This is a genomic window from Novosphingobium sp. 18050 (genome assembly GCF_902706195.1).
GTDB lineage: Bacteria > Pseudomonadota > Alphaproteobacteria > Sphingomonadales > Sphingomonadaceae > Novosphingobium.
Map to the genome: position 1 here is coordinate 56,640 of NZ_CACSJO010000001.1, position 55,956 is coordinate 112,595.

59 protein-coding genes and 1 tRNA gene (2 of these 60 running past the window's edge) are annotated in these 55,956 nt (G+C 63.4%); 37 read left to right on the top strand and 23 right to left on the bottom strand.

Annotated features, from left to right (window positions below):
- From GVL61_RS00255 to GVL61_RS00275, 5 genes are all read left to right on the top strand, one after another.
- Positions 1–9 carry the 3' portion of a crotonase/enoyl-CoA hydratase family protein gene (locus tag GVL61_RS00255; protein ID WP_159976586.1) on the top strand. It extends 795 nt beyond the left edge of the window, so only the last 9 of its 804 coding nucleotides appear in the window; its start codon lies off the left edge, out of view; the stop codon is at positions 7–9.
- 57 nt (positions 10–66) lie between these two features.
- Complete coding sequence (gene ribB, locus GVL61_RS00260) at positions 67–1,377, top strand: 3,4-dihydroxy-2-butanone-4-phosphate synthase (protein ID WP_159975673.1); 1,311 nt, start codon at positions 67–69, stop codon at positions 1,375–1,377.
- A gap of 2 nt (positions 1,378–1,379) precedes the next feature.
- Complete coding sequence (gene ribH / locus GVL61_RS00265; protein ID WP_159975674.1) at positions 1,380–1,802, top strand: 6,7-dimethyl-8-ribityllumazine synthase; 423 nt, start codon at positions 1,380–1,382, stop codon at positions 1,800–1,802.
- Between the two features lie 381 nt (positions 1,803–2,183).
- Positions 2,184–2,348, top strand: a complete 165-nt coding sequence (locus tag GVL61_RS00270) for a hypothetical protein (RefSeq protein WP_235037471.1) — start codon at positions 2,184–2,186, stop codon at positions 2,346–2,348.
- A 186-nt stretch (positions 2,349–2,534) separates the two neighbouring features.
- Entirely contained in the window at positions 2,535–3,101 is a 567-nt protein-coding gene (locus GVL61_RS00275) for a MarR family transcriptional regulator (protein ID WP_159975675.1), read from the top strand.
- A gap of 122 nt (positions 3,102–3,223) precedes the next feature.
- Here GVL61_RS00275 and eno read toward each other — a convergent pair whose 3' ends face one another.
- Positions 3,224–4,510 (bottom strand): phosphopyruvate hydratase, encoded by a 1,287-nt coding sequence (gene eno / locus GVL61_RS00280; RefSeq protein WP_159975677.1) that lies wholly within the window; start codon positions 4,508–4,510, stop codon positions 3,224–3,226.
- A gap of 178 nt (positions 4,511–4,688) precedes the next feature.
- Here eno and GVL61_RS00285 point away from each other — a divergent pair, with 178 nt between their 5' ends.
- From GVL61_RS00285 to GVL61_RS00305, 5 genes are all read left to right on the top strand, one after another.
- A complete protein-coding gene (locus tag GVL61_RS00285; RefSeq protein ID WP_159975679.1) occupies positions 4,689–5,201 on the top strand; it encodes a hypothetical protein in 513 nt (170 codons plus the stop codon).
- A gap of 53 nt (positions 5,202–5,254) precedes the next feature.
- The gene (locus GVL61_RS00290; RefSeq protein WP_235037472.1) at positions 5,255–5,629 is read left to right on the top strand and encodes a phage holin family protein; all 375 of its coding nucleotides are present in this window, start codon (positions 5,255–5,257) and stop codon (positions 5,627–5,629) included.
- 16 nt (positions 5,630–5,645) lie between these two features.
- Positions 5,646–5,939: a hypothetical protein gene (locus tag GVL61_RS00295; protein WP_159975683.1), complete on the top strand. Its 294-nt coding sequence runs from the start codon at positions 5,646–5,648 to the stop codon at positions 5,937–5,939.
- Between the two features lie 11 nt (positions 5,940–5,950).
- Positions 5,951–6,541, top strand: coding sequence for a hypothetical protein (locus tag GVL61_RS00300; RefSeq protein WP_159975685.1), 591 nt, complete (start codon positions 5,951–5,953; stop codon positions 6,539–6,541).
- Between the two features lie 130 nt (positions 6,542–6,671).
- Positions 6,672–6,893: a DUF4170 domain-containing protein gene (locus GVL61_RS00305; RefSeq protein WP_159975687.1), complete on the top strand. Its 222-nt coding sequence runs from the start codon at positions 6,672–6,674 to the stop codon at positions 6,891–6,893.
- A 94-nt stretch (positions 6,894–6,987) separates the two neighbouring features.
- Here the strand turns inward: GVL61_RS00305 and greA are convergent, their stop codons facing one another.
- The 4 genes from greA to carA form a co-directional block, all read right to left on the bottom strand.
- Positions 6,988–7,464, bottom strand: coding sequence for a transcription elongation factor GreA (greA, locus tag GVL61_RS00310; protein WP_043972988.1), 477 nt, complete (start codon positions 7,462–7,464; stop codon positions 6,988–6,990).
- A 136-nt stretch (positions 7,465–7,600) separates the two neighbouring features.
- Positions 7,601–10,924: a carbamoyl-phosphate synthase large subunit gene (carB, locus tag GVL61_RS00315; protein ID WP_159975689.1), complete on the bottom strand. Its 3,324-nt coding sequence runs from the start codon at positions 10,922–10,924 to the stop codon at positions 7,601–7,603.
- Between the two features lie 50 nt (positions 10,925–10,974).
- Positions 10,975–11,352, bottom strand: a complete 378-nt coding sequence (locus tag GVL61_RS00320) for a hypothetical protein (RefSeq protein ID WP_159975691.1) — start codon at positions 11,350–11,352, stop codon at positions 10,975–10,977.
- Between the two features lie 150 nt (positions 11,353–11,502).
- Entirely contained in the window at positions 11,503–12,681 is a 1,179-nt protein-coding gene (gene carA / locus GVL61_RS00325) for a glutamine-hydrolyzing carbamoyl-phosphate synthase small subunit (protein WP_159975693.1), read from the bottom strand.
- Positions 12,682–12,868: 187 nt separating this feature from the next.
- Here carA and GVL61_RS00330 point away from each other — a divergent pair, with 187 nt between their 5' ends.
- Genes GVL61_RS00330 through rpoD form a run of 4 tightly spaced genes read left to right on the top strand, consistent with a single transcriptional unit; the run spans position 12,869 to position 17,662 of the window.
- On the top strand, positions 12,869–13,321 hold the full coding sequence (locus GVL61_RS00330; RefSeq protein ID WP_159975695.1) for a GatB/YqeY domain-containing protein: 453 nt from the start codon (positions 12,869–12,871) through the stop codon (positions 13,319–13,321).
- 9 nt (positions 13,322–13,330) lie between these two features.
- Positions 13,331–13,705, top strand: a complete 375-nt coding sequence (locus tag GVL61_RS00335; protein WP_159975697.1) for a hypothetical protein — start codon at positions 13,331–13,333, stop codon at positions 13,703–13,705.
- Positions 13,705–15,585 carry a DNA primase gene (gene dnaG / locus GVL61_RS00340; protein ID WP_159975699.1) on the top strand — a complete coding sequence of 627 codons (1,881 nt, stop codon included), beginning with the start codon at positions 13,705–13,707 and terminating at the stop codon, positions 15,583–15,585. The genes GVL61_RS00335 and dnaG overlap by 1 nt, the downstream gene beginning before the upstream one ends.
- A 40-nt stretch (positions 15,586–15,625) precedes the next feature.
- On the top strand, positions 15,626–17,662 hold the full coding sequence (gene rpoD, locus GVL61_RS00345) for an RNA polymerase sigma factor RpoD (protein WP_159975701.1): 2,037 nt from the start codon (positions 15,626–15,628) through the stop codon (positions 17,660–17,662).
- Positions 17,663–17,699: 37 nt separating this feature from the next.
- On the opposite strand, the gene GVL61_RS00350 is transcribed toward rpoD, so the two are convergent.
- Together GVL61_RS00350 and GVL61_RS00355 are read right to left on the bottom strand one after the other, a co-directional pair.
- Complete coding sequence (locus GVL61_RS00350; RefSeq protein WP_159975703.1) at positions 17,700–17,951, bottom strand: hypothetical protein; 252 nt, start codon at positions 17,949–17,951, stop codon at positions 17,700–17,702.
- A gap of 113 nt (positions 17,952–18,064) precedes the next feature.
- Complete coding sequence (locus tag GVL61_RS00355; protein ID WP_159975705.1) at positions 18,065–19,750, bottom strand: M28 family peptidase; 1,686 nt, start codon at positions 19,748–19,750, stop codon at positions 18,065–18,067.
- Positions 19,751–19,960: 210 nt separating this feature from the next.
- Between GVL61_RS00355 and rpiB the strand changes: the two genes are divergently transcribed.
- The 8 genes from rpiB to GVL61_RS00395 all read left to right on the top strand — a co-directional run bounded on the left by rpiB (position 19,961) and on the right by GVL61_RS00395 (position 24,768).
- Positions 19,961–20,398 carry a ribose 5-phosphate isomerase B gene (gene rpiB, locus GVL61_RS00360; protein ID WP_159975707.1) on the top strand — a complete coding sequence of 146 codons (438 nt, stop codon included), beginning with the start codon at positions 19,961–19,963 and terminating at the stop codon, positions 20,396–20,398.
- Positions 20,399–20,412: 14 nt separating this feature from the next.
- Positions 20,413–21,711, top strand: coding sequence for a serine hydroxymethyltransferase (gene glyA, locus GVL61_RS00365; protein WP_159975709.1), 1,299 nt, complete (start codon positions 20,413–20,415; stop codon positions 21,709–21,711).
- 4 nt (positions 21,712–21,715) lie between these two features.
- The gene (locus tag GVL61_RS00370; protein WP_159975711.1) at positions 21,716–21,943 is read left to right on the top strand and encodes a hypothetical protein; all 228 of its coding nucleotides are present in this window, start codon (positions 21,716–21,718) and stop codon (positions 21,941–21,943) included.
- Positions 21,944–21,972: 29 nt separating this feature from the next.
- Entirely contained in the window at positions 21,973–22,449 is a 477-nt protein-coding gene (gene nrdR, locus GVL61_RS00375; RefSeq protein ID WP_159975713.1) for a transcriptional regulator NrdR, read from the top strand.
- A complete protein-coding gene (locus GVL61_RS00380; protein WP_200844729.1) occupies positions 22,433–23,194 on the top strand; it encodes an RNA methyltransferase in 762 nt (253 codons plus the stop codon). Before nrdR ends, GVL61_RS00380 begins: the two co-directional genes overlap by 17 nt.
- Before the next feature lie 95 nt (positions 23,195–23,289).
- Entirely contained in the window at positions 23,290–23,547 is a 258-nt protein-coding gene (locus tag GVL61_RS00385; protein WP_159975715.1) for a hypothetical protein, read from the top strand.
- 265 nt (positions 23,548–23,812) lie between these two features.
- On the top strand, positions 23,813–24,427 hold the full coding sequence (gene rpsD, locus GVL61_RS00390; RefSeq protein ID WP_059150267.1) for a 30S ribosomal protein S4: 615 nt from the start codon (positions 23,813–23,815) through the stop codon (positions 24,425–24,427).
- 152 nt (positions 24,428–24,579) lie between these two features.
- Entirely contained in the window at positions 24,580–24,768 is a 189-nt protein-coding gene (locus GVL61_RS00395; protein ID WP_159975717.1) for a hypothetical protein, read from the top strand.
- 28 nt (positions 24,769–24,796) lie between these two features.
- Here GVL61_RS00395 and GVL61_RS00400 read toward each other — a convergent pair whose 3' ends face one another.
- From GVL61_RS00400 to grxC, 9 genes are all read right to left on the bottom strand, one after another.
- Positions 24,797–26,779 (bottom strand): S9 family peptidase, encoded by a 1,983-nt coding sequence (locus GVL61_RS00400; RefSeq protein ID WP_159975719.1) that lies wholly within the window; start codon positions 26,777–26,779, stop codon positions 24,797–24,799.
- Between the two features lie 86 nt (positions 26,780–26,865).
- The gene (tgt, locus tag GVL61_RS00405; protein WP_159975721.1) at positions 26,866–27,996 is read right to left on the bottom strand and encodes a tRNA guanosine(34) transglycosylase Tgt; all 1,131 of its coding nucleotides are present in this window, start codon (positions 27,994–27,996) and stop codon (positions 26,866–26,868) included.
- Positions 27,997–28,015: 19 nt separating this feature from the next.
- Positions 28,016–29,068 (bottom strand): YdiY family protein, encoded by a 1,053-nt coding sequence (locus GVL61_RS00410; RefSeq protein ID WP_235037473.1) that lies wholly within the window; start codon positions 29,066–29,068, stop codon positions 28,016–28,018.
- A complete protein-coding gene (locus tag GVL61_RS00415; protein WP_159975723.1) occupies positions 29,065–29,838 on the bottom strand; it encodes an ABC transporter permease in 774 nt (257 codons plus the stop codon). Before GVL61_RS00415 ends, GVL61_RS00410 begins: the two co-directional genes overlap by 4 nt.
- Positions 29,835–30,791 carry an ABC transporter ATP-binding protein gene (locus tag GVL61_RS00420; protein ID WP_159975725.1) on the bottom strand — a complete coding sequence of 319 codons (957 nt, stop codon included), beginning with the start codon at positions 30,789–30,791 and terminating at the stop codon, positions 29,835–29,837. The genes GVL61_RS00415 and GVL61_RS00420 overlap by 4 nt, the downstream gene beginning before the upstream one ends.
- Before the next feature lie 227 nt (positions 30,792–31,018).
- Positions 31,019–31,095, bottom strand: a tRNA-Arg gene (locus tag GVL61_RS00425).
- 65 nt (positions 31,096–31,160) lie between these two features.
- Entirely contained in the window at positions 31,161–31,670 is a 510-nt protein-coding gene (locus GVL61_RS00430) for a DUF1178 family protein (protein ID WP_159975727.1), read from the bottom strand.
- An 8-nt stretch (positions 31,671–31,678) separates the two neighbouring features.
- Positions 31,679–32,506, bottom strand: coding sequence for a carbon-nitrogen hydrolase family protein (locus GVL61_RS00435; RefSeq protein ID WP_159975729.1), 828 nt, complete (start codon positions 32,504–32,506; stop codon positions 31,679–31,681).
- A gap of 5 nt (positions 32,507–32,511) precedes the next feature.
- Positions 32,512–32,775 (bottom strand): glutaredoxin 3, encoded by a 264-nt coding sequence (grxC, locus tag GVL61_RS00440; protein ID WP_159975731.1) that lies wholly within the window; start codon positions 32,773–32,775, stop codon positions 32,512–32,514.
- Positions 32,776–32,945: 170 nt separating this feature from the next.
- On the opposite strand from grxC, the gene GVL61_RS00445 reads away from it, so the two are divergent.
- A complete protein-coding gene (locus tag GVL61_RS00445; RefSeq protein WP_159975733.1) occupies positions 32,946–33,419 on the top strand; it encodes an Hsp20 family protein in 474 nt (157 codons plus the stop codon).
- A 232-nt stretch (positions 33,420–33,651) separates the two neighbouring features.
- Positions 33,652–34,590 carry an AEC family transporter gene (locus tag GVL61_RS00450; RefSeq protein ID WP_159975735.1) on the top strand — a complete coding sequence of 313 codons (939 nt, stop codon included), beginning with the start codon at positions 33,652–33,654 and terminating at the stop codon, positions 34,588–34,590.
- On the opposite strand, the gene add is transcribed toward GVL61_RS00450, so the two are convergent.
- The 5 genes from add to tpiA all read right to left on the bottom strand — a co-directional run bounded on the left by add (position 34,569) and on the right by tpiA (position 39,873).
- Positions 34,569–35,606 carry an adenosine deaminase gene (gene add, locus GVL61_RS00455; RefSeq protein ID WP_159975737.1) on the bottom strand — a complete coding sequence of 346 codons (1,038 nt, stop codon included), beginning with the start codon at positions 35,604–35,606 and terminating at the stop codon, positions 34,569–34,571. The two genes, GVL61_RS00450 and add, sit on opposite strands and share 22 nt — an antisense overlap.
- Positions 35,607–35,761: 155 nt before the next feature.
- A complete protein-coding gene (locus GVL61_RS00460; protein ID WP_159975739.1) occupies positions 35,762–36,790 on the bottom strand; it encodes an oxidoreductase in 1,029 nt (342 codons plus the stop codon).
- A 10-nt stretch (positions 36,791–36,800) separates the two neighbouring features.
- Positions 36,801–38,435, bottom strand: a complete 1,635-nt coding sequence (locus tag GVL61_RS00465; RefSeq protein ID WP_159975741.1) for a CTP synthase — start codon at positions 38,433–38,435, stop codon at positions 36,801–36,803.
- A 141-nt stretch (positions 38,436–38,576) separates the two neighbouring features.
- Positions 38,577–38,978, bottom strand: a complete 402-nt coding sequence (secG, locus tag GVL61_RS00470; protein ID WP_159975743.1) for a preprotein translocase subunit SecG — start codon at positions 38,976–38,978, stop codon at positions 38,577–38,579.
- A gap of 139 nt (positions 38,979–39,117) precedes the next feature.
- A complete protein-coding gene (gene tpiA, locus GVL61_RS00475) occupies positions 39,118–39,873 on the bottom strand; it encodes a triose-phosphate isomerase (protein WP_159975745.1) in 756 nt (251 codons plus the stop codon).
- A 399-nt stretch (positions 39,874–40,272) separates the two neighbouring features.
- Here tpiA and GVL61_RS00480 point away from each other — a divergent pair, with 399 nt between their 5' ends.
- From GVL61_RS00480 to lexA, 10 genes are all read left to right on the top strand, one after another.
- The gene (locus tag GVL61_RS00480; protein WP_159975747.1) at positions 40,273–42,222 is read left to right on the top strand and encodes a peptidylprolyl isomerase; all 1,950 of its coding nucleotides are present in this window, start codon (positions 40,273–40,275) and stop codon (positions 42,220–42,222) included.
- A gap of 37 nt (positions 42,223–42,259) precedes the next feature.
- Complete coding sequence (gene trpE, locus GVL61_RS00485) at positions 42,260–43,771, top strand: anthranilate synthase component I (RefSeq protein WP_159975749.1); 1,512 nt, start codon at positions 42,260–42,262, stop codon at positions 43,769–43,771.
- A gap of 1 nt (position 43,772) precedes the next feature.
- Positions 43,773–44,102, top strand: a complete 330-nt coding sequence (locus tag GVL61_RS00490) for a YcxB family protein (protein ID WP_159975751.1) — start codon at positions 43,773–43,775, stop codon at positions 44,100–44,102.
- Positions 44,096–44,884, top strand: a complete 789-nt coding sequence (locus GVL61_RS00495; protein WP_159975753.1) for a phosphodiester glycosidase family protein — start codon at positions 44,096–44,098, stop codon at positions 44,882–44,884. The genes GVL61_RS00490 and GVL61_RS00495 overlap by 7 nt, the downstream gene beginning before the upstream one ends.
- Positions 44,881–45,492, top strand: coding sequence for an aminodeoxychorismate/anthranilate synthase component II (locus GVL61_RS00500; protein ID WP_159975755.1), 612 nt, complete (start codon positions 44,881–44,883; stop codon positions 45,490–45,492). Before GVL61_RS00495 ends, GVL61_RS00500 begins: the two co-directional genes overlap by 4 nt.
- Positions 45,489–46,481 (top strand): anthranilate phosphoribosyltransferase, encoded by a 993-nt coding sequence (trpD, locus tag GVL61_RS00505; RefSeq protein ID WP_159975757.1) that lies wholly within the window; start codon positions 45,489–45,491, stop codon positions 46,479–46,481. Before GVL61_RS00500 ends, trpD begins: the two co-directional genes overlap by 4 nt.
- Positions 46,482–46,492: 11 nt before the next feature.
- Positions 46,493–47,284: an indole-3-glycerol phosphate synthase TrpC gene (gene trpC, locus GVL61_RS00510; protein WP_159975759.1), complete on the top strand. Its 792-nt coding sequence runs from the start codon at positions 46,493–46,495 to the stop codon at positions 47,282–47,284.
- Between the two features lie 50 nt (positions 47,285–47,334).
- A complete protein-coding gene (gene moaC / locus GVL61_RS00515) occupies positions 47,335–47,820 on the top strand; it encodes a cyclic pyranopterin monophosphate synthase MoaC (RefSeq protein WP_159975761.1) in 486 nt (161 codons plus the stop codon).
- Positions 47,817–49,037 carry a molybdopterin molybdotransferase MoeA gene (locus GVL61_RS00520; protein WP_159975763.1) on the top strand — a complete coding sequence of 407 codons (1,221 nt, stop codon included), beginning with the start codon at positions 47,817–47,819 and terminating at the stop codon, positions 49,035–49,037. Before moaC ends, GVL61_RS00520 begins: the two co-directional genes overlap by 4 nt.
- Before the next feature lie 112 nt (positions 49,038–49,149).
- Complete coding sequence (gene lexA, locus GVL61_RS00525; protein WP_159975765.1) at positions 49,150–49,842, top strand: transcriptional repressor LexA; 693 nt, start codon at positions 49,150–49,152, stop codon at positions 49,840–49,842.
- A 56-nt stretch (positions 49,843–49,898) separates the two neighbouring features.
- Here the strand turns inward: lexA and GVL61_RS00530 are convergent, their stop codons facing one another.
- Positions 49,899–52,115, bottom strand: coding sequence for a ComEC/Rec2 family competence protein (locus GVL61_RS00530; protein WP_159975767.1), 2,217 nt, complete (start codon positions 52,113–52,115; stop codon positions 49,899–49,901).
- Positions 52,116–52,144: 29 nt separating this feature from the next.
- Between GVL61_RS00530 and gltX the strand changes: the two genes are divergently transcribed.
- The 3 genes from gltX to GVL61_RS00545 all read left to right on the top strand — a co-directional run bounded on the left by gltX (position 52,145) and on the right by GVL61_RS00545 (position 55,238).
- Positions 52,145–53,584, top strand: coding sequence for a glutamate--tRNA ligase (gene gltX, locus GVL61_RS00535; protein ID WP_159975769.1), 1,440 nt, complete (start codon positions 52,145–52,147; stop codon positions 53,582–53,584).
- Between the two features lie 21 nt (positions 53,585–53,605).
- Complete coding sequence (locus GVL61_RS00540) at positions 53,606–54,889, top strand: citrate synthase (RefSeq protein WP_159975771.1); 1,284 nt, start codon at positions 53,606–53,608, stop codon at positions 54,887–54,889.
- 148 nt (positions 54,890–55,037) lie between these two features.
- Positions 55,038–55,238 carry a hypothetical protein gene (locus tag GVL61_RS00545; protein ID WP_159975773.1) on the top strand — a complete coding sequence of 67 codons (201 nt, stop codon included), beginning with the start codon at positions 55,038–55,040 and terminating at the stop codon, positions 55,236–55,238.
- A 40-nt stretch (positions 55,239–55,278) separates the two neighbouring features.
- Here the strand turns inward: GVL61_RS00545 and GVL61_RS00550 are convergent, their stop codons facing one another.
- Positions 55,279–55,956 carry the 3' end of a sensor histidine kinase KdpD gene (locus tag GVL61_RS00550; protein WP_159976598.1) on the bottom strand. Its footprint extends 699 nt past the window's final position, so the window shows 678 of its 1,377 coding nt (coding positions 700–1,377); its start codon lies beyond the right edge, outside the window; the stop codon is at positions 55,279–55,281.

Below are 55,956 nucleotides of genomic sequence, written 5' to 3' on the forward strand. Positions count from 1 at the left end.
GGCTCTTGATTTCAATGTGAGCCAATCTTATCCATCACACATCATAATGTGTGAATGGACATTTCAATGGCTACCGATGTGATCGACAAGGTGCGCAAGCTCGTTTCCGAGGGCGGCATGAGCAAGGCGGGCCTTGCTCGCGCCGCCGGTCTCCACGCAAATACCCTGCGCGACTGCACCGAAGCAGACTGGAACCCCACCGCCGATACACTCGGCAAGTTGGAGCGCGTCCTGTTCGCCAACGACGACCGCGAAGTCCTGGTACCCATCGAAGAGATCATCGACGAAGCGCGCAACGGGCGCATGTTCATTCTCGTCGACGATGAGGACCGCGAGAACGAGGGCGACCTCGTCATCCCCGCACAGATGGCGACCCCCTCCGCCATCAATTTCATGGCAACACATGGCCGCGGCCTGATCTGCCTCACGCTCACCACCCAGCGCGCCGACGAACTCGGCCTGGACCTTATGAGCCGCAACAACGGCACCCGCCACGAAACCGCCTTCACCGTCTCGATCGAAGCGCGCGAAGGCGTCACCACCGGCATCTCCGCCGGTGATCGCGCCCGCACTGTCTCGGTCGCTATCGACGGCACCAAGACCCGCGACGATATCGTCACCCCCGGCCACGTCTTCCCGCTGCGCGCCCGCGACGGCGGCGTCCTCGTACGCGCCGGCCACACCGAAGCGGCAGTCGACATCTCGCGCCTCGCCGGGCTTAACCCCTCCGGCGTGATCTGCGAGATCATGCGCGATGACGGCACGATGGCCCGCATGGACGACCTGGTCGGCTTCGCACGCATGCACGACCTCAAGATCGGCACGATCCGCGACCTCATCGCCTATCGCCGCCGCCATGACCGCATGATCGAGAAGCGCAACGAGATATCCTTCCACTCGCGCAACGGCGGCGACTGGATCGCACGCACCTACTTCAACCGGGCGACCGGCGACGAAACCGTGGCGCTGGTCAAGGGCCGCATAGATCCCAACCAGCCCACCCTGGTTCGCATGCACACGCTTTCCCTCTTCGCCGACATTTTCGGCGAAGACACGGGCAACCGTTCCGAACTGCTCCAGCGCTCGATGAACATGATCGCCGAGGAAGGAACCGGCGTTATCGTCGTCATCAACCGGCCGATGAACAAGCTGATGTCGAAGGTAATGGACATCAAGCAGGAGTTCCGCGCCGGCGGCACCCCGGATCTGGAGGAGCTGCGCGATTATGGTGTTGGCGCGCAGATTCTGGCAGAGCTTGGCATCCACGACATGGTGCTGTTGACCAACACGCACCATTCCCTTGTCGCGCTGGAAGGCTATGGGCTGAATATCGTCGGCGAGCGTCCTATCGTCGACACTATCGAAGGATCGAACTGACCATGGCCCGTTTCCTTATCGTTGAAGCCCGCTTCTACGACCATCTCAACGACATGCTGATCGCGGGCGCGAAGGCCGCTCTCAAGGCCGCCGGACACAAGGCCGAGGTCATCACCGTCCCCGGCGCGCTGGAAATTCCGGCCGCCATCTCGCTCGCCGACGCCACCGGCGATTATGACGGCTACGTAGCCATCGGCGTCGTCATCCGCGGCGAAACATATCATTTCGAAATCGTCGCGGGCGAAAGCGCTCGCGGCATCATGGCCCTGACCATGGACGGCATCCCCATCGGTAACGGCATCCTGACCGTCGAGAACGAAGATCAGGCTCTTGTGCGCGCCGACTCAGCGCAGAAGGATAAGGGCGGCGAAGCTGCGCGCGCAGCAGTCGCCCTCTACGACCTGAAGGAACGCTTCGGCGCCTGAGACTCCGGGTCAGAAAAAAGCCGGCGCCCGCAAATATCGGGTGCCGGCTTTTTTGCGTCCAATATACTATCAATATGGTAAGTATAAATACTTACCGCTATCAAAATAACCCACCCAACCTCACAACGGTTCATCTTTACGCAAGTCAGTAATGATAATTCGCTCTCGGCAAATTGTTCACATCTAGGACATTGCCAAATTCGCGGTTTTCAATCCTCCGCATTGGTGTAGTCCCAATTCAACTATCTCCGATTTTGATCTGAAATGGAGATATCTTTAATTATAATCAACGCCATCCATAATGGCGGGGTCGCTAACCAAGGCTCGGGGGGTTCCGGGCCCAGGTACAGGGGTATCCCTTACCCGTTGGAGAACACTTGGGTGAACAAGGACGAAATTGCGAAGTCGCTACTGGCGGAGCTTGAAGCACGCCTAGTCGACATGGAAGCACTAGGGGCGCTGGTATCAGCCGCGCATCTCGAAGCGGCAATCGAATCGCTATGCCGGGAGTTTGACCTCCCCCGCGAAGCATCCAATACGGATTAGGCTAAGCAAGACGCCCATGCGGATGACTGCTTATGGTTGTATCCGTGGCGAACGAAGCAGACTTGCGAAACCATCCGGGCCCTTACCTCGGATAAACGCGGCTTTTCTCGCCACATTGGAAATAATCGCCGCACGGATCGCTTTTATTCTCGAAGTCGTGCGGCCTGCGACTGGTGACCCTATTCGATGGAGAACACGGACCAGTTGATGCGCAACCGCGCGAAAGCGATCCGGTTGATCGGCATAGCCAACGAACTTCTCGCAATGGCACGCGAACTGGAGATCGGCGAAAGCCCCTCCGCCATTCTCGAATCCCTTTCCGCCGAGGCAGACGGGCGCGAAGGGGGCAAGGCGACGGCCAGCCAGGACCACCCTATCTGGGTGGAGCTGGCGCGGCAGACTTACGAAGACAGGCGCCGCCGCACCAAGATTTTCCGGTCAGAGGAGCTTTTCGGCGAACCGGCCTGGGACATTTTGCTGGACCTGTTCATCGCCGCCAAGGAACGTCGCCGCGTCTCGGTGACAAGCGCATGCATAGGCTCTGCCGTTCCGTCGACGACGGCTCTGCGCTGGATAGCGATCCTGGAAAAACAGAGCCTTCTGGTACGAGAGGCGGACCCTGGCGATGCCCGGCGCGTTTACGTCAAGTTGAGCGCCCGCGGCTACGCCGCCATGCTCGAATACTTCGCCTCCGCATCGCGGTCGGTCGTGAGGCTGGATGATTCCCCCAAGGAAATTCAGCTCGCGCGCTGACGCCGACAGGCCGGAAAAGTCCTCTTACCCCATGGAAGGATGGCCGGTCGGAAGCCGGAGCGGAGGTAGCGGGTGCCCGGCGCCTTTCACGGCGCCGGGCACCCGCGTCATCCTTTACGCGATCAGGCGCCGAGGCGACCGAAGGCGCCGATACCGGCGTAACGCGCAGCCTTACCCAGCTCTTCCTCGATACGGATCAGCTGGTTGTACTTGGCAAGCCGGTCCGAACGGGCAAGCGAGCCGGTCTTGATCTGGCCGCAGTTGGTGGCAACCGCGAGATCGGCGATGGTCGCATCCTCGGTCTCGCCCGAACGGTGCGACATGACTGCGGTGTAGCCGGCGCGGTTGGCGATCGAGACCGCTTCTAGCGTCTCAGTCAGCGTGCCGATCTGGTTAACCTTCACCAGCAGCGAATTGGCGAGGCCCATCTCGATGCCCATGGTCAGGCGCTTGGGGTTGGTGACGAACAGATCGTCGCCGACCAGCTGGACCTTGCTGCCGACCTTGTCGGTCAAGGCCTTCCAGCCTTCGAAGTCGTCTTCGCTCATGCCGTCTTCGATCGAGATGATCGGATAGGCGTCGCACAGGTCGGCAAGGTAGTCAGCGAAAGCAACAGGCGAAAGGCTAAGGCCTTCACCGCTGATCTCGTACTTGCCGTTCTTGAAGAACTCGGTCGAAGCGCAGTCGAGCGCCAGCATGATGTCGGTACCCGGCTTGAACCCGGCCTTCTCGACCGAAGCCATGATGAAGTCGAGCGCATCGCGTGTGCTGGCGAGGTTAGGTGCAAAGCCGCCCTCGTCACCCACGGCCGTCGCCAGGCCCTTCTCGTGCAGGCCCTTCTTGAGGGTGTGGAAGATTTCCGCGCCCCAACGTGCAGCCTCGGCCAGCGAACCGGCGCCGACTGGCATGACCATGAATTCCTGGAAGTCGATCGGGTTGTCGGCATGTTCGCCGCCGTTGATGATGTTCATCATCGGCACCGGCAGGACATGCGCCGAAACACCGCCGACGTAGGAATAGAGCGGCAGACCGCGCGCATTGGCGGCGGCCTTGGCAGCGGCGAGGCTGACGCCAAGGATGGCGTTGGCGCCCAGGCGTGCCTTGTTGGCAGTGCCGTCCAGCTCGATCATGGCGAGGTCGAGGTCGCGTTGGTCTTCGGCGTCGGAGCCGACGAGCAGTTCGGCGATCTCGTCGTTGACAGCGTCGATTGCCTTAAGGACGCCCTTGCCGAGGTAGCGGCTCATGTCACCGTCACGCAGTTCGACGGCCTCGTGCGCGCCGGTCGATGCGCCCGAAGGAACGGCCGCACGGCCAAAGCTTCCGTCTTCCAGCAAAACGTCCACTTCGACGGTGGGGTTGCCACGGCTGTCCAGGATTTCACGGGCATGGATGTCGATGATCGCGGTCATTTTGGCGGTTCTCCTCCTGCGGGCGCGCAGCCCGCGCCACTGGCGGCGGTCTTAGCAGGGGAACTTCGCGTGGCAAGTTGCGTTGCAGCAATAACGGGCAAGTTGTGTTACTCTGTCCGCATATGGCTTATAAGGGATCAAATCCCGCGCCGAGGGCAGAACAAGGAAGGATACCATCATGGTCGACCCCACAGTCACCGCCGGAAACGGCACCGAGAGCGCCAAGAATCACTTCACCAAGGCCATTGAACAAGCGAAGGCCGGTGCGCATGCGCTTGCCGGCGAATGCAAAGAAAAATTCGGCCATACCAAGGACGAATGGACCAGCGAAGCCAAGGTCAAGTCCGAGGAAGCCAAGGAAAAGGCTGGCACTTTCGCCGCTGACGCCAAGGTGAAGGCTGCCGAATATGCCGTCGAAGGCAAGGCCAAGGCCAGCCAGGCGATCGTCGGTCTGTCCAAGGTGATCGACGACAATTCCGCCCTGATCGACGAAAAGGTCGGCGCCAAGTATGGCGACTATGCACGCACCGCGTCCAAGTCGATGCAGGACGCCGCCGCCAGACTTGACGAGAAGTCGCTGGAAGACATTGGCGAGGATGCGCGTGAATTCGTTCGCAAGAGCCCCGGCCTGGCGATCGGCATCGCTGCCGCCACCGGCTTCGTGCTCGCCCGCATGTTCCGGGGCAAGTGAGGGCAGCGCCCCCGCGCCTGAGCACGCAAATGCAGGAAACTGATACAAACCTCATGCCAGACACCGCAAGGGTCGCGGCCGAGGGATACCTCAATCCATCGCTCGCAAGGGACCTGCGCCAGCTCGCTGACGAGGCCAAGACGTTGGCGCAGGCGGAATTCGCGTTCCAGAAATCGCGCGCTGCTTTCGTCGGCACCGAAACGCGCAATATCGCGCTGTTGCTGATCGTCACGGCTGCCATGGTACTTTTTGCAGCGATGGCTCTCGTGGTGGGCACAGTGATCGCGCTTGGACCTTTGATCGGACCTTGGGGTGCGATGGCGCTGGTCACGCTGGCGCTCGCTGTTTTTGCAGTATTATGCGCATGGAATGCCAAAGCGCGGCTACGGCGCATGATGACGATCATCGGCGGGAAAGACGAAACCTGATGAGGTGTTGGGGGCGATGAGCAGGTTGGCAGCACAAGTCATCGCCGACCGCGCGGCGCGCGATGCGGCGCGTGTCCGGTTCGATGGGCACTATCAGGTCTTCAAGGCCGACATGGATGAGCGCGGAATCGGCGGGCGACTCGCTGATGAGGCAATGGAGCAGGCGGCGCTGATGTTCGACGAGGCCGTCGCCGTGGTCGAGGAGCATCCCGGCGCGGTCGGCGGAACCTTGGCGGTTCTGGTGCTTTGGTTAGTAAGAAATCCTCTAATGGCCTGGGTCAAGGATACCTTCGACCTCGGCTCTCAATAAGGAGCCTCCCGGTGAGCAAAACCGATTCCTCCACGACCGATGCATCCAAGGGTGGATCCAAGAGTACGAATGTCGTCGCCCTGCCCGCCAAGCCGGTAGAGCAGCGTCCTTCGGAAAAGGTCATCGCCTTCGTGAAGCGCCATCCGGTAATAACCGTTGCCGGCGGCGTAGCGGTAGGCATCGCAATAAGCGCACTGCTTCCGCGCCGGGTGACCCGGATGGTTCCGCGCCGTGCGAGTCGCAAGCTGCTGAGCAAGGCAGTCGATCTTGCTGAAGTGGCTGGCGCGGCAGGTGTCGTGCTGAGCAAGCAGGCTGGCGACAAGGCCCATGACGTGGGCGTGGGTGCGCGCAAGCAGGCATCCTTTCTCGCTGACAAGGCTGAGAAGGCTGGCGGTATCGCCGTTCTCAATCTCGAAAAATACGGCCTTGCCGCTGTCGCTGCGGCAAGTGCGTTTGGACGCGCCACCGCCAAGCGCGCCAGCCAGCTCGGCGACGTTGCGGCAGATGCCGCGCACCGCATTGGTGACTCGGCCGCGGAACGCTCTGCCAAGGTGATCGACATGGCCGAAGACCTCAAGGCACGGTCAAAATCGCGTCACTGAGCGTCATAATTGATAATGACTTGCGGCATCAGATAAAGTCTGCGTCGCGAGGGCGATGAACCCTTGCGGCGCAACCTGACTAAAATTATAGGGTCCGCATCTCCCCCATCCAGGAAAGCGGCCCTCACTCATGCAGAAGCTTCACCTCGTCATGGGCGGCCGGGTAAAGGACCCGCGCAGCCTCGAATTCGTCGACCTCAAGGAACTGGACCTCGTCGGAGTCTATCCGGACTTCGCCTCCGCCCAGGAAGCTTGGAAGTCCAGCGCGCAGCGCACTGTAGACGATGCGGAAATGAAGTACGTTATCGTGCATCTGCACCGTCTGCTTCAGCCCGATCTCACCGAAGACTGAGATACGGTGCTCACGCCGGACACCAAACGGCGACAGACAACAAAAAAGGCCGGCATCGCTGCCGGCCTTTTTTGTTGTCGTAAGAAAATTGAGTTCAGATGAACTCGATCTTCTGCACGAGGTAGCACTTGTCGCCCGCAGGAACGGTCACTTCGACCTCTTCCTCTGCCTTGCGGCCAATCAGCGCCTTGCCCAGCGGCGAGGCGTAGCTGATGCGGCCCACGCGGGCATCTGCCTCGTAAGGACCGACGATCTGGTACTTTACCGGCTTATCGTCGTCGTCCAGCAGGGTCACAGTCGCCCCGAAGATGATCTTGTCGCTCGTCAGGGTCGCCGGATCGACGATCAGCGAACGGGTAACCTTGTCTTCCAGATCGGCGACCATCGCCTCGACCTGGCCCTGGCGTTCCTTGGCCGCGTGATATTCGGCGTTTTCGGAAAGGTCGCCATGGGCGCGCGCTTCCTCGATTGCGTCGACGATCAGAGGACGCTCTTCACGCAGCGCCTTGAGTTCTGCGGTCAGCCTTGCGTAGCCTTCCGCAAGCATCGGCAGCTTTTCGATACTAGCCATTCTAACGTATTTCCTTCTGCTGCCTCTCCACGATTGACCGACCTTTCAGAAGAATAGTCTCCTGTCCCGCCCCCTCGACATATCGTCGTTAGAAGTCAGGGCCGATCTGCTGCGATGTGGGGAGGCAAGATCGATTTCAGCTATAGTAGTCTTGCAACGAACGCACTTCAAGTTGGCTGCCGCGAATCGTCGCGATCGCTTCACTTGCAGCCACGCTGGCGGCAGCGGTGGTGAAGATCGAAACCTTGCCCGTGAGCGCCGAAGCGCGGATCGAGGTCGAGTCCTTGAGGCTCTGCCACCCTTCGGTGGTGTTGAAGATCAGTGCGATCTCGCCATCGACGATCTTGTCGACGATGTGGGGACGCCCTTCGGCCACCTTGTTCACCACTTCCACCGGCAGGCCCGCATCGGCGAGATACTTCTGCGTGCCCGAGGTGGCGATTACGCGGAAACCCTGTTCAACCAGCGTGCGGATAGCGGGCAGGATCACCGGCTTGTCGCTGTCCTTGACCGAGACGAACACGGTGCCCTCGGTGGGCAGGCGCATGCCCGCGCCGAGCTGCGCCTTGGCGAAGGCGGTCGGGAAATCGGCATCGATTCCCATGACTTCGCCGGTGGACTTCATTTCGGGGCTGAGCACCGGGTCGACGCCGGGGAAGCGCGCGAAGGGGAACACCGCTTCCTTGACCGCCATGTACGGCAGATCGCGCTTGAACGGCGGGAAAGTGTCCAGCATTTCGCCGGCCATGACGCGGCTGGCGATCTTAGCAACCGGCTGGCCGAGCGCCTTGGCGACGAAAGGCACGGTGCGCGAGGCGCGCGGGTTGACCTCGATGAGGTAGACCTCGCCGTCCTTCACCGCGAACTGGATGTTCATCAGGCCTCGCACACTGAGGCCAAAGGCCAGTGCTTCGGCCTGACGCTCCATTTCCACGATGATCTCGGGGGGCAGGCTGTAGGGCGGAAGAGTGCAGGCGCTGTCGCCCGAGTGAATGCCCGCTTCCTCGATGTGCTGCATGACGCCGGCCACGACGACTCGCTCGCCATCGCACAGCGCGTCGACGTCGCACTCGATCGCATCGCGCAGATACTGGTCGATCAGCACCGGGGAATCGCCCGAAACCTGGACGGCGGTGGTAATGTAGTCATCGAGCTGCTGCTCGCTGTCGACGATCTCCATCGCGCGGCCACCCAGCACATAGCTGGGGCGCATCAGCACCGGGTAACCAATTCGGTTAGCTACGGCGACGGCCTCGTCGCGGCTGCGCGCGATGCCATTAGCGGGCTGCTTGAGCCCCAGCTTGTCGACCATCGCTGAAAAACGCTCGCGGTCCTCGGAAAGGTCGATCGCGTCGGGGGAAGTCCCCAGGATCGGGATGCCTTCGTCTTCCAGCGCCTGCGCCAGCTTGAGCGGGGTCTGCCCGCCGAACTGGACGATGACGCCGACGAGTTCGCCTTTCTGCTGTTCGACGCGCAGGATTTCCAGCACGTCCTCGGCAGTCAGCGGCTCGAAGTAGAGGCGGTCCGAAGTGTCGTAGTCGGTCGAGACGGTCTCGGGGTTGCAGTTGATCATGATCGTTTCGTAGCCGGCCTCGGACAGAGCGAAGCAGGCGTGGACGCAGCAGTAATCGAACTCGATCCCCTGACCGATACGGTTGGGACCGCCACCGAGAATCACGATCTTGCGGCGATCGGACGGCATGGCCTCGTCTTCGGGCGCACCGAAAATCGGGGCCTCGTAAGTCGAGTACATGTACGGAGTCACCGCCTCGAATTCGGCGGCGCAGCTGTCGATCCTCTTGAAGACGGGCAAGACGCCCAGCTTGCGGCGCAGCTGGCGCACTTCCTTCTCGCTGGTGGCACCGGCCATGGCGCGAAGCGCATCATGGAGCAGGCCCGAACGCTTGGCCTGGGTTTCGCCCAGACCGCCGGCCACACCCACCGAACGCACCGCCAAGGTGGCGAGGCGCTTATCCGAAAAGCCCATGGCCTTGAGGCGGCGCAGGCCGTCCGCATCGATCGGTAACCCGTCCTGAAGGATCTTCGCTTCTTCGGCGATGATCTCTTCGATGTGGCGCAGGAACCACTTGTCGTAATGGGTGATCGCGTGGACCTCGTCGACGGTGAAGCCTTCGCGGAAGGCCTGCGCCGCGTTGAGGATACGCTCCGGCGTCGCCTTGGAAAGCGCGGCGGTGATCACATCACGCCCTGCGCCTTCGAGCGCCTGTACTCGGTTGAAGCCGTCCAGTCCGGTTTCCAGACCGCGCAGCGCCTTCTGCATCGATTCCTTGAAGTTACGACCGATCGCCATGACTTCGCCGACCGACTTCATCGCCGTGGTCAGGTCGTCCTTGGCACCCTTGAACTTCTCGAATGCGAAGCGCGGGATCTTGGTGACGACATAGTCGATGGTCGGCTCGAACGCCGCCGGGGTAGCGCCGGTGATCTCGTTGGTGATCTCGTCCAGCGTGTAGCCCACTGCCAGCTTCGCGGCGACGCGAGCGATCGGGAAGCCGGTGGCCTTAGAGGCCAACGCCGACGAACGCGAAACGCGCGGGTTCATCTCGATGACGATCAGACGGCCGTCTTTCGGATTCACAGCGAACTGGACGTTCGAACCGCCGGTCTCGACACCGATCTCGCGCAGCACCTCGATCGAGGCGGTGCGCATGATCTGGTATTCCTTGTCGGTCAGCGTCAGCGCCGGAGCGACGGTAATCGAGTCGCCCGTGTGGACGCCCATCGGATCGACGTTCTCGATCGAGCAGATGATGATGCAGTTGTCGTGGCGATCGCGCACGACTTCCATCTCGTATTCTTTCCAGCCGAGCAGCGATTCCTCGATGAGGACCTCGGTGGTGGGCGAAGCGTCGAGACCCGAGCGCACGATCGCCTCGAATTCGGCCTTGTTGTAGGCGATGCCGCCGCCGGTGCCGCCCATCGTGAAGCTGGGACGGATGATCGAGGGCAGACCCGTGTCCTCGAGAATCTTGAACGCTTCGTCCAGCGTATGGGCGACGCCCGAACGCGCCGAATTGAGGCCGATCTTGTCCATCGCCTGGCGGAAACGCTGGCGATCCTCGGCCTTGTCGATGGCATCGGCATCTGCGCCGATCATCTGTACGCCGTACTTCTCCAGGGTGCCGTCATTGAACAGCGCCAGCGCACAGTTCAGCGCGGTCTGGCCGCCCATCGTCGGAAGCAGCGCATCGGGGCGCTCCTTCTCGATGATGCGGGCGACTATCTCGGGCGAGATCGGCTCGACATACGTCGAGTCGGCCATGTCCGGGTCGGTCATGATCGTCGCCGGGTTGGAGTTCACCAGGATGACCCGGTAGCCCTCTTCCTTGAGCGCCTTGATCGCCTGCGTTCCCGAATAGTCAAATTCGCAGGCCTGGCCGATGATGATCGGGCCGGCGCCGATGACGAGGATCGAGGAGATGTCGGTACGCTTGGGCATGGGCTGTCCTGGAGTATCCTGTGTGTCTTATATTAGGTCGGTGTGGTGGCCTAGGCCACCAGCTCGCCGAACGCCTTGTCCCAGTACTCTGGTCCTTCGGCCTTGGCTTTCACAATTATCGTATTCGCCTTCTGCTCCTCGCGGATCACTTCCCGGAAGCGGTCCGCCTGGAACTGGTGCATCGAGCCGCCGTATTCACCTTCGTTGGTGGACCAGGCGCCCTTCTCGATCATCAGGTCGATGAACGCCTTGCCGGCTTCCTTCGAGTGCTTGCGCACCTTGGGGCCGAACTTGCGCACGGCCACCGCGACCTTGTCGTCGAAGATGAGCTGAAGCTCACCGTAAGGGTAGAAGCGCGGCGCCACCGAGAGGTCGGCGGCAGGACCAGCGATGTAGTAAGCGAGCATGTGGTCGACGAGGTCGGTCATTTCAGGCACCTTGTTTTGCAGTTGTCGGATAACGAACTGCATAGGCAAAGTGCGCTGCGGGGTCGAAAGCTCGCTGGGACGCCGCGGCAATGATCGCCGATGCGGGAAACGGCGCGGGCGCCATTCCGGGAGCCTGACCCCTGACTGCCATCAACCCAGCATTCCCACGAACTTCTCGAACAGATAGAAGCTGTCCTGCGGGCCAGGGCTCGCCTCGGGGTGGTACTGCACGCCGAAAGCGCGCTTGCCCTTGATCGAGATGCCGCAGTTGGAACCGTCGAAGAGCGAGACGTGAGTCTCCTCGATGTTCTCGGGCAGGCTGGTGTTGTCGACTGCGAAGCCGTGGTTCATCGAGGTAATCTCGACAACGCCGTCGCCCAGGCGCTTGACCGGGTGGTTCGCACCACGGTGGCCCTGGTGCATCTTGCTGGTGGTAGCGCCGGCGGCGAGGCCGAGCATCTGGTGGCCCAGGCAAATGCCGAAGACGGGAACGTCACGCTCGATCAGAGCCTGGATCACCGGAACCGCGTACTTGCCGGTAGCAGCCGGGTCGCCCGGGCCGTTCGACAGGAACACGCCGGCAGGCTCCAGTGCGAGGATCTGGTCCAGCGTCGTTTCTGCCGGAACCACGGTGACGCGGGCACCTGCCTTCACGAGATTGCGGAAGATGTTGTCCTTGGCGCCAAAGTCCATGGCGACGACGTGGGGACGCGCATCGCCTTCGCCTGCCGCGTTCTCGGCACCGTAACCGGCGTCCAGCGTCCAGATCGAGCCTTCCCAGCCCTCCTGGATCTCGCGGCTGACGATCTTGGCGAGGTCCATGCCCTCAAGGCCTGGCCATTCCTGCGCACGTTTGATGAGCGCGGGGATGTCGAAGTTGCCCTCGGGATCGTGGGCGATCACCGCGTTAGGCGCACCGGCCATGCGGATGCGGCGGGTCAGCGCGCGGGTGTCGACGCCCGAAAGGCCGACCTTGCCCTTGCTCGCCAGCCAGGGGCCGAATTCGGCATCGGCGCGGAAGCTGGACGAAAGCGTCACTTCCTCGCGGACCACGCAGCCCACGGCACCATCGACTTTCGACTCGAGGTCTTCGTCGTTCACGCCGACGTTACCGATGTGCGGAAAAGTGAAGGTGACGATCTGGCCCGCATAGGACGGGTCGGTCATCACTTCCTGGTAGCCGGTCATGGCAGTGTTGAAGCACACTTCACCAACAGACTCACCGACATGGCCGAAGCCACGGCCCCAGACTACGTGCCCGTCACTGAGGACAAGCACGCCGGTCGCCCCTTCAGGTTTGGGCGCAAGCGAAGATGCGGCGTCGGCCATGGTGGGTCGCTCCGTTGCAGGCGTTTTCAGACGTTGTTTGCTAAGGAGCTGCCGCTAGAGATGGTTGTGCACTGCGTCAAGGCGCGGACGTGCAAAATGCCCCATGCCCTGCTAAGTTTTACGCTGGTTATGCCGGTGCTTTTGCGCCAGCGCCCCCGCTCAACCCAGTCAGGACAACGGAAAAACAATGCTTCGTGATTCGATCAAGGCCGCGCAGATCTCCGCCATGAAGGCAGGGGAAAAGCAGCGGCTGGCCGCCGTTCGCCTCATCCTTGCCAAGGTCAAGGACCGCGACATCGAGCTGCGCACCGCCGAAACCACGCCGGACGACGACGCACTGGTGATCGACGTGCTCCAGAAGATGGTGAAGCAGCGCCGCGAATCGATCCAACTGTTCGAACAGGGCGGCCGCCCCGAGAAAGCCGCCGAGGAACAGGCCGAACTCGAAGTGATCGAGGGCTTCCTCCCCGCCCAGCTCTCCGAGGAAGAGACCAAGGCCGTGATCGAGGCGATCAAGGCTGAAGTCGGCGCCACGGGCATGAAGGACATGGGCAAGGTCATTGCGCAACTCAAGGCCCGCCACGGCAGCGAACTCGACATGGGCAAGGCGAGTGGCTGGGTGAAGGCGGCGCTGGCGTAAAACCCCGCCGTGGGCCTCTGGCGACGCTATCTCGACTGGCGCAAACGCAACGTCTTCGCCATCGATACGGGCGGCGATGGCTTTCGCGTTCGGCATGGCCGGGAAACGTGCGAAGTCAGCTGGTCCGGGATCGAAGCCGTCCTTGCGTTCAAGCGTGATTTGCTGACGGTCGACCGCCTTTGCGTTGCCGTCGTCTCCGATGGTTCGGCCATGGAACTCGACGAGTGTATGGAAGGCTTCGAGCCTTGGTTGCTCGCGCTTGAAAATCGCCTGGAGATTGCCGGGGAATGGCGCCTCAGGGTTCTGTTCCCCGTCTTCGAGACCAATATGCTTGAAATCTTTCGCCGCGATCCAATGCCCGCCGGGCTCAGGGAAGCCACCTAATGCTGACACCCCAATGGCTGGACCAGCTTCGGTCCCGCGTAGCCCTTTCCGCCCTCGTCGGGCGCTCTGTCCGGCTGCAGAAGGCGGGGCGCGAGCATAAGGCCTGCTGCCCGTTCCATAACGAGAACTCACCCAGTTTCTACGTCAACGACGAAAAGGGCTTCTACCACTGCTTCGGCTGCGGGGCGCACGGCGACGCCATCCGCTGGATGACCGACCATCAAGGCATGGCCTTCATGGACGCGGTCAAGGATCTGGCTGCCGAAGCCGGCATGGATGTGCCCGAGCCGGACCCCCGCGCTGCAAAAGCCGCGGAAAAGCGCGATTCCCTCCATGACGTGATGGCCGCCGCGCAGGACTGGTTCAAGGCCAGCCTTAACGGCACCGAAGGCGACACGGCGCGCACCTACCTCGCCACGCGCGGCTTCGATGCGCACACCATCGAGCGCTTCGGCTTCGGCTTCGCGCCGGAGGGCCGCCAGGCGCTGAAAGGTGCCCTCAGCCGCTTCCCGGAGGCCATGCTGATCGAGGCGGGCCTGCGCATCTCCGTCGAGGAGCGCGATCCCTACGACCGCTTCCGGGGCCGCCTGATGCTGCCCATCGAGGACGCGCGCGGCCGGGTCATCGCATTCGGCGGGCGTATCCTCGCCAAGACCAAGACCGATGCACCCAAGTACCTGAACTCTCCCGACACGCCGCTCTTCGACAAGGGCCGCACCCTCTACAACCTCCACCGCGCCGCGCCCGCTGCCCGCCAGTCCGGCCGGATGATCGTGGTCGAGGGTTATATGGACGTCGTCGCGATGGCGGCTGCCGGGATCGCCGAATGCGTCGCTCCGCTGGGCACCGCGCTGACCGAGCAGCAGATCGAGATGCTCTGGCGTCATGTCGAAATGCCGATCCTGTGCTTCGACGGCGACAAGGCCGGGCAGCGCGCCGCCATGCGCGCGATCACCCGCGCCCTGCCCCTGCTGCGCCCGGCCCATAGCCTACGCATCGTTCGCCTGCCCGAGGGTCTCGATCCCGACGACCTTATCAAGGCCAAGGGCGCCCGCGCGATGGAAGCGCTGCTGAGCGAACCCAAAAGCCTCATCGAAGTGCTGTGGGAGGCCGAACATGACGCCGTCCCCCTCAATACGCCCGAGGACAAGGCGGGCCTCAAGGCCCGGCTGATGGCGCATGTCGAGGCGATCCAAGACCCCGACATTGCCAGCCTCTATCGCCGCGAAGTGCAGGACCGCTACTCCGCGTTCGCCTTCCCCAAGCGCGAGAGCAAGTGGCAGCCGGGCGGAAACGCGCAAGGCGGGTTCCAGCGCGGTCAAAACCAGAAGGGCGGCAAGTGGAACGGGCGCCCTGCCCCTGCCCCGTCATCGCCCGAATCGATCAGCCGGCTCAACCGGCGCCACGAGCAGGGGGGCACCCGCGACGGCCTTTCTGCAGCGGTGATCGCCGGGCTGATCCGCTGGCCGGAGATCCTCGTGCGCCACGCCGAGGCGCTGGCGAGAACTCCGGACCTCGATCCGCGTTTTGAATTGCTGATCGATTGCTGCGGCGGAGGAGAAGCGCTTGAAAGCGCGCAACTTGAGACCATATTACGGGAAAATGGTTCAGAACCTCCAACAGCTGCCGACTACTACGGATTTCGCTTCGGTTTCCTTGGAAATGGCGAAAATCCTGAAAAATCGGCAGAGGAACTGACCCAGGCCATTCAGCTTTTGATCGAACGACCGGCGCTCGAAATGGCGCTTCAGGCGGCCACCGCCCGGCACGAACGGGAATTCACCGATGAAACTTTCGCGGAGCAACAAAGGCTACGTGAGAGAAAGCTGGAATTTGATAGTCGTCTAAGGCACATGGCGACAAGACATGCGTCTTTGTGAATTATAATTATACGAAGGCACACGGGACAACGGCGGAAGAATGAGCAAGAACGACAACACTGCCGACAACAGCGACGGTCTTGATGCACCGCTGATCGATCTCAACGAGGGATCAATCAAGAAGCTGATCGCGCGCGCCAAGCGCCGAGGCGTCATCACTGTTGACGAGTTGAACGAAGCCCTTCCCCAAGACCAGATGACCACCGACCAGATCGAGGACATCATGTCCGCGATCTCCGAAATGGGCGTCAACATCGTCGAGAGCGATGAAGACGCCGACGCCCAGGCCGACGAAGACCGCGACCGTGACAGTGAGGCCGAAGAAGCCGAAGCGGACGGCGAAGAAGTTTCCCAGCGCCTTGTTGTCGACAACAAGAAGAAAGAAACTGTCGAGCGCACCGATGATCCGGTCCGCATGTACCTGCGCGAGATGGGCGCGGTCGAGCTGCTCAGCCGCGAGGGCGAAATCGCCATCGCCAAGCGGATCGAAGCGGGCCGGGACATGATGATCCTGGGCCTGTGCGAAAGCCCGATCACCTTCCACGCCATCATCCAGTGGTCCGAGGCACTCAACGCCGGTGAAATGCAGCTGCGCGAGATTCTCGATCTCGACGCGATGCTGACCAAGGAACCCGCGCCCGAAAGCCTGAACGAGGACGGCGAAGGCGACGACGACGGCGAAATCAGCGAAAAAACCGCCGGCCCTTCCTTCAAGGAAGAGGACGACGTCGAGGAGGAAGCTGCCGACGAGGTCGACGAGGACGGCAACCCGATCCCCAAGCGCGAAGCCGAGGAAGAAGAGGAGGACAACACTCTCTCCCTCGCCCAGATGGAAGCGGCCCTCAAGCCCGAAGCGCTCGAGAAGTTCCTGCTCATCACCGAGCTGTTCCGCACGTTTGAGCGCCTCCAGTCCGATCGCCTTGACGCGCTGGCGCTGGGCATCGATTTTCCCGCTGCCAAGGAAGAACAGTACCAGCAGCTGCGCGAAGACCTCACCGCACAGGTCGAATCGGTGAAGTTCCACGCGACGAAGATCGAATATCTCGTCGACAATCTCTACGCCTTCAATCGCCGCCTCACCACGCTGGGCGGCCAGATGCTGCGCCTCGCAGAGCGTCACAAGGTGAAGCGCGCAGATTTCCTCGAAACCTATGTCGGCCGCGAACTGGACGACACCTGGCTTGAGGAAATGGCCAAGAAGGACAAGAAGTGGGCCGCCTTCGCCGCGTCTGAAGCAGACCCGGTCGAGCGTATCCGCATCGAAGTGTCGGACATCGCCGCTGCCACCGGCATGGCGCTGCCCGAGTTCCGCCGCATCGTGAACATGGTCCAGAAGGCGGAGCGCGAGGCGCGCATCGCCAAGAAGGAAATGGTCGAGGCGAACCTGCGTCTCGTGATCTCGATCGCCAAGAAGTACACGAACCGCGGCCTGCAGTTCCTGGACCTCATCCAGGAAGGCAACATCGGCCTGATGAAGGCCGTCGACAAGTTCGAGTACCGCCGCGGTTACAAGTTCTCGACTTATGCCACCTGGTGGATCAGGCAGGCGATCACCCGCTCGATCGCGGATCAGGCGCGCACGATCCGCATCCCGGTTCACATGATCGAAACGATCAACAAGCTGGTCCGCACGAGCCGCCAGTTCCTCCACGAGCAGGGCCGCGAGCCTACGCCTGAGGAAATGGCCGAGCGTCTGTCGATGCCGCTCGAAAAGGTCCGCAAGGTGATGAAGATCGCCAAGGAGCCGATCTCCCTCGAAACGCCGATCGGCGACGAGGAGGATTCGCACCTCGGAGACTTCATCGAGGACAAGAACGCGATCATCCCCGTAGATGCCGCGATCCAGGCGAACCTCAAGGAAACCGTCACCCGCGTCCTTGCCTCGCTTACCCCGCGCGAAGAGCGCGTGCTGCGTATGCGCTTCGGCATCGGCATGAACACCGATCACACCCTCGAGGAAGTCGGCCAGCAGTTCTCGGTGACCCGCGAACGTATCCGCCAGATCGAAGCGAAGGCGCTGAGGAAGCTCAAACACCCGAGCCGGTCGCGCAAGATGCGCTCGTTCCTCGACCAGTGAAAGAAAAGCCCCGCTTCGGCGGGGCTTTTCATTTGGCCTATCGGCCGCAAGGCCGCTGGTCGACCACGGTATAGCCCTTGTCCCTGGCCATGCAGGCATTGCTGAAAGTCTGGCGTTTGCCTTTCTTCACCGCGCAGACGGGGGCGTATTCCCTGGTGCACATCGCCGGCTTTTCGGGGCGGGGCGGGCGCGGGCGGTGTGGACGATCCGGGCCCGGCATCGTTTCCAGACATCCGGCGAGGACAAGAAGGCCTGTCACACCCAGTACCGACAATATGGAACGCTTCATTTCTATTCCCTTATCGAACCGGTCTGCGCCGGCCAGGGCATAGTGCGCTGGCCCGGCAATGGCCGCAACCCACGCCGTTCATCATCAATTGTGCAGGATCGGCCGCCCTCGGCCTAGTCTTTGCCGCCTAGCTTCCGCGCCTCGCTGTAGATCGGGATACTGTCGGCAGGTGCGTCCCAGCGCACCCACAGGGCTACCACGACGGCCGCCAGCAGGAAAACGCCCACTAGGAAACGTGCGGTCCACACCTCGGCGACAGGGCGCAGGGGCAACAGAACCGTGCATGCAAGGGCAAGCGGCAGCACTGCCACCGCCGGGACCATTGCCCCCACCGCCTGCATCAACTCGTAGCCCAGCATCAGCGCATAGCCGGTGACAAGAGCCGCCACGACGACCATCGCCGCCGTGCCCGCAACGCCATGGCGCAGCCGCAGCAGGGCAGCTGCGCCTCCCAGCGCCAACGGCACCGTCAGGACATAGGCGGCTGTCGGCGCCAGCGCCTGCATCGCGGCGCCCGCTACCCACAGCGGCAACACGAAGCCGGCCTCCCCCGAGCGCGAGGACGGTCTCCTGGCTGTCAGCAACAGCGCTGCCCCGATGCACACGGACAGGGCCATCCATTGCAGCCTCGGGACCGCGGCCAGCCTGTCGTAGTAGTCCACCGGACCCGGCCCCTGTGAGATCAGGTTAAGCCCCTGCAGCGCCGCTCCGGCCACAACCACCAGCCCGAGCATCCGTACCGTACCGCCCAGCAACGCAAGTGGCTCAAACCGGCGCGCGGCAAGCGCTGCATATCCCGCAAAGCCCAACGCCAGCATCGCCCAGCCGCACCATACCGCGTAATGGACCACGAACAGCCCGAACACATCGAAGAACACGATGCCAGGCGCAGTGCCCGGCAATTGCTCGGCGCGTGAAAGCGCCCGGGCCAGGCCGAGCGTCTGCTCGCCCATCTGCTGCAGGGAACCCTGATCGAGCCGCTCCGCCGTCGCGAGCGGAGAGTGGTATAGCCCCGGTCGCCCAATGAAGGCGAAGTTCCAGGCCGGTATGTCGGACGACGATTTCAGACGCAGCAGCACGCTGAGATCGGTGTCGTTGGGCAGCACGCTGTAGATGAATGTCGCAAGCGAGGTTCCTGCCGGATGCGGCACACTGGCCGCCCAGGCCCGCACCGCATCGCCGTTCATCGGCGAGGTCTGGAACAGGTTCGCCTTGCCGCCCCCGCCGCGCGCCTCAAGGTTGATGATCGCGCCGATGCGGCTCACCTCTGGCGCCTGTCCGAAGAACAGCTTCGCGCCGACAAGGCCCGCCTCCTCGCCATCGGTGAGGATCACGATAACATCGCGCCGCCTTTGATAATCCAGAGAAAGAGCACGCACCGTTTCGAGAATGGCGGCAACGCCCGACCCGTCGTCGGCGGCTGCGGGAGAGCCCGGCACGCTGTCGTAATGCGCCATCAGCGCCACCGCAGGCAGCTTCGGATCACGCCCCGGCAAAATCCCGATCACATTGACAAGCGGGATCTCGGCGGCGGCGGTGCCGTTGTGGCGGTTAAACCATGGCCTCACGCTTTGAGGGAACACGCTCTCCTGCGTGCGCACGGTAACCCTCATGCTTTCGAGCCGCCGCATAAGATAGCCGCGCAAGGCAACGAACTCGGGCGACGCGCTGGGGTGCGGCGCACGGGCGATCCGCTCGACATCGGCCATGGCCCGCCCGGCGGAAAAGACATCGGCATATGCGGAGACAGGCTGTGGGCGGGGCGGCGTCGACCCCAGTACCGCCAGGCCGATTGCCATAACCAACGCTATTAAAAATGCCTTTGCACTCCCCACCGCGCCCCTCCTGAAAATACCTGCCGCACAATGCCCGATTTGCACGGTGAGGCCAGCCCGTTACTCATTCCCGATGACGAGTACCCGCCGTGCGCGTGCGAGACTCGCAATTGCGACAAGTCGCGACTAAGGGGGCGCGAACGAATCCCGCATCAGGATAGGCGAACCGCTCCCATGCGCATTGCAATTGCATCCGATCACGCTGCCGTCGACCTCAAGGCGTGCCTACGCGAATATCTCATCGAAGCCGGCCACGAAGTCGCCGATCTCGGCCCCGAAACGGCCGACCGCGTCGACTATCCCGACTATGGCTACAAGCTGGCCTCGGTCGTTGCCGACGGCACGGTGCAGTTCGGCGTCGCCCTGTGCGGCTCCGGCATCGGTATCTCGATCGCGGTCAACCGTGACCCGGCCTGCCGCTGCGCCCTGGTGGGAGAGCCGCTATCGGCCGCCCTCGCCCGCGAGCACAACGACGCCAACGTCATCGCCATGGGCGCACGCCTGACCGGCGAGGACATGGCCAAGGCCTGTCTCGATGCTTTCCTCTCGGCCGAGTTCGGTGGCGGACGCCACGCGGGCCGCGTCGAGAAGCTTTCCAATCCGTCCTTCTGAAGGAGCCAAGAACCATGACCGTAGAAACCGCCATCCGTTCACCCGGCTTCTTCAGCGACACCCTCGCGCAGAGCGATCCCGCCATCGCCAAGGCCATCGGGAGCGAACTCAAGCGCGAGCGCAAACAGATCGAACTGATCGCTTCGGAAAACATCGTCTCCAAGGCGGTGCTCGAAGCGCAGGGTTCGGTGCTGACCAACAAGTACGCCGAGGGCTACCCCGGCAAGCGCTACTACCAGGGCTGCGAGCCTTCGGATGAGGTCGAAACCCTCGCCATCGAGCGCGCCAAGCAGCTGTTCGACTGCGGCTTCGCCAACGTCCAGCCCCACTCGGGCGCGCAGGCCAACGGCGCCGTGCTGCTCGCGACCGTGAAGCCCGGCGACACCGTCATGGGCATGAGCCTCGATGCCGGCGGCCACCTCACGCACGGCGCGCGCGCTGCGCTTTCTGGCAAGTGGTTCAACGCCGTGCAGTACGGCGTGACCAAGGACACCCACCTGATCGACTACGACCAGGTCGAGGCCCTCGCCCGCGAACACAACCCCAAGCTCATCATCGCCGGTGGTTCGGCCTATCCGCGCATCATCGATTTCAAGCGTATGCGCGAGATCGCCGATGCCGTCGGCGCGATCTTCCAGGTCGACATGGCCCACTTCGCCGGCCTCGTTGCTGCGGGTGAGCACCCCTCGCCCTTCCCGCACGCCCACATCGCCACCACCACCACGCACAAGACCCTGCGCGGTCCGCGCGGCGGCATGATCCTCACCAACGACGAGGCGCTGGCCAAGAAGATCAACTCGGCCGTCTTCCCCGGCCTCCAGGGCGGTCCGCTGATGCACGTCGTCGCAGCCAAGGCCGTGGCCTTCGGTGAAGCGCTGCGCCCTGAGTTCAAGGACTACTCCAAGCGCGTCATCGAGAACGCTCAGGTTCTCGCCGCCACGCTCAAGGCACGCGGCGCGGCGATCGTCTCGGGCGGCACCGACACGCACCTCGCGCTGATCGACCTGTCGCCGCTGGGCGTGACCGGCAAGGACGCCGACGAGGCGCTGGAGCGTGCAGGCATCACCTGCAACAAGAACGGCATCCCGTTCGACCCGCTGCCGCCGATGAAGACCAGCGGCATCCGCGTGGGTTCGCCCGCCGGCACCACGCGCGGTTTCGGCCCGGAAGAGTTCCGCCAGATCGGCGAGATGGTCGCCGACGTCCTCGACGGACTTGCCAAGTGCGGCGAATCCGGTGACGCTCAGGTGGAGCAGAACGTGCGCACGCGCGTTGAAGCGCTGTGTGACCGCTTCCCCATCTACGAGGACTGATCTTATGACCGACCCCCAGCGCCCCAACAAATCCGGCGATTTCGTGACCGATGCGCGCCAGGAACTCGCCGGAATGCTCAGCGATGGCCTCAGCCATCCTTCGACCAAGCCGGTTCTTGTATGGGGCGCTGTGGGCGCGGTCGCAGGCGCGTTTCTTCCGTTCGTGTCGATCGGCCTCGGGCTGGCGACGGGTGCGGGCTACAAGTTCTACAAGCGCGTTCGACCGGAATGATCGCCTCGCACCTGAAAGTACCTGACTGAATGCGCTGTCCTTTTTGCGCCCACGACGATTCCCAGGTCAAGGACAGCCGCCCGACCGAGGACGCCACCGCGATCCGCCGCCGCCGCCAGTGTTCCAGCTGCGGCGCGCGCTTCACAACGTTCGAACGAGTACAGATTCGCGAGATCGTGGTGGTGAAAAGCAACGATTCGGCCGGCGAGCCGCGCCGCGAACCGTTCGACCGCGCCAAGATCGAACAGTCCGTCACCCTCGCCTGCCGCAAGCGCGCGATAGAGCGGGAGAAGATCGACCGGCTGGTCTCTGGCGTCCAGCGGCAGGTCGAGACCTCGGGCGAGACCGAGGTGCCTTCGCGCATGATCGGCGAACTGGTCATGGAAGGCCTGCGCCAGCTCGATTCGGTAGCCTATATCCGCTTTGCCAGCGTCTACCGCGCCTTCAACGAGGCGAAGGATTTCGAAGAATTTGCAGGAACGGTGCGTGATGTCGGCGTCAATTGAAGTGAAGAAGCCGGTCATCGTACTGGTCCGTCCGCAGCTGGGCGAGAATATCGGCAAGGCCGCGCGCGCTATGCTCAACTTCGGGCTCACCGAACTGCGCCTCGTCACCCCGCGTGATGGCTGGCCGAATCCCTCCGCGGGCCCCGCCGCAGCGGGCGCGGACGAAGTTCTGGAGCATGCGCAAGTGTTCGAGTCGCTGGCCGATGCCGTGTCCGACTGCGCCAACGTCTATGCCACCACGGTGCGCAAGCGCGGTGTCACCAAGCCCGTCGTCACGCCCGAGCAGGCCGCCCGCGAGGTTCACACCGCGCCGGGCCGCTCGGCCTATGTCTTCGGACCTGAACGTTCGGGGCTGGAGACCGAGGACGTGGCACTGGCCCGCGCTATCCTGACGGTGCCGATCAATCCCGAATTCGCCTCGCTCAACCTCGCGCAGGCGGTGATCCTGTGCAGCTATGAGTGGTCGAAGGGCGTGCCCACCGGCGTGGAGGGCGGCCTTGCCCAGCCCACCGTCGAGGAACTGCTCCCCCCTGCCCCGCAGGAGGAGCTGGAAGGCATGATCGGCCAGTTCGAGACAATACTGGGTCCGACCAAGTATTTCTACCCTGAGAGCCGTGCCAGCGCCACCCGGCTCACATTGCGCAACATGCTGACCAAGCCGGGCTGGAACAGTCTCGAAGTCCGCACTATGCGCGGCGTCCTCAGCGCTCTGGGCGGTAATCGCAAGCCGCGTCCAATCGAATAGGGCCCGATCCGGTCAAATTCGGCGGGCATTTTACTTGGCACCTTCGGCTCCCAGACATAGTATTTGGCAACCGTGTTTTTCGGGAGCTTGCTACCATGATCCGTGCCTTGCTAGTTATTGCCCTCGCCGCGCCCATCGCCGTGATTGCTGCCCCCCTCGCGGCTGAGGAAAAAGTCGAGAACCCCGCCAAGCCCGCTGCTGAAAAGAAGGTATGCCGCAAGATCGGTGAAGCGGGCTCACGCATGGCCAAGCGCTTTTGCCTTACGCCTGCCGAATGGGAAAAATTCGACGCCAACAACAACCAAGGCGCAACCACGATCCTGAACCGCAGCTCCGATCAGGTCCAACACTGACGTTCAGGCCTCGTGGTTCAACCTGAACCGCTTAATTCGCCGGTAACCGCCCTGCTTGCGATCTTGTTCGTTGACTCTCCGCCCCAACCCGCTAAGGGCCACCCCTTCACATGGCACCTGCTTTTTGCAGGCCTGTCCATTCGGCCCCGCACCCCGGTGAAGCGGCGGCCGCATCCAGTGCAAATATGGCTGGATGGTGCACCCCGGGAAACTACGGATCGCGCAGCCACAGTGGCAGCGCGGCAGCAGAACGGAAAGTAAGACTATGTCGAAGCGTAACGCCTCGAAGTACAAGCTCGATCGCCGCATGGGCGAGAACATCTGGGGCCGTCCCAAGAGCTCGGTCAACCGCCGCAGCTACGGCCCCGGCCAGCACGGCCAGCGCCGCAAGAGCAAGGTTTCGGACTACGGTCTCCAGCTGCGCGCCAAGCAGAAGCTCAAGGGCTACTACGGCGACGTGACTGAAAAGCAGTTCAAGCGCACTTACCAGGAAGCGTCGTCCATGAAGGGCGATACCAGCCAGAACCTGATCGGCCTGCTCGAGCAGCGCCTGGACATGGTCGTGTACCGCGCCAAGTTCGCGCCGACCATCTTCTCGGCCCGCCAGGTCGTTTCGCACGGTCACATCCGCGTGAACGGCGTGAAGTGCAACATCGCATCGCGCCGCATCCGCGTTGGTGACGTCATCAGCCTGGGCACGAAGGCCAAGGAAATGGCTCTCATCATCGAAGCCCAGAACCTGCCCGAGCGCGAAGTCCCCGACTACGTCGCCCAGGACGGCACCGACAAGGTGACCTTCGTTCGCGTTCCGACGCTCGACGAAGTGCCTTACCCGGTGAAGATGGAACCGAATCTGGTCGTCGAGTTCTACTCGCGCTGATCCGGCTTTCCCGGTTCGTCCGGGGAAAACGAAATACGAAAGGGCGGTCCTCCGGGGCCGCCCTTTTTGCATCCGATCCGGATATAAAAAATTACATTATTCGCGTGACTTGTAAGGGAACTGCCGCAGGTTTCCGGCATTGAGCAGTCACCATGACACGCTACCGCTTCGTTACCCCGCACCGCACCGGAAAATGGTACGCCGACCTCAAGACCGCACAGCGCCACGCCTGCGAGATCGGCGCCGGTTTCCTTGATGAAATGACTGGCCGCTTCGTCGCCTACGTAGAGACGATGCTGGAAACCGCCACCGAGGGACAGGAGCAGGCAGAAGCGGCCTGATCGAGCAGGCCGCTTCTGCCTGCTTCGATCAGTTTGCGGGCAGGCCCAGGCTCTTGCGCAGAAATGCATCGCTGCGACCGAGTAGGGTTGTACGCGCATCCCCGTCCACCAGTGAATGGGTCAGCCCTGGAAATGTCACCAACTCCACGGATTTGCCTGCAGAACGCAAGCGGCTTTCCATCAACTTCGACTGTGTCACATCAACATTCAGGTCGAGATCGCCGTGGAACATCAACACCGGCACGGTAATGGATGACGCATTCTGCGCAGGAGATCCTTCCATCACGTGAGGCCCGTTGCCGATCATCGCGTCTACCTGAACGAAGTTACTGTAGTGCAGGTGGTCATTGCGCATCTTGGCGAGGTCGGTGACCGGAGCGATGGCGACGATCGCTTTGAACAGCCCAGGATCAAGCACACCCGACTGCAGCGCCGCATATCCGCCGTAGGACCAGCCGACGATGGCGAGTTTGTCACTTGCGGCGACCCCGGTCGACACCAGCCAGCGACCTGCGGCATCCACGTCACCGATGGCAGTGCGCCAGGACTGGAAGCCGTTCTTCTCGAACCATGCCTCGCCGAAACCTGCCGAACCGCGAAAATTAGGCTGCAACACGGCAAAGCCACGTGCAGCGTAGAACTGTACGAGCCAATCAAAGCCCCACTCGTCGCGTGAGGACGGGCCGCCGTGCGGCATGACGATTGCCGGAAGGTTTTTCCCGTCGCTCCCGGGAGGAACCGTCAGGTATGCAGGGATCATTGTCCCATCGGCAGCCGGGTACTGCACAGGTTTCATGCGAGCGAGCGTGCGGCCTGCAATGCCCGGCCGAACCGGGACGATTTCTTCCAGCTTGCGCGCCGTCTTGTCGAACATATAGTAGCGGCCGGGATCGATGTCGCTTCCCGTAAACAACAGAAATCGGCTCTCGTCAGCGCTGGCATCAAGGAAGCTGAGCGCAGATTCTTGTTCGAAAGCCTTCGAAAGCGACTGGCGCAGCGCTTTCAATGCCGGATCGAACAGTTCCACCTGACGGTATTCGGATGCAAACGAAGCGCCGACCACCCGCCGCGACCGGCCGATCTGTACCAAGCCGTCAACATCGATACCGGGTTTGGCGAAAACCAGTTCGCGTGCATCGCTGCCGTCGAGTTTCTTGCGATACAGCGCGGCGAAGCCGTCCTTGTTCTCGAAACCGTATACGGCGTCGAGATCGGGGTCGATGGCCACCGGGTTGAAGCCAGAGGTCGTCCCCGAGGGGTTGAACACCACCCGGCTAAGCGAGGACCACCCCCGTTCGCCCTGCTTGCGATAGGAATAGTCTATGAAACTCTTGTCATAGCCCGTTCCGGAGGTCGGGTTGATACCCATGATCCGGATGCTGCCGCGGCCATCACCAATGAAGCTAACGGCATCCGCCACCGGCCTTTCATAGATAGTGCGGCGTAGCGTGCGAACATTCACGCTTTCCACCCCAAGCCCTTCGGCCGAGGACGCCATGCGGGTGCCGGTGCCGTTCTCGGGCACGAACTGGCGCAGCATCAGCACTTCGCCAGGATTTTTCCCCTGCCAGTCTATGACGTCGCCGCCATACCAGGTGAAACCCAATGCGCGGTCGGCCTCAGACGGGGTCAGTATCTTCGCCGGACTACCGTCGACACCAATCACGATCTGCCGATTAAATCTTACGATCTGCCCGGTCGCGTTGCTGGTAATCGCGATAACGCAGATCAGTTGATCATCCGTCGGCCATGAACAATGGCCCACCCTTTCGCCCGGACGGGTTACAGTGAGGATCGGTCTCGCTTGCCCCCCTTTTGCGAAATCGACCAACGTAATGACATCGCCGCGCCCTTTGTAGGGCTGGACGAAAGCGATCATGGTGCCGCCCGGCGAAAGGCTGATGTCGCTGACCGCCTCGCGCTGGCCGAATGCTGCCGCGACTTGCGCCGCATCTTCAGCCTGCCCCGCTCCAGCGCACCCAAACCCCATCGCCAGCGATGTCGCTGCCATGAATATATTTCGCATTGATGTGCCCCCCTGCCCAATTTCGGCCGTCACGCTAGTAGGAGCACATCCATGTTTCCAGAATTTCCGCTTCATTCCTTGCGGAAATAATCCCGTCGGAAGTCCACGGTGAAGGCCGCGAAGCGTTGCTCTGCGATCGCATCGCGCATGCCCTGCATCAGTTGCTGGTAGAACGAGATGTTATGCTCGGTCAGCAGCATCGCGCCGAGCATCTCGCCCGCCTTGATGAGGTGGTGGAGGTAAGCGCGGGTATAAGTTCCGCATGTCGGGCAGGAGCAGCGCGGATCGACCGGGCCGGTGTCCTCGGCATGGCGGGCGTTGCGCATGTTGAGGGGACCGCCCCAGGTGAAGGCCTGACCGTTGCGACCTGAGCGGGTGGGCAGCACGCAGTCGAACATGTCTACCCCGCGCTCTACCGCGCCAACGAGGTCGTCGGGCTTACCGACGCCCATCAGGTATCGCGGGCGGTCTGCCGGAAGCTGGCCGGGCGCGAAATCCAGGGTATTGAACATCGCCTCCTGACCCTCGCCCACCGCCAGGCCGCCGATGGCATAGCCGTCGAAGCCGATCTCGCTCAGCGCATCGGCACTGGTCTTGCGCAGGCTTTCATCCAGCGCACCCTGCTGAATGCCGAACAGCGCGGAGGCTTCAGCATGGTCGCCGCCCGCGTTAAACGCCTCGCGGCTGCGCTTTGCCCAGCGCATCGACATTTCCATAGAGCGGGCGATGACGTCGCGGGGCTGGTCGATCTTGGGGCACTCATCGAAACACATCACGATGTCCGAACCCAGCAGGCGCTGGATTTCCATCGACCGCTCCGGGCTGAGCATATGCCGCGAGCCGTCAATGTGGCTGGCGAACGTAACGCCCTCCTCGGTAATCTTGCGCAGCTCGGAAAGGCTCATCACCTGGTAACCGCCGCTGTCCGTCAGGATCGGGCGGTCCCAGTTCATGAACTTGTGCAGGCCGCCAAGGCGCGCCATGCGTTCGGCGCCGGGGCGCAGCATGAGATGATAGGTGTTGCCCAGGATGATGTCGGCGCCGGTGGCGCGCACATCCTGCGGCTTCATAGCCTTGACCGTAGCGGCGGTGCCGACCGGCATGAAAGCGGGCGTGCGGATTTCGCCGCGGCGCATCTGAATGACGCCGGTGCGGGCCTTGCCTTCGGTGGCGTGGATGGTGAACTGGAAACGGGGCTTCATGCCCCGCCCGTTACATTCATCAGAAGCCGTAGACCAGTGAGAAGCGCGAAATCGTGTCGGTCTTGAGCGAACCTGCCGGCGGCGAGGTTTCGTGCTCGATCGCGTAGGACAGTTTGGCCTTCAGGCGCTTGCTCATCGCCGTCTCCAGCGCAGTGAGCGACGTGAAGGTGCTGTTGTCCGACCCGATATAGCTGCTGGCGTCCTGGCTCAGCTTGATCGTCGAGTTGATCTTCCAATCGAAATCGATCGAAGTGAGGACCGACCACGTTGTCTCGTTTGGCTCGTCCACATAGTTGACGCGGCGCACGGCAGGGCCCGCCTCCAGCGAAAGCGTCATGGTTCGGCCATTGAGCACGCGGTAACCAAGACCGCCCGAGAGGGTGTAGCGATCCTCGAAACCCTGGATCCGGTCGCGTTCATACTGAGTCCGCGCGTAGGTAAAGAAACCGTCGTTCAGAGTGTAACGCGGCTGGTAGCTGGCAGAATACTGTTCCCGTGTGACGACGCCGCGATCTTCCTGATAATCGGCGCGGGCCTGCACGATGTGCTCCCACTCGATACCCTTGCGGTTGAAGTTGAGGGCAGCAGTAAAGCCGAAGTTATCCGTGTTGCCGGTGGAGCGAAAGGCGCCCAGTTCGATCTGGCCCTTCCACAGTTCCAGCGGGCCGGAGGCACGGATGCGCGCCAGTTCGGCCTCCGTCTTGGCGGCAAGCTCCTTTGCCCGGCGGTCAAGGTAGGCGCGGTGCAGGCCTTTGATCTCGTCCTTGTCGTAAGGCTGGGTCGCCTGCGCGAACTTTACCATCGCGGCAACCGCGGCGCTGTCGTCGGTCTTCATCGCCTCGTCGAGCATCGCACGCACCTGTTTCGCCATATGCGGCGGCCCCACCGGTACGAAGGGCACGAACTCGGGATAAGTGGGCAGATCGAGTTCAAGCGGCGGCGGCGGCACATCGGGCAGCAGCACAAGCTGCTCCTCCGGCTCCTGCGCGTGGACGGGAACGGCAAACAACAGGATGGGGAGGCTGGCGAGAACCCGGCGGCGCATCGTCATAGCAGTAACGTAACCGGTCATGTGCGCAGGCGCCACCCCGTACGGAACACCCAGCTGATGAAACCAACACAAATTACGAGGAAAAGCAGCGTCAAAGCGACCGAAAGTCCGATCGGAACGTCTGAAGTACCGTAGAACGTCCAGCGCAGACCATTGACGAGATAGACGATAGGATTGGCCATCGCCACCGAGCGCCAGGGCTCGGGCAACGTGTCGATCGAATAAAAGGTGCCGCCCAGGAACGTCAGCGGCGTGAGGATCAGCATCGGCACGATCGTCAGCTTTTCGAAGCTGTCCGCCCAGATGCCCAGTATGAACCCAAACAGCGAGAAGCTGGCTGACACCAGCAGGATATAGCAGAACGCATAGAACGGATGCGCGATCGAATAATCGACGCAGAAGCTGGCAGTCACCAGGATGATCGCCGCCAGAATCAGCGACTTGGTGGCCGCTGCACCAACGAAGCCGACCAGCGTCTCGCCCACGCCCACTGGCGCCGAGAGCAATTCATAGATCGCGCCGGTAAAGCGCGGCATATAGATGCCGAAGCTGGCGTTGGACGTGCTTTCGCCCAGGATCGTGAGCAGCAGCAGGCCGGGGACGATGAAGGCGCCGTAGTTCACCCCGCCGACGCCGCCGCTCATCTGGCTGCCGATGGCAGCGCCGAAGACGACGAAGTAGAGCGTGGTGGTCAGCACGGGCGCCAGGATCGACTGCATCGCCGTGCGGAAGGCCCGCATCAGTTCCTGCTTGTAGATCGTCCAGGCGGAGCGAGGATTGAACAGGCTCATGCGGCGGCTCCCTGCATTTCGGGGCCTTCGAGGAGGTTCACGAAGATGTCTTCCAGGCTGGATTCGTGGATGTCGATGGCGGTGTAGTCGATACCCGCCCGCGTCAGCGCCTTGGTCAGTTCGGCGACCTCTGCCGTGCCCGAGGAACTGCCCTCCCCGCCGCCGCCGCGATAGCACAGCACGCGGCCTTCCTCGATCAGCGAGACCGGGTAGGCGGACAGCGCTTCGGGCACTTCGGTGAGCGGGCTGGCCAGTGTGATCAGCGCTTCGGTGCGGCCTAGGCGTTCCATCATCGCCGCTTTCTCGTCGACCATCAGGATTTCACCGCCGCGGATCACGCCGACACGGTCGGCCATTTCCTCGGCTTCCTCGATATAGTGGGTGGTGAGAATCACCGTGGTCCCGCGTTCGCGCAGCAGGGCGATCTGCTTCCACATGTCGCGGCGCAGTTCGACGTCGACGCCGGCGGTCGGCTCGTCGAGGAACAGCAGTTCCGGTTCATGCGCCAATGCCTTAGCGATCAGGACGCGTCGCTTCATGCCGCCCGAAAGCGTGCGAATCTGCGCGTCGCGCTTTTCCCAGAGGCTAAGCGCGCGCAGGATTTCCTCGATCAGCGCCGGATTGGGTGGCAAGCCGAACAGCCCGCGCGAGTGGTTTACCGAGCGCAGCACCGGCTCGAACATGTCGGTCGCCAGTTCCTGCGGCACCAGGCCGACTCGGGCGCGAAGGCGACGCCAGTGCTTGCCCATATCCTCACCGAAGGCGTGGATGGTGCCGGACGTGGGCCGGACCAGCCCGCAAACCGCGCCAATCAGCGTAGTCTTGCCGGCACCATTGGGGCCGAGAAGCGCGAAGATCTCGCCCTTGTTGATACTGAGGTCCACGCCCTTCAGCGCGGTGAAGCCGCCCTTGTACGTCTTCGTCAGGCCGCGAATTTCGAGGATAGGTTGCATGTGCGAATGAATGGGGCGGAAACGTCCCCGTTCCAACCCCCCTGACACATAATTTGTCCGATAATTGAGGACGGTTCGGGCTTGTCGGGGAATCAGGCCGCAGGATCATGACACATGGCGGGTCAGCTCAGTTTGCATCGCCATATGCCAATGCATATGCCGAACCGAAAAGAACGGACACGGCGGCCCCACGGTCGCTGTATAAGGCGCTATTTTCTATTATTTTTTGGTGCACCCGACGGGATTCGAACCCATGGCCCCCAGATTAGGAATCTGGTGCTCTATCCGGCTGAGCTACGGGTGCACGCGGGGGCGTCCTAGCTTGCGTGCGGCTGCTTGGCAATCGCCCGAAAGCGAGAACGCAGAGGTTCAGTTTGCCTGCTCGGGCGGGATTACCGCAAACGGCAGCGGCATCACCGCAATACCTTCCTCCAGCAGCTCCTTCGCTTCGCCCAAAGTCGCCTGGCCGTGTATCGTCTCGGTATCACGCTCGCCGTAATGCATGGCGCGTGCTTCCTTCACAAAACTCTCGCCGGCATTGCGCGAGGACTTGAGCGCTTCGGCCTGCATTTTCGCCAGCGCCTGCATCATCTGGACTGCCTGAGGCGGCAGCGGCGCGTTGGCCATCGGTGCGGGCGTCGGCGGCGTCGGAGCGGCCGGGACCGGCGACTGGCGGCGCGGAGCGGGAGCCGCTTCCGCCAATTGGTTGCCTTTGCGAGCAAGGCGAGGAGCCTGCACGGCTTTGCCGACATCTCCCGATCCGCATTGCGGGCAGGACACCAGGCCCCGCTCCTGCTGACGCAGGAAAGCGTCCGAAGACTTGAACCAGCCTTCGAATCGATGCTGCCCCGTGCGGCATTCCAGGTCGTAGACGATCATGGCTATTGCTATGTGGCGATAGTGCGACGGTTGGCAAGGCTGGGCAGCTGCGCCCGCACCGCGGATATCCGATCGCGATCGAGATCGACGAAGGCAAGGCCTGCGCTTCCCCCGTCATCAGCCCCGCCCATGTCGAGCAGCACTGCGCCCCAGGGATCGATGGCAAGCGAGTGCCCATACGTCTCGCGCCCGTCCTCATGGGTGCCGACTTGCGCGGCGGAGAGGACGTAGGCGCTTGCCTCCACGGCGCGTGCGCGCTGCATGAGGTGCCAGTGAGCCTTGCCCGTGGGCACCGTGAAGGCGGCGGGGATCGCGATGACATCGCAACCCGAACGGCCCAGCGCCTCGAACAGCGCGGGGAAACGCACGTCGTAGCAGATCGCCAGGCCCAGGCGGCCGACCGGGGTTTCCACCGTCACCACCTCATCGCCGGCGGTATAGGCGTTCGATTCGCGCCAGGATTCGCCCGTCGCGAGGTCCACGTCAAACATGTGCATCTTGTCGTAGCGGGCGCGCACTTCGCCGTTGTCATCGATCACGAAGGCGCGGTTCGCCCATTTGCCGTCGCCGCGTTCGATGGCGAGCGAGCCGATGTGGACCCATATGCCTTCACGTCGCGCGGCCTCCCGGACGGCGGCAAGAACCACGTCGTCTGCCTCGCTGCGGATCGACAGCTTGCCGCGCTCGCGCTTGCGGTCGAGCAGGCCGGACATCTCGGGCGTGAACAGCATGGCCGCTCCGCCCTCCCGCGCCTGCGCCGCCGCCCCGGCGATGGTGGCGGCGTTGGCCTCCGGGTCGATGCCCGTCGTCATCTGCAGCAGCGCGGCGCGGATCATCTGCGTCAGAGCCCGAGGATGGCGTCGAGCTTGCCCTCACGGTCAAGCGCATTGATGTCGTCGAAGCCGCCATAGGCCTTGTCATCCACCAGCACCTGCGGGACCGTGGCGGCGCCGGGCACGCGCTCCACCATCTCGGCACGCTTCGGGCCGCCCATGGTCACGTCGTATTCCTCGTACGTCACGCCTTTGCCGTCGAGCAAACCCTTGGCGGCGACGCAGTAGGGGCAACCCCACTTGGTGTAGATCTCGATCCTGGGCGTGCTCATACGATACTCCTTCAAGAACGCTCTGGTTCAAGGTGCGACCCTTGAAAGGGCGGGCAGCTAACATATCTAGTGTGGCGAGTCATGGCCCGCCATGGGGATGGCTCGATCGACGAGGTGCCGGGTTGCCGGGCCTCACCCTTACGAAGATTGCTCATTTGAGGATTTTTGTCATGAACCGTATCGATTTTTCGCCCTACCGCCGCACCATGGTCGGTTTCGACCGCTTGTTCGACATGATCGAGAACCAGGGACGCGCTCAGGCCGGCGACAAGTACCCCCCCTTCAACATCGAACGCCGGGCCGCAGATGCCTACCGCATCACGCTGGCCATCGCAGGCTTCAAGCCCGCCGATATCGACATCACCGCGCAAGCCAACCTGCTGGTGGTCAAGGGCAACAAGCCCGATGAACTCGCCGAGGGCGAATACCTGCACGTCGGCATCGCCCAGCGCGGGTTCGAACGCCGATTCGAACTGGCAGACTATGTGCGCGTAGACGCTGCGGAGCTTGCTGACGGCCTGCTCGTGATCGACCTCGTCCGCGAGGTGCCCGAAGCGATGAAGCCTAAGAAAATCGCGATTGGCGGCAACCGCCTGACCGTCGTCGAAACTGACGCCGGCGAGGATAGCACCGCCGCAGCGTAAGGCGCTCAGCGAAAGACGGGCAGGCAAAGCGCGCGCATTCGTCCCTTTGTGCGCGTGCCCTGACTGATCCGTCCCCGAGGGCGGCCCGCGTGACCGGGCCGCCCTTTTCGCATGTCCGGTTGCTAGTCGCGCACGGATCTTCGCGCATTGCGCATTCAACAAAGCGCTATTTTTTCTCGCCCACTGCCGGCCGCTGTCCTAGCCCAGCGTTTTTACGCTCAGGAGTGCGCGCGTGACCTCGATCCTGGCGATCGTCCTACCCATTTTTGCCCTGATCTTCGCCGGTTGGCTGGTACGCCGCATCGGCGTGATGAGCCCGCAGGCATCGAGCGAACTCAATCGCTTCGTAGTTTACCTCGCCCTGCCCGCCCTGCTGTTCGATATCGTCTCCGGTTCAAGCTGGAAGGACCTGTGGCAACCGCGCTTCGTTGCCGTGTTCACGATCAGCACGATGGTTGTCTTCGTGTTCACCATCCTCCTCCATGCACGCAAATCCGGGCTGGATGCGGACGGCCCGGTCCTCGGGCTGGCGACCGCCTATCCCAATACCGGATATCTCGGCTTCCCGCTGCTGCTGGCGGCGCTTGGGCCTTCGAGCAATACGCTCACGCTGATCTCGACGATCATCGTGGCCTGTGTGCTCTTTGCGGGTGCCATCGTGCTGATCGAGGTCCGCCTTCATGTCGGCAGTCATCCGCTCAAGGTCGCGGCCAAAGTGGCGAAGTCGCTTGCGAAGAACCCGCTCATCGTCGCCCCGGTGGTTGCCGCGTTCTTCCCCGCCGCCGGACTTCCCGTGCCGCACCCGGTGGAGGTATTCCTGAAGCTGCTGGGCGCGGCCGCCTCGCCCTGCGCACTGGTGGGGCTGGGCCTGTTCCTCGCGCAGAAGCGGCCGAAGGAAGAGCGCGGCGATGCCCGTCTGACCGGCCTTCTCGTCGCCCTCAAGCTGGTCGTCCATCCGGCGCTCGCATGGCTGCTGGCGACCACGCTGTTCCCGCTCTCCACCCCGGCCCGCCATGCAGCGGTGTTGCTGGCGATGCTGCCGACCGGCACCGGCCCGTTCATGCTGGCCGAGTTCTACGGCCGCGAAGCCGGCGTGACGGCGCGGGTGATCCTGATCTCGACGGTACTGTCCATCGCGACGATCTCGGTCTACCTCGCCGCCATCGGCTGAATGCTGGCGAGAGCGTAAGCCTGAAGCCGACCCTGAAATTCGACCCGCAGATCCTCGTCAATCCACGCCGCATCGAAAGCATTGCGGCTGACCGTGATGAGGTCCTCCGGACCGAAACCTGCCAGTTCGTGGGCCATCAGCATGTTCTCGTTGATGTACTTGCCCTCCATGTAGGCGGGATCGTCCGAGTTGAGCGTCACCCTGAGGCCGAGGTCGAGCATCCCGCGCGCGATCGACTGGTTCTCGCCGGGGCGCATCATCTCGTTGGCGAAGGGGCAGACCGTGAAGAACAGCCCCTTCTCGCGCGCCGCTGCAATCAGTTCCGGACGGTCGAGCAGGTTGGCGCCGTGGTCGATACGCTCGACGCCGATATCCTCGATGGCCTGGCGGATGTGTTCGTGGGTGTTCAACTGGTCGACGTCGCAGTGCATCGTCAGGTGGAAACCCTCCTCGCGGCCGCGCCGGAAGATTTCGGCGAACTTGGCGGGCGGGTTGTCCTTCTCGTCCGAATCGAGGCCCAGGCCCACGATCAGGTGCTTGTAGGGCAGTGCCATCTCGAACACCGCCATCGCATTTTCTGCGCTGCGTTCGCGCACGAAGCACATGATGAGCTGCGAGCGGATGCCGAAGTCGCGCTCGGCCTCAAGCCGGCCACGCGTCAGACCCTCGATGATGACGGCGAAGGGGACGTCGCGGTCGGTGTGCTGCTGCGGGTCGAAGAACATTTCGGCGTAAAGGACGTTCTGCGAGGCCACCTTCTTCAGGTAGGCATAGACGAGATCGCGGAAATCCGCCTCCTGCAGCAGGACTTCACTGCCTTCATAGAAGATCGTCAGGAAGCTGGGCAGATCGTGGTAGACGTAGCTCGCGCGCATCGCCGCGACATCGGTATACGGCAGGTCCAGCTTGTTCCGAGCGGCCAATTCGAACTTCAGTTCGGCCTCCAGCGTGCCTTCCAGATGAACGTGAAGCTCGGCCTTGGGCAGGCCCGCGATGAACTGCGCGATCGGTTGCATGTCGTCTCCTCAGGCAGCCGCGCGGGTCATGGGCGGCGCGCTGGTCCGGGGCCGAGAGTACCGCGCCGATGCCCGGCGCAAAGCTGCATTTTTGCAGCGGGGAGCCGCGTTTTTTCGTACGCACTGATGGCGGCAGAATTTCGCCCGATCCTCTGTCAGGGCAGCAGCGGCACCACGCGGCCCTCGGTGGCCGATACCAGCGCCGCTTCGAGCACTTCCTGCACGGCGACGATCTCGTCCAACCCGACAGGCGTAGGGCCCTTGCCACGGCAGGCCTGCGCCATCATCGCATAGAAGCGCTCCTGCGAGCCTCTCGGCGCAGGGATCGGATGCTTACCGCCCTCCCCGTCATGGTGGACAAGCGGGTCGATATCGACGCCCCAGTCCGCATCGCCGGGGCGCAGACCGGCCACCGACTGCGCTTCCTGTGGATCGAGGTGCTGCTTGATCAGACTGCCGTCCGTCCCGTGAACGCGAAAGCGTGGCTCTCCACCCGCAACGCACATGCCCGCATGAAGGATCACGCGCTTGCCCGGATAGCGCAGGACGACATGGGCGAAATCCGGCGAACCACTACCCTCGCGCAACGCGGCGATATCCGCGCTCACCGCCTCGGGGCGGCCGAACAGGACGAGCGCCTGATCGATGAGGTGCGGGCCGAGATCATACCAGACGCCCGAGCCGGGGCTGCCATCCTCGCGCCACCGCTCGCGTACATGCGGGCGGAAACGGTCGAAGTGCGATTCGAAATGGACGACACGGCCGATCAGCCCTGCTTCGATCGCGTAGCGCACGGCGAGGAAATCGGTATCCCAGCGGCGGTTGTGGAAGACGCTGAGGGTAAGGCCTCGGTCCTGCGCCAGCGCAGCAAGGCCGCGCGCTTCGGAGAGGGCCAGCGTAAACGGCTTTTCGACGACGACATGGCGCCCTGCTTCCAGCACCTGACGGGCCAGGCCGGCATGGGTGCCGCTTGGGGTGGCAACCACGACAAGGCCGATCGCCGGATCTGCCAGCAGGGCCGCTACATCCGGGACGACCGGAACACCCTCGACCGGCGACACTGCGCCTGCCTTGCGATCGACGATGGCCTTGAGTTCAAGGTCGTCGCAGGCCTGGATGTAAGGCTCATGGAAGACCCGCGTCGCCATCCCGTTCCCGATGATGCCGACGCCGATCCTGCTCATGCGCCGCTACTCAGACCAGACGTGCCTGGCGCAATGCGGCGGCAATGAAGTCGGAGAACAGCGGGTGCGGGTTGAACGGACGCGACCGGTACTCGGGGTGGAACTGTACGCCGACGAACCACGGATGGTCGGGACGCTCGACAATCTCGGGCAACAGGCCATCGGGCGACATGCCGGAGAAGATCAGGCCATTGCCTTCCAACGCCTCACGGTACGAACCATTCACCTCATAGCGGTGACGGTGGCGTTCGCTGATCTCTTCGGAACCGTAAATCGCCGCGACACGGCTGTTGCCCGACAGCTTTGCAGGATAGGCACCCACGCGCATCGTGCCGCCAAGGTCGCCGCCTTCGGCGCGGGTCTGGAGCCCTTCGTTGGTCATCCACTCGGTGATGATGCCGACGACGGGTTCTTCGGTCGGACCGAACTCGGTGGAGCCGGCCTTGGCGATGCCCGCCGAGCGTGCGCCCTCGATACAGGCCATCTGCATGCCCAGGCAAATGCCGAAGAACGGCACGCTGCGTTCGCGCGCGAAGCGGACCGAGGCGATCTTGCCTTCCGTGCCCCGCTCGCCGAAGCCGCCGGGGACGAGGATGCCGTCCATCGGTTCCAGCGCGGCGGCGATCTCGGAATCTTCCTTCTCGAAGATTTCGGCGTCGATCCAGCGGATGTTGACCTTCACGCGGTTGGCCATGCCGCCATGCACCAGCGCTTCGTTGAGCGACTTGTACGCGTCCTGCAGGCCGACATACTTGCCCACCACGCCGATGGTCACTTCGCCTTCGGGGTTCTGGTAGCGGTCGGTGATGTCGTCCCAGCGTTCAAGCACGGGCGCCTTCGCCTCTTCGGCCATACCGAAGTGGTGCAGCACTTCGGCGTCCAGGCCTTCGCGGTGATACTGCAACGGGACGGCGTAGATGTTCGGCGCGTCGAGGGCCTGGATGACCGCCTGCGGGCGCACGTTGCAGAACAGCGCGATCTTGCGGCGCTCACCCTCGGGCAGTTCGCGGTCGCAGCGGCACAGCAGGATGTCGGGCTGGATGCCAAGACCCGTCAATTCGCGCACCGAGTGCTGCGTGGGCTTGGTCTTCAGCTCGCCGGCAGCGGCGATGTAGGGAACCAGCGTGACGTGGACGAAGCAGGTAAGCTCGCGGCCCATCTCGTTGCGCAGCTGGCGCATCGCCTCGACGAAAGGCAGGCCCTCGATATCGCCGACGGTGCCGCCGATTTCGCAGAGCACGAAATCAAGGTCCTCGGTCTCCGCCAGGGCGAAGTCCTTGATCGCGTCGGTGACGTGGGGGATGACCTGAACGGTTGCGCCCAGGTAGTCGCCGCGGCGCTCCTTGGCGATGATGTCCTGATAGATGCGGCCCGAAGTGATGTTGTCGGCCTGGCGGGCAGAGACGCCGGTGAAGCGCTCATAATGGCCAAGGTCGAGGTCGGTCTCGGCGCCGTCGTCGGTGACGTAGACTTCGCCGTGCTGATAGGGGCTCATCGTGCCCGGATCGACGTTCAGGTAGGGATCGAACTTGCGAATCCGCACTTTGTAGCCGCGCGCCTGCAGCAACGCTGCCAGGCTTGCCGCCATAAGACCTTTGCCGAGCGAGGAAACCACGCCGCCGGTGATGAAAATGTGCCGCGCCATGGGAGTCGGGCCTTAAATTGTATGGGGGCCCTCAGGCAAGCGCCCGGAGCCTCATTCCACAGGTCAATACAACAAAATGCCGTCTGACAGCGCCAGACGGCATTCCGGTTACGGTAAAGCGCTTAAATGCGCCTACACGGGTTACTGCTTGGCAGCACCCGAAAGCGGATCGGCCGGGGCCGACTGCGTCGAAGCACCCTGGGGCGCTGCCGGAGTCGCACCGGGATTCGCGGAAGCTCCGAGCGGGTCAGCCGGCTGGGCCGGAGCCGCAGGCGCGGTGCTGCGCTGGAGCGAGGTATCGATGTCGCGGCCGCTCGTCTCATTGACCGCCATGGCGGCGAGGACAATGCTCAGGACGACGAAGAGCGTCGCGAGGACCGAGGTAGCCCGGGTCAGGAAGTTTGCAGCGCCGCGCGCCGACATCAGCCCCGAGGGACTGCCGCCGCCAACGCCGAGGCCGCCGCCTTCGGACTTCTGCACCAGGATGACGCCCACGAGCAGAGCGGCGACAAGGGCCTGGACCACGGTCAGGAAAAGGAACATCTTCGTTTCAGCCTTCTGGCGGGGTCTGCCCCCGCTTTGGTTCGCCGCGCAGATAGGCGCTACTACGCGCCCGCGCAACCCGCAGCATGGTGTTCGAGGCTCGCGGGCCCATCAGGCCCCGCGCTACCCCGCATCCGGATCAGTCGCTCAGCGAAGCTGCAGCGCCGACGATCGCCAGGAAGCTTTCGGCCGAAAGGCTGGCGCCGCCAACCAGCGCACCGCCCACGTCGGCGATGCTCAGCAACTCGGAAGCGTTCTCCGCCTTGACCGAACCACCGTAGAGAATGCGCACTTCCGCGCCGGCATCGCCGTAGATCGCGACGAGCTTCGCGCGAATCGATTTGTGCATCGCAGCAACGTCCTCGACCGAGGGAACGCGTCCTGTGCCGATGGCCCATACCGGCTCGTAGGCGACCGAGAGTTTTTCGGGGGCGCCGTCCGTGCGCGGGCACGAACCGTCGAGCTGACTGCCGACGACCGCTTCGGCATCGCCGGCATCGCGCTGGGCTTCGGTTTCACCCACGCACAGGATCACCGCGAGGCTGGCCGAAAGCGCCGCCTCGGCCTTGGCCTTTACTTCCTCGTCGCTTTCCGCGTGGTATTCACGGCGCTCGGAGTGTCCGACGATGGTGAAATCCGCGCCGGTATCCTTGAGCATCACCGCGGAAATGTCGCCGGTGAATGCACCGCTGTCATAGGCGTGGCAGTCCTGCCCGCCGACACCGATGAATTCCACTGCTTCGCGCGTGCGATAAAGCAGCGTGGCGGGCGGCGCGATCGCGACCTGCACCTTGGGAAAGCGTGCAGCCGAACGATCGATCGCGCGGGCTTCGTTGAGCATCCCCCGCGTGCCGTTCATTTTCCAGTTTCCGACGATGTAAGGCAATGCAGCCATTTCAATCCCTTGATCAAATCCTGGCGAACCTGGGGAGGTTCCCCCACGGATCCCCCTGCAGTTTCCCTTAGGCCGAAGACCACGATTGCGATCACGGCGCGGGGAATCAGGTCGTCTCTTGTTGCGGCGCAGCTAGGCCAGCGCGACCCGGCTTGTCAAAATTCATCACCCTGTCGGCGCGACGATACCCCCCGCCGTGACCCTCATGCCACAGGATCGCTCCGGGATCACGGCCCGTTCGTCGCACTTCGCCGCATGGGCAGAGTTTTGCTCCCGTGCGGCGCGAACCGGCATTGCAGGATGCGCCAAGGCCCCCTAAAGCCACCCCCCGTTTCATACGCAAAACGCGGGCGTCAAGCCTGTGGTTTTCGCGCAGGTTATCGCTGATCGGCTGGGTCCATGCTCAATTTCTTTCGTTCGTTTCTCAAGTCCAAGTTCGGTGCCATCATCGGCCTGCTGGTGCTGGGCGTCATCGCCATTGCATTTGCCAGCGGCGACATTGCCGGCTTCAACTCATCTTCGGGCGTGAGCGCCGGAACTCCGGTCGTCACCGTCGGCGGTGAAAACGTCAACGCCGATACCCTCGACCAGGGCGCCAAGCGCGCGCTGGAACGCGTCCGCCAGCAAAACCCGAACGTGACGATGAAGGTCCTGCTTGAGCAGGGCGGCCTCGAGCAGGTCCTGGGCGAACTTATCGACCGCACCGCCCTCTTCGCCTTCGGCACCAAGAACGGCGTCACCATCAGCGACCGCCTGGTCGACAGCGAACTGGCACAGATCCCCGCCTTCCAGGGCGTCGACGGCAAGTTCGACCAGACCGTGTTCCGCCAGGCCCTGGCCCAGCAGCGCATCTCCGAGCCGGCCCTGCGCGATGACATTCGCGAGAGCCTTGTCGCCCGCGAACTCGTCACGCCTGCTCAGATCGGCTCGACGATGTCGCAGTTCGCGGCCAAGCGCTATGCTTCGCTGCTCGACGAGACGCGCAACGGGACCGTGATCGCCCTGCCCTCGCTGATGTTTGCACCTGACAAGGAGCCGACGGATGCCGATCTCGCCGCCTTCTACAAGGGCCATTCCGCCCAGTTCATCCGTCCCGAGCGCCGCACGATCCGCTACGCCCTCGTGAGCGAGGACCAGCTCAAGCCTGCCGCGCCGCCTACCGACGCCGAGATCGCAGCCCGCTTCGCGGCGAACAAAGCCGCTTATGCCGCCAAGGACAACCGCCGCATCACCCAGCTGATCGTGCCGACCGAGGCCGCCGCCAAGGCGGTCGTCGCCGAAGTCGAGAAGGGCAAGACCCTTGAAGCTGCCGCTCAGGAAAAGGGCCTGGCTGCCGCACAGCTGGAATTCTTCGGCCGCGAACAGCTTTCCACCCAGTTCTCGCCCGCGGTATCGCAGGCCGTCTTCGCAGCCCCGCTGCACAAGCTTGCCGTACCGCAGAAGAGCGTTCTGGGCTGGCACGTGATCCGCGTCGACGAAGAGCAGAAGACTGCTGCTCGCACGCTGCCGGAGGTCAAGTCCGAGCTTTCCACGCAAGTCGCCGCCGAGAAGCGCCGCAAGGCCTTCTCCGACACGCTGGCAACGATCGAGGAGCAGTTCTCCGATGGCTCGAACCTCAACGAAGTCGCCAAGTCCATCGGTGCGCAGGTCCAGACGACCCCGCCGGTGACTGCCGATGGCGGCCTCTACATGAAGCCCGGCCAGACCTTGCCCGAGCAGCTTCACCCGGTGCTGACCACGGCCTTCTCGATGGAACAGGAGCAGCCGCAGGTTGCCGAAGTGGAGCGCGGCAAGAGCTTCGTTATCTACGACGTGACCGCGATCGCACCTTCCGCGCCGGCTCCGCTCGCCCAGATCAAGGACGATGTGAAGCTGGCATGGGCCGTGGACGTCGGCTCCAGGGCCGCCAAGGCTGCGGCGCTGAAGATGCAGGCCGATATCCGCAAGGGCAAAACGGTCGAGCAGGTCATGGCCGCTTCGGGCAAGAAGCTCCCGTTGCCGCAGCAGGTCGCCATGTCGCGTGCGACTCTGGCCTCCGCGCTGCGTTCCGGCAGCCAGGTTCCGCCACCGGTCTCGCTGATGTTCCACATGGCGAAGAACACCGTGAAGGTGCAGTCGGCCGAGGGCGAGCGCGGCTGGTTCGTGGTCCAGCTCAAGGACATCGTTCCCGGCAAGGTCGAGTCCGAGGACATGGTGAAGAGCACGCAGAACGAACTCGGCCAGCAGCTGGGCCAGGCCTATGCCGACGCGCTGGGTCATGCCGTGCGCAAGGCCGTGGGCGTGAAGCGCAACGCAGCCGCCATCAAGGCGGTTCGCGACCAGCTCGCCGGCACCGCGCCGGCGAACTGACAGGTCAGCAGCGAACAGGAACGGACAGGGGCACGAAATGGAGCGCGAATCGGACAGATCGGCAGCGCTGGAGCAGCTCGCCCAAGGCAAGCCTGCCCTCGTCTGGCGTAGCCTCGTCGCCGATACCGAGACGCCGGTAGGCGCCGCACTCAAGCTGTTCGAGGACGGCCGCGGCGACTTCCTGCTCGAATCGGTCGAAGGCGGCGAAACGCGCGGCCGTTACAGCCTGGTCGGGCTGAACCCGGACCTCGTGTTCCGCGCCAGCGGGACGGCCTGCGAGATCAACCGCGACTGGCAGGCAGACCGCGAGACGTTCACCGCGCTGGAGCGCGACAGCCTGACCGAATTGCGCGCACTGGTGGAAAGCTGCCGCTGCGACGTGCCGCCGCAGCTCCCCAAGGCGCTGGCCTGCCTCGTCGGCTACTTTGGTTACGAGACCATCGGCCTTGTCGAAAAGCTGCCGCGCGCGCCGCAAAGCCCGCTGGACCTGCCCGACATGCTGTTCGTGCGCCCGTCGCTGATCCTGATCTTTGACCGACTTTCCGACGAACTGTTCTGCGTAGCGCCGGTATGGCCTGGCAGCGGCAGTCCGATGAAGGCCGTTCTGAAAGCTGCCGATCGGATAGACGAAGCGCTTCGCCGCCTCGCCGCCCCCGCTCCTGTGGCAGCTGCACAGGCAGACCTGCCCGAACCGGTCCGAACCGCCGTCATGGCGCCCGAGGACTACAAGGCCATGGCCCTCAAGGCCAAGGACTACATTGAAGCGGGCGATATCTTCCAGGTCGTGCTGGCCCAACGCTTCACCTGCGAATTTACGCTGCCGCCGCTAGCGCTCTATCGCTCGCTGCGCCGCGTAAATCCCTCGCCGTTCCTCTATTTTCTCGACCTGCCCGGCTTCGCGCTGATCGGCTCCAGTCCGGAAATCCTCGTCCGCGTGCGCGAAGGTGAAGTCACCATCCGCCCGATCGCCGGGACCCGCCCGCGCGGCAAGACCCCGGCCGAGGACAAGGCCAACGAGGCCGCGTTGCTGCTGGACCCCAAGGAACGCGCCGAGCACCTGATGCTCCTCGACCTTGGCCGCAACGACGTCGGCCGGGTCGCCGAGGCGGGCACCGTCGAGGTAACCGACAGCTACACGATTGAGCGCTACAGCCACGTCATGCACATCGTCTCGAACGTGGTGGGCCGGCTCGACACCGCGCATCACGATGCCATCGACGCGGTGCTGGCAGGCTTCCCCGCCGGCACCGTATCGGGCGCGCCGAAGGTACGCGCGTGCCAGGTGATCGCCGAACTCGAACCCGAAACGCGCGGCCCTTATGCTGGCGGTGTCGGCTACTTCGCCCCCGACGGCTCGGTGGACAGCTGCATCGTCCTGCGCACCGGCCTGCTCAAGGACGGCGTGCTCCACGTCCAGGCCGGCGCGGGCATCGTCGCGGACAGTGACCCGGACTACGAACAGCGCGAATGCGAAGCCAAGAGCGGCGCCCTTTTTGCAGCAGCGCGAGAGGCCGTTCGGGTCGCGGGGGAGCCGGGGTTCGGCCAGTAAGATGCCGGCGATCAGCGGCATTTTCACGGTCGCACTCGCCCTGCTCTGGCGCATCCCCGGCACTGCGCGAAAGGCCTACCGCGAACTCAAGTTCGAAGGCGTGCGTTCGCTGTTCACCTTCGCGTCGAAGGGGATCGAAAGCAGCGACCGCTTTGGCAAAAACACCAATCCCTGGAGCGATTTCAGTGGCTGGGCCGAGAACGAGCGCGTGCAGTTGCTGTTTCGGACCAGCCAGATGTTCTATCCGGTCCCCAGGGCCCAAGTCGCACCCGACACGCTGAAAACACTGCGCCGCGCCATAACCGCCGGCGCGGCCCCGACGAAATGGTAGCCCGCGCCTGCAGCTTCGCTGCGCTGGCCTCGCTTTTCCTCGCCGCCTGCTCCGCCCAACCCGCGCCGCAGCCCGAGGCCCCGCCTCCGCCGCCCTGCGAAGGCGCCATGTTCGAAGGGGTCAGCTTCACCCACTGCACCGCCGTTCCCGGCCGCCACACCATCCACACGGTGCTCGGCCCCAGGGACGGCGCGCCCTATCGCAGTCTCTCGCAGCTTGCCGTGGATCGCCCGGCGAAAAGTCACGAAGTCGCCTTTGCCGTCAACGGCGGCATGTTCGATGCCGATGGGCTACCAATCGGCTACTATGTAGAGAACGGCGAAAAACGCCATGCGCTGAATACCAAGGCGGGCTGGGGCAACTTCCACCTGTTGCCCAATGGCGTGTTCTATGGCGATGCCCAGGACAAGTGGCGTGTGAGTACCGCGCAGGACTTCGAGAAAGACGTCACCGAGCGGCCCGATTTCGGCACCCAGTCCGGCCCGATGCTGGTCATCGCCGGGAAGCTGCATCCGGGCATAGACGCTGACGGCAAGTCTTTGAAGCTGCGCAACGGCGTCGGTGTTGATGCGCAGGGCCGCGCCCACTTCGTTATTTCCGACGAGCCGGTGTCGTTCGGCAAGCTCGCCCGCTACTTCCGCGATGCGCTTAAATGCCCCAATGCGCTGTTCCTCGACGGCAGCGTATCCTCGCTTTGGGACCCCGAACATGGCCGCGTCGATGGCGGTCCTCCCCTCGGGCCCTTGATCGTTGTCGAAAAAAGCGCAAAGGCAAAAAGATGATCCTCGTCATCGACAACTACGACAGCTTCACCTGGAACCTCGTCCACTACGTCATGGAACTGGGCGCCGAAGTTCAGGTCGTCCGCAACGACGCACTGAGCGTCAGCCTGGCGATGGACATGGGTGCGCAAGGCTTCCTCGTCTCGCCCGGCCCGTGCACCCCGAACGAGGCAGGCATCAGCCTCGGCCTCGTAGGCGCGGCGGCAAAGGCAGGTATCCCTGTGCTCGGCGTGTGCCTGGGGCACCAGTCGATCGGCCAGTATTTCGGCGGCAAAGTCGTGCGCGGCGGGTTGATGCACGGCAAGACCTCGATGATCGACCACGACGGCACCGGCCTGTTCCAGGGCATCCCTTCGCCGCTCAAGGCCGCACGCTATCACTCGCTCATCGTTGAGAACATTCCCGATGCGCTGGCGGTAAACGCCCGTTCCGATGACGGCCACGTCATGGGCTTTCGCCATGTTGACCTGCCGATACACGGTGTTCAGTTCCACCCGGAAAGCATCGCGACCCAGCATGGCCACGCAATGCTGGCGAACTTCCTGCGCGTCTGCGGCATTGATGCCCGCATCCCCGATCGCATAATCGCGGGAGCGAAGGCCGCATGACGCTTCCCGATCCGTTTCACCCGATTCCCGAGGACGAAGCCGAGGCCGCTTTCGCCGCGATCCTCGACGGCGAAGTGCCCGAAGACCAGATTGCCGCCTTCCTCGTCGCCCTGTCGGACCGAGGCGAGACGGCAAGCGAGATCGCCGGTGCCGCGCGCGCCATGCGCGAACGCATGATCCCGGTGACGGCCCCCGCAAACGCCATCGACGTATGCGGCACGGGCGGCGACGGGTTCCACACCCTCAACGTCTCTACCGCCGTCTCGCTGGTGGTCGCCGCGGCCGGCGTGCCCGTCGCCAAGCACGGCAACCGCGCCGCCAGCTCCAAGGCGGGCGCCGCCGACACGCTCGAAGCCCTCGGCCTCGACCTCGACCGCGCGGTAGAAACCGCCGAGTCGACGTTGTCCGAGATCGGCATCGGCTTCCTCTTCGCCGGGCGGCATCACCCGGCAATGGGCCGACTCATGCCGCTCAGGAAGGCGCTGGGCCGCCGCACGATCTTCAACCTCATGGGCCCGCTCGCCAATCCCGCGCAAGTCTCGCGCCAGCTGGTCGGCATCGCCCGGCCGGCCTACGTGCCGATCTATGCCGAAGCGCTGCTACGCCTGGGCACCGAGCATTCGATGGTCATCTCGGGCGACGAAGGCCTCGACGAACTGAGCCTCGCCGGCGGCAACGAAGTCGCCGACGTGCGCGGCACCGAACTGTCGATGCGCCGCGTCAGTCCGCAAGACGCAGGCCTTCCCAACTCCTCTGTCGAAGCTATCCGCGGCGGCGATCCCGCTCACAACGCGAAGGCACTGCGCGCTCTCCTGATGGGCGAATCCGGTGCTTACCGCGACGCGGTTCTCCTCAACGCTGCCGGCGCCCTGCTCGTCGCGGGCGAAGTGGAAAGCTGGGCCGAAGGCGTCGAGGAAGCTGCCGAAACCATCGACAAGGGCCTTGCGAAGGCCCTGCTCGATTGCTGGATCGCAGCTACGCGCGCCTGAGAGACACAAGCATGACTGACAAGCTCACTGAAATCTGCGACACCAAGCGCGACGAAGTCGCAGCCCGCAAGCGTGCAACCACGATTGCCGACCTCGATGCCCAGGCCGCTTACCAAAGCGCACCGCGCGGCTTCGAAGCCGCCCTTCGCGCCAAGGCAGAAAACGGCTTCGCGCTGATCGCCGAAATCAAAAAAGCCAGCCCTTCCAAAGGCCTCATCCGCCCTGACTTCCGTCCGGCGGAGCATGCCCAGGCTTACGAGAAAGGAGGCGCCGCCTGCCTTTCGATCCTCACCGACGCGCCATATTTCCAGGGCCACGAAGATTACCTGATCGACGCCCGCGCCGCCTGCACGCTGCCCGTCATCCGCAAGGATTTCATGGTCGATCCCTGGCAGGTCGCCGAAGCCCGCGCGATCGGCGCCGACGCGATCCTTATCATTGTTGCCGCGCTGGACGATACGCTCATGGCGGAGATCGAGGCCGCAGCTCTGGAACGCGGCATGGATTGCCTCGTCGAAGTTCACAATGAACTTGAGATGGAGCGTGCAAGTGCCTTGAAATCGAGGCTGATTGGTATCAACAATCGTGACCTCAAGCGCTTCGCGACTGACATTGCGACGACCGAGCGCCTCGCCCCGCTCGCACCCGAAGGCGCGCTGCTGGTCAGCGAAAGCGGGATCAACACCCACGCCGACCTCCTCCGTCTCGCACCTTGCGGCGCGCGCACGTTCCTCGTCGGCGAAAGCCTGATGCGCAAAGCCGACATTGAAGCCGCAACGCGCATGCTGCTCACGGGCGCCTGATATCCGAACCTGAGCCGCCAGGGTGCGGTGTGCGATGACTGGAAGCTGACATGAGCAAGTCCCTCACCCACATCGATCCGGACGGAACCGCGCGGATGGTGGATGTCGGCGCCAAGGCGGTAACGCAGCGCCTCGCGGTCGCCTCAGGCCGCATCACGATGACCGCGCAGGCGCTAGCTGCGATCCGCGCTGGCGACGCGCCAAAGGGCGATGTGCTGGGCACTGCCCGCATTGCCGGCATCATGGCCGCCAAGCGCACATCCGACCTCATTCCTATGTGCCACCCCCTGATGATCGACGCCGTCAACGTTGATTTCGTCTTCGAGGAAGACGCCATCCGCGCCACGGCCACAGCCTCGCTTACCGGCAAGACCGGCATTGAAATGGAAGCGATAACAGCCACTTCTATCGCACTCCTAACAATATATGACATGGCCAAGGCGCTCGACAAGGGTATGGTCATCGGCGACATCAAGCTCGTCGAAAAGCGCGGCGGCAAGTCCGGGCACTGGGTTGCCAAGGGTTGGCGGCCATGAGCATGCCCCCGCCGATCCCGCTGGAAGAAGCACAGGCGCGCCTTCTGGCGCTCGCGCATCCGCTTCCTGTAGAACACGTCGATGTGGAAGGCTCGCTCGGCCGCTATCTTGCGCAGCCGCTCCACGCCCGCCGCACCCAACCCGCCACCGATCTTTCGGCGATGGACGGCTATGCGGTAACCGCAGGCGACCTTTCCGGCCCCTGGCGCGTAATAGGCGAAAGCGCCGCTGGGCATCCCTATCCCGGCACGGTAACCACCGGTGAGGCCGTGCGCATCTCGACCGGCGCGATCCTCCCGGCGGGTGCCGAAGCCGTGTTCCTCCAGGAAGACCTAGCCCGCCAGGCCAATGACATCACATTAACCGGCGAGCCGCCCGAACCTACCGACAAACACATCCGTCACTGCGGTATGGACTTTTTCGATGGTAGCGAAGTCATGCCCGCCGGCATCCGCATCGGACCGGCGCAGGCGGCACTCGCCATCGCCTCCGGACACAAGCACCTGCCCGTCCGCCGCCTGCCGCGCCTCGCCGTGATCGACAGCGGCGACGAACTCGCTGCCGATCCGGAATGCTGCGAGCCGCACCAGATCCCGGCCAGCAACGGTGCCATGCTCGTAGCACTGGCCTGCTCGCTCCCGATCGAAGCGAACCGCATCGGCCCAGTTGCCGACACACTCGAAGCGCTCACCGCAGCGTTTGAATCCGCTGCCGACACGGATGTCATTGTCACCAGCGGCGGCGCCTCCGTGGGTGACCACGATCTCGTGCTCCCCGCACTTGAAGCCTGGGGCGCGACCATCGATTTCTGGCGCGTGGCGATCAAGCCCGGCAAACCGATCCTCGTTGCCACCCGCGAACGGAACGGGAGAAAGCAAATCATCCTTGGCCTGCCCGGCAATCCGGTGTCGAGCTTCGTAACCGCCTACCATTTCCTGCTACCTCTCCTGCGCCGTATGCTCGGCGCAAGCCAAGCTGCGCCAATGCAAATCGCCACACACCTCGCCGCACCGGTGCGGGCGAACGGCGCTCGCCGTGAATTCCTGCGCGGCAGTTGGGATGGCGAAAAAGTCGTGCCACAAACGAACCAGGACAGCGGTGCGCTCACCTCACTGGCGGCGAGCAACGTCCTCATCGACCGCCCCAGCTTTGCGCCTGCCGCCCAGACTGGCGATCCGGTGCGCGTATTCCTGCTCCAGAATGGCGGTATTGCGTGAGGCTTCGCTTGACGCGGTGAAATTCGTTGCTTAATTGTTCTCTCAATGTTCACGAGAAGAACATTCCCGGCCGGGACTGGCTTCGCCCGGCCGCAACGAAGAGGCAGCGACAATGTTGACGCGCAAGCAGCACGAATTGCTCCGGTTCATTCAGGCTCGGCTTGAGGAGAGCGGCATCTCCCCCAGCTTCGAGGAAATGAAGGAAGCGCTCGATCTCAAGTCGAAATCGGGCGTTCACCGGTTGATTTCGGCACTTGAGGAACGTGGCTTCATCCGCCGCCTGCCTAACCGTGCCCGCGCGCTGGAAGTTCTGCGGCAGCCTGATGATGCGGGAACCAAGCCCCAGCGCCCTGCCCCCGCTAACAGCAATGACGATCCCGCCCCCATTCGCGCACCGCAGCGCGCACCAGAACCAGCGAACGACGTCATCGAAATCCCGCTTCACGGGCGCATTGCCGCCGGTGTTCCTATCGAGGCACTCGAAGGCCAGTCGTCGCTTGCGGTGCCTGCCGCTCTTCTCGGATCGGGAGAACACTATGCTCTCGAGGTTTCGGGAGACTCGATGGTCGATGCCGGTATTCTCGACGGTGATTTCGCGCTGGTGAAGCGCACCAACACCTGCCGCGACGGCGAGATCGTCGTCGCGCTGGTCCGTGGCGAGGAAGCGACGCTCAAGTACCTGCGCCGCGAGAACGGGATGGTCCGCCTCGACCCCGCCAATGCTGCCTACGAGCCCCAGATTTACGGCCCCGACGAAATTGAGGTGCAAGGCAAGCTCGCCGGCCTTCTGCGCAGGTATCACTGAGGGCTACGTCTGACTGCCTTCGCCGAGCGAGGGCAGATCGGACGATGGAATGCTGATTACGGCGGCGGAAAATTTTTGCCGCCATCGGCTTTCGCCGGGCGCCACCAGCCGTGTTCCCCCTGGCTGTCCGCAACCGTATCCACCTGCGCTGACGAAAGGTGCACGGCCAGTCCGCCGGTACGCTGCAACATGTTACGGTCCGCCTTGAACCAGCGGGGACGGCAACTGCGCGGAAGCCAGCGATCGGCGATGACGATGTCGCTGCGATCGCAGGCCGCAGCCAAGGCTCTTTCGGGCACAGCATCTCTGCCTCGCGAGACGAGGATCCGCCACTTTGCGCCATCGCGCTCTATCATGATGGCGCAGAAATCGCGATTGCAGCGCGCACCCGGCCAGCGATCCAGCGCCACCGGTTCGCCCTCCATGCCGGCCAACTCCATTAGATTCTCATGTGCATAGCCTCCTTTGCCGCCTGCTCGAAGAACGAACAGACGCGCGCCGCCAGCCTCGACCAGCCCGACATGGCGTCCGTCGCTTGAAACGAGGATGTCCGGCGGTGTCGCCGCGGCCAGCAGGCCGGCACCCAGCAGGGCGAACGGCAGGCCCAGCCAGCGGATCCGCCCAGTCCACAACCCGAGCCAAATGCCTCCCGCAACAAAAACAAGAAACGCCCCCGTCCCGCCCGCCGGCAGGATCGTGACCGAGCCTGGGCGGGAAGCAAACCAGTGCGCAATTCCCATCAGCCACTCGATAGCCACATCTGCAAGCCACCAGAGCGGCCCCCCGGCGCCAATGATGTCGAGCAACAGAGCCCCGCCCAGCAGAGGCATGACGATGAAAGTCGTCAGCGGAATGGCGAGCACGTTGGCCAGCGCTCCATAAATGCCGGCACGGTGGAAATGAAAGAGCCCGATAGGCATCAGCACGAGGTCGATCACGAGCCCGGTCAACAACAGCATCGCGACATGACGCATCATCCGCATCGCCAACGACTCGTCGCGCGGCGCGACGAACCGCCGTATCGGTCCCGCCGTACTTAATGCCACCAGTGCGAGGACCGCACTAAAACTCATCTGGAAGCTAGGTCCGGTCACTGCCTCCGGCCATAGCAGAAGGACGCAGAATGCGGCGACGGCCAGCATCCTCAGTGACAGCCCCTCTCGCCCCAGCACAAGTGCCCCCAGCACCAGCAATGCGCCGATGCACGAACGGACGGTCGGCACTTCCGACCCCGAGATCAACGTATAGACCACTCCCCCCAGCGCACCCGCGGCTGCTGCCACGACCGGCAACCTCACGCGAAGCGCCAACCAGGGGATCAGCGCCAGGCCCCTCACGAACAGGACATAGACCGCACCGACCACCGCGCTGACGTGAAGGCCGCTGACGGAGAGCAAATGCGCCAAACCGGAGTCGCGCATGGCCTGATCGTCGGCCTCTGCGATGCCGCCCCGATCGCCGGTCACCAATGCCCCGGCGATACCCGCCCCGTCGTCTCCGATACGCGCGCGGATGTGGGCAGACAGTTTGCGGCGCAAACCCGACAGCCACCCCCCGCCCGGCTCTCCCCGCTCGACCACCTGCACATCGCCAGTAACCGTGCCGCTCCCGGCCAGCCCAGAAAACCATGCCGTCCGTGCAAAGTTGTAGGCGCCCGGTAGCATCGGCGGCGCAGGCGGCATGAAACGGCCTGTGATCCTCACGACATCGCCAACATTGACGCGGGAGACGATGCCCGCGCCCGGCACATTAACTCGCACTTTAATCGCCCGCCCGCTGCCCGGCTCACGCATCGCCAGAATCAGACGGTCGCGTTCGAGCGCCGGCTGTGGCTGGATATCCAGCACCTTTGCCGTGAACGTGCCCGCGATCGGCCGTGCCAAAGGCAATTCGCCGACTATCTCCGAACGCGTCCAAACCGCTAGGCATCCACCCGCGACCAGCAGCGGCAAAACCAAAACGGCCCTCAGAACATGCGGATAGGCCTGACGCCCCGGCCAAGGTGCAAAGCTTGCAACTGCGAGTGCGCTGAGCAGTCCGCAAAGGCCCAGCCACCACCCCTGTGAAGGCAGCCCAAACCACGCTATTATGCCTGTTCCAAAGGCTACCGTGAGCCATGGCCCACGATCGAATCCGGCCTCTGAAAGAAATCGTTCGAGAGCGGGCAAACCCCTCGACAAGTCGCTCTCGCTGTTCCATGGCCGATGCTGCAATGCAGCGGCTCCCCGGTGAGCCGGAGGCGAATTTTCGAGAGGTGCAGCTTGGGTCCCCATGGCTGCATTAGGACAGTAAGGTGGTATTGATGGCAAGCGGCAGTGCAACGAGCGGAACGGCGGGCACGAAAGCCGTCGTCACGCGCTTTGCCCCCTCGCCCACGGGTTTCCTGCATATCGGCGGTGCTCGTACGGCTCTGTTTAATTGGCTTTTCGCGCGTCATCATGGTGGCAAGTATTTGCTGCGCATCGAGGACACCGACCGGGCCCGTTCGACCGAACCGGCTATCGAGGCAATTTTCGACGGTCTGACCTGGCTTGGCCTCGAAGGCGACGAACCTGCGGTATTCCAGTTCGCGCGCTCTGACCGCCACGCGCAAGTCGCTGCGCAGATGCTGGACAGCGGCCATGCCTATCGCTGCTATCTGACGCCGGAGGAACTCACCGAGCGCCGCCAGAAGGCGCAGGAAGAACGCCGCCCATTCCGCCTCGACAGCGAATGGCGCGACGCCGATCCCGCGACCTGGCCTGCCGACAAATCCTATGTAGTACGCATGAAAGCCCCGCGTGAGGGTGAGACGACGATCGAGGATCTCGTCCAAGGGTCCGTTACCGTCCAGAACGTCGAAATCGACGACTACGTCATCCTGCGCAGCGACGGCACGCCGACTTACATGCTGGCGGTAGTGGTCGACGACAACGACATGGGCGTAACCCACGTCCTGCGCGGCGACGACCACCTCAACAACGCCTTCCGCCAACTTCTCGTCATCCACGCGATGAATTGGGACGTGCCGGTTTATGGCCACGTACCGCTGATCCACGGTGCCGACGGGGCCAAGCTTTCCAAGCGTCACGGCGCCCTCGGCGTGGATTCCTACCGGGACGACCTGGGCATCCTGCCCGAGGCCCTGTTCAATTATCTGCTGCGCCTTGGCTGGGGCCACGGCGACGACGAGATCATCGCGCGCGACCAGGCCGTCCAGTGGTTCGACATGGTCGACGTGGGCAAGTCGCCTTCGCGCTTCGATCTCGCCAAGGTTCAAAATCTCAACGGGCACTATTTGCGCGAGGCCGACGACGATCGTCTCGCTGCATTGGTGCTGCCGCGCCTTGAAGGGACCGCCGACGCGGACCTCGAGCTGCTTGCGCGCGCCATGCCCGTTCTCAAGGTCCGCGCAAAGGACCTTAACGAACTTGCAGAAGGCTCTGCCTTCCTGTTTGCCAAGCGTCCGCTCGCAATGAGCGAAAAGGCGCTTGGCCTCCTGTCCGACGAGGCGCGTGGCCGCCTTGGCGTGATCTGCGAGCGCCTGTCCGGTCTCACCGACTGGACATTGGAGGAACTGGAAGCAAACCTGAAGGCAATGGCCGAAGAACTGGGACTGGGACTCGGCAAGCTCGCACAACCCTTGCGGGCGGCCCTGACAGGTCAGACGACCTCGCCAGGGATTTTCGACGTACTGGTATTACTCGGACGGGAAGAGAGCCTCGCACGCATCGGTGCGCAGGCGGACGTTCCAGTCGGGTAACCTCATAAGGAGATATAACTGGTGGGTGATCAGGCTAAACTGAGCGCTGGTGGCGCGGACTTCGAATATCCGATCCTTAAGGGCAGCGTTGGCCCGGATGTCGTCGACATTCGCAAGCTCTATGCCCAGACTGGCAAGTTCACGTTCGATCCCGGCTTCACTTCGACCGCGAGCTGCGAGTCGGCGCTGACCTACATCGACGGTGACGAGGGCGTGCTTCTGCACCGCGGCTACCCGATCGGCCAGCTGGCCGAGAACTCCTCGTTCATGGAAACGAGCTACCTTCTGCTCAACGGCGAACTGCCGAGCGCAAGCGAACTCACCACGTTCGAAAACACCATTACGCGCCACACCATGCTGCACGAGCAGTTGGCGACGTTCTATCGCGGCTTCCGTCGCGATGCGCACCCGATGGCGATCATGTGCGGCGTAGTCGGCGCACTTTCGGCGTTCTACCACGATTCGACCGACATCGCGGACCCCGAGCATCGCAAGATCAGTTCGCACCGCCTGATCGCGAAGATGCCGACGATCGCTGCGATGGCCTACAAGTATTCGGTCGGCCAGCCGTTCGTCTATCCTGACAACAAGCTGAGCTACACCGGCAACTTCCTGCGCATGACCTTCGGCGTGCCTGCGGAAGAGTATGAAGTGATCCCCGCCATCGAAAAGGCGATGGACCGTATCTTCATCCTCCACGCCGACCACGAGCAGAACGCCTCGACCTCGACCGTGCGCCTCGCCGGTTCGTCGGGCGCGAACCCGTTCGCATGCATCGCGGCCGGCATCGCCTGCCTGTGGGGCCCTGCGCATGGCGGCGCGAACGAAGCCGCACTCAACATGCTCAAGGAAATCGGCACGCCCGATCGCATCCCGCACTACATCGAGCGCGCCAAGGACAAGAACGATCCGTTCCGTCTGATGGGCTTCGGTCACCGCGTCTACAAGAACTACGATCCCCGCGCGACCGTCATGCAGTCGACCCTGCGTGAGGTGTTCGATGCGCTCAAGGTTACCGACCCGCTCTTCGAGACCGCCCTGCGCCTTGAAGAACTGGCGCTTAGCGACCCGTACTTCATCGAGAAGAAGCTCTTCCCGAACGTCGACTTCTACTCGGGCATCATCCTGTCGGCTATCGGCTTCCCGACCACGATGTTCACCGTTCTCTTCGCTCTCGCCCGCACCGTGGGCTGGGTCGCGCAGTGGAACGAAATGATCTCCGATCCAGGCCAGAAGATCGGTCGTCCGCGTCAGCTCTACACGGGCCCGACGAAGCGCGACTACGTGGCTATCGGCCAGCGTTAAAGAAATCCGCGAGCAGTCGCGGTACCCGAAGAAGGCCCTCGCGAAAGCGGGGGCCTTTTTTGTTGCGACTGGCGCTCAGAGGCGATCTGCGCCACAATCCCGCCGCATCCTGAGATCACCCTTGGGCAAATTACGGGGCGCGACGACAATGCTGTTCATTAGAATCATGGCGATGATCCTGGGCCTGTTCGCCATCGCGGCAGGACTGCTCTTCGTCGGACAAGGGACCGGGCTGGTGCTGTGGCCGGCCGACAGCTTCATGCTGGCAGACAAGGCATGGGCCGTGCGCGGCGCGGTGCTGGCAGTGGTCGGCGGAATCGTGGTCTGGCTGGCCCGGCGCGGCTGCTAGGAGGTCTCTGAGACGGGTCACGCCTCATCGTCGGCCTTAGTCAGGCGTCAGGATCGGCCGGGACTTCGAGGATGAAGCGCGCGCCGTATCCCGGCATACTTTGCACAGTCAGATCGCCGCCCATTGCCCGCGCCAGGCTCCGCGAGATGTAAAGCCCAAGACCGGACCCGCCATCGCCGCTGCGACCAAGGCGCTCGAACTTGTCGAAGACGCGCGGCTGATCCTCGTCGCTCAAGCCCGGCCCCTGATCGGCTACGGCTATGCGGGCGCGGTCGCCGGCGTGCTCCAGCTGGATGACTATGCGCGAATTCTCAGGCGAATAGCGGATGGCATTGCCGATCAGGTTTAGCAGCACCTGCAGGACGCGGCGGAACTCCGCCAGAGCGGGCAGTGTCCATTCGGGCGGAGGAACGTCGAGGAATATGTTCTTCTCGCGCGCCCGTACACCCAGGATACCGGCAGCCTGACGGGCCACTTCGGACAAATCGATGGGATCGGGGCTGGTCGTGAAACTGTCCGATTCGACCACTTCGAGATCTGCCATATCTTCCAGCAGGCCGAGCAGCAGCGTACCCGCACTGGCGATTTCGCCCGCATATTCGGCATAGGCATCCGGCAAAGGACCGGCGAGACGCGTGCGGATCGTCTCGGCATTGGCGATGATGCGCGAAATCGGCTGCTTGAGCACCGGCGCCAGATCCTGCCCGACGAGGCTGGG

Coding starts and splice junctions, on each gene's coding strand:
- GVL61_RS00320 (WP_159975691.1), bottom strand. CDS start 11,352: ATGACCGACCTCGTCGACCACATGCTCGCTTACTACATCGCTGGTCCT.
- greA (WP_043972988.1), bottom strand. CDS start 7,464: ATGGCTAGTATCGAAAAGCTGCCGATGCTTGCGGAAGGCTACGCAAGG.
- GVL61_RS00305 (WP_159975687.1), top strand. CDS start 6,672: ATGCAGAAGCTTCACCTCGTCATGGGCGGCCGGGTAAAGGACCCGCGC.
- GVL61_RS00350 (WP_159975703.1), bottom strand. CDS start 17,951: ATGAAGCGTTCCATATTGTCGGTACTGGGTGTGACAGGCCTTCTTGTC.
- gltX (WP_159975769.1), top strand. CDS start 52,145: ATGGCAAGCGGCAGTGCAACGAGCGGAACGGCGGGCACGAAAGCCGTC.
- tgt (WP_159975721.1), bottom strand. CDS start 27,996: ATGAAGCCCCGTTTCCAGTTCACCATCCACGCCACCGAAGGCAAGGCC.
- GVL61_RS00460 (WP_159975739.1), bottom strand. CDS start 36,790: ATGAGCAGGATCGGCGTCGGCATCATCGGGAACGGGATGGCGACGCGG.
- GVL61_RS00330 (WP_159975695.1), top strand. CDS start 12,869: ATGCTTCGTGATTCGATCAAGGCCGCGCAGATCTCCGCCATGAAGGCA.
- moaC (WP_159975761.1), top strand. CDS start 47,335: ATGAGCAAGTCCCTCACCCACATCGATCCGGACGGAACCGCGCGGATG.
- trpC (WP_159975759.1), top strand. CDS start 46,493: ATGACTGACAAGCTCACTGAAATCTGCGACACCAAGCGCGACGAAGTC.
- GVL61_RS00395 (WP_159975717.1), top strand. CDS start 24,580: ATGACACGCTACCGCTTCGTTACCCCGCACCGCACCGGAAAATGGTAC.
- trpD (WP_159975757.1), top strand. CDS start 45,489: ATGACGCTTCCCGATCCGTTTCACCCGATTCCCGAGGACGAAGCCGAG.
- GVL61_RS00355 (WP_159975705.1), bottom strand. CDS start 19,750: ATGGCAATCGGCCTGGCGGTACTGGGGTCGACGCCGCCCCGCCCACAG.
- GVL61_RS00400 (WP_159975719.1), bottom strand. CDS start 26,779: ATGGCAGCGACATCGCTGGCGATGGGGTTTGGGTGCGCTGGAGCGGGG.
- GVL61_RS00285 (WP_159975679.1), top strand. CDS start 4,689: ATGGTCGACCCCACAGTCACCGCCGGAAACGGCACCGAGAGCGCCAAG.
- GVL61_RS00495 (WP_159975753.1), top strand. CDS start 44,096: ATGGTAGCCCGCGCCTGCAGCTTCGCTGCGCTGGCCTCGCTTTTCCTC.
- ribH (WP_159975674.1), top strand. CDS start 1,380: ATGGCCCGTTTCCTTATCGTTGAAGCCCGCTTCTACGACCATCTCAAC.
- nrdR (WP_159975713.1), top strand. CDS start 21,973: ATGCGCTGTCCTTTTTGCGCCCACGACGATTCCCAGGTCAAGGACAGC.
- GVL61_RS00410 (WP_235037473.1), bottom strand. CDS start 29,068: ATGACCGGTTACGTTACTGCTATGACGATGCGCCGCCGGGTTCTCGCC.
- GVL61_RS00380 (WP_200844729.1), top strand. CDS start 22,433: ATGTCGGCGTCAATTGAAGTGAAGAAGCCGGTCATCGTACTGGTCCGT.
- grxC (WP_159975731.1), bottom strand. CDS start 32,775: ATGAGCACGCCCAGGATCGAGATCTACACCAAGTGGGGTTGCCCCTAC.
- eno (WP_159975677.1), bottom strand. CDS start 4,510: ATGACCGCGATCATCGACATCCATGCCCGTGAAATCCTGGACAGCCGT.
- rpoD (WP_159975701.1), top strand. CDS start 15,626: ATGAGCAAGAACGACAACACTGCCGACAACAGCGACGGTCTTGATGCA.
- GVL61_RS00520 (WP_159975763.1), top strand. CDS start 47,817: ATGAGCATGCCCCCGCCGATCCCGCTGGAAGAAGCACAGGCGCGCCTT.
- GVL61_RS00465 (WP_159975741.1), bottom strand. CDS start 38,435: ATGGCGCGGCACATTTTCATCACCGGCGGCGTGGTTTCCTCGCTCGGC.
- add (WP_159975737.1), bottom strand. CDS start 35,606: ATGCAACCGATCGCGCAGTTCATCGCGGGCCTGCCCAAGGCCGAGCTT.
- GVL61_RS00490 (WP_159975751.1), top strand. CDS start 43,773: ATGCCGGCGATCAGCGGCATTTTCACGGTCGCACTCGCCCTGCTCTGG.
- GVL61_RS00430 (WP_159975727.1), bottom strand. CDS start 31,670: ATGATCGTCTACGACCTGGAATGCCGCACGGGGCAGCATCGATTCGAA.
- secG (WP_159975743.1), bottom strand. CDS start 38,978: ATGTTCCTTTTCCTGACCGTGGTCCAGGCCCTTGTCGCCGCTCTGCTC.
- GVL61_RS00385 (WP_159975715.1), top strand. CDS start 23,290: ATGATCCGTGCCTTGCTAGTTATTGCCCTCGCCGCGCCCATCGCCGTG.
- GVL61_RS00435 (WP_159975729.1), bottom strand. CDS start 32,506: ATGATCCGCGCCGCGCTGCTGCAGATGACGACGGGCATCGACCCGGAG.
- tpiA (WP_159975745.1), bottom strand. CDS start 39,873: ATGGCTGCATTGCCTTACATCGTCGGAAACTGGAAAATGAACGGCACG.
- GVL61_RS00500 (WP_159975755.1), top strand. CDS start 44,881: ATGATCCTCGTCATCGACAACTACGACAGCTTCACCTGGAACCTCGTC.
- GVL61_RS00290 (WP_235037472.1), top strand. CDS start 5,255: ATGCCAGACACCGCAAGGGTCGCGGCCGAGGGATACCTCAATCCATCG.
- glyA (WP_159975709.1), top strand. CDS start 20,413: ATGACCGTAGAAACCGCCATCCGTTCACCCGGCTTCTTCAGCGACACC.
- GVL61_RS00445 (WP_159975733.1), top strand. CDS start 32,946: ATGAACCGTATCGATTTTTCGCCCTACCGCCGCACCATGGTCGGTTTC.
- carB (WP_159975689.1), bottom strand. CDS start 10,924: ATGCCCAAGCGTACCGACATCTCCTCGATCCTCGTCATCGGCGCCGGC.
- GVL61_RS00545 (WP_159975773.1), top strand. CDS start 55,038: ATGCTGTTCATTAGAATCATGGCGATGATCCTGGGCCTGTTCGCCATC.
- GVL61_RS00530 (WP_159975767.1), bottom strand. CDS start 52,115: ATGGGGACCCAAGCTGCACCTCTCGAAAATTCGCCTCCGGCTCACCGG.
- GVL61_RS00275 (WP_159975675.1), top strand. CDS start 2,535: ATGGAGAACACGGACCAGTTGATGCGCAACCGCGCGAAAGCGATCCGG.
- trpE (WP_159975749.1), top strand. CDS start 42,260: ATGGAGCGCGAATCGGACAGATCGGCAGCGCTGGAGCAGCTCGCCCAA.
- GVL61_RS00370 (WP_159975711.1), top strand. CDS start 21,716: ATGACCGACCCCCAGCGCCCCAACAAATCCGGCGATTTCGTGACCGAT.
- ribB (WP_159975673.1), top strand. CDS start 67: ATGGCTACCGATGTGATCGACAAGGTGCGCAAGCTCGTTTCCGAGGGC.
- GVL61_RS00295 (WP_159975683.1), top strand. CDS start 5,646: ATGAGCAGGTTGGCAGCACAAGTCATCGCCGACCGCGCGGCGCGCGAT.
- lexA (WP_159975765.1), top strand. CDS start 49,150: ATGTTGACGCGCAAGCAGCACGAATTGCTCCGGTTCATTCAGGCTCGG.
- GVL61_RS00480 (WP_159975747.1), top strand. CDS start 40,273: ATGCTCAATTTCTTTCGTTCGTTTCTCAAGTCCAAGTTCGGTGCCATC.
- rpiB (WP_159975707.1), top strand. CDS start 19,961: ATGCGCATTGCAATTGCATCCGATCACGCTGCCGTCGACCTCAAGGCG.
- dnaG (WP_159975699.1), top strand. CDS start 13,705: ATGCTGACACCCCAATGGCTGGACCAGCTTCGGTCCCGCGTAGCCCTT.
- GVL61_RS00415 (WP_159975723.1), bottom strand. CDS start 29,838: ATGAGCCTGTTCAATCCTCGCTCCGCCTGGACGATCTACAAGCAGGAA.
- carA (WP_159975693.1), bottom strand. CDS start 12,681: ATGGCCGACGCCGCATCTTCGCTTGCGCCCAAACCTGAAGGGGCGACC.
- rpsD (WP_059150267.1), top strand. CDS start 23,813: ATGTCGAAGCGTAACGCCTCGAAGTACAAGCTCGATCGCCGCATGGGC.
- GVL61_RS00420 (WP_159975725.1), bottom strand. CDS start 30,791: ATGCAACCTATCCTCGAAATTCGCGGCCTGACGAAGACGTACAAGGGC.